The organism is Streptomyces sp. JNUCC 63 (assembly GCF_054366325.1).
The window spans coordinates 7857235-7913868 of the sequence record NZ_CM135963.1; the positions used below are offsets into that span (position 1 = coordinate 7857235).

49 protein-coding genes, 13 pseudogenes and 2 riboswitches are annotated in these 56634 nt (G+C 69.2%); of the genes and pseudogenes, 41 read left to right on the forward strand and 21 right to left on the reverse strand.

From position 1 onward, the window contains the following. Positions 1 to 193: 193 nt before the first annotated feature. Together ACX25U_RS36450 and ACX25U_RS36455 are read left to right on the forward strand one after the other, a co-directional pair. Complete coding sequence (locus ACX25U_RS36450; RefSeq protein ID WP_454394664.1) at positions 194 to 1372, forward strand: acyltransferase family protein; 1179 nt, start codon at positions 194 to 196, stop codon at positions 1370 to 1372. Between the two features lie 220 nt (positions 1373 to 1592). After that, positions 1593 to 2103, forward strand: a pseudogene (locus ACX25U_RS36455) (maleylpyruvate isomerase N-terminal domain-containing protein); the annotation flags it as partial. Positions 2104 to 2414: 311 nt separating this feature from the next. On the opposite strand, the gene ACX25U_RS36460 reads toward ACX25U_RS36455, so the two are convergent. Beyond that, positions 2415 to 2717, reverse strand: coding sequence for a DUF6404 family protein (locus tag ACX25U_RS36460; RefSeq protein WP_454386392.1), 303 nt, complete (start codon positions 2715 to 2717; stop codon positions 2415 to 2417). 116 nt (positions 2718 to 2833) lie between these two features. Next, the gene (locus ACX25U_RS36465; protein WP_454386394.1) at positions 2834 to 3121 is read right to left on the reverse strand and encodes a hypothetical protein; all 288 of its coding nucleotides are present in this window, start codon (positions 3119 to 3121) and stop codon (positions 2834 to 2836) included. Between the two features lie 9 nt (positions 3122 to 3130). On the opposite strand from ACX25U_RS36465, the gene ACX25U_RS36470 reads away from it, so the two are divergent. Beyond that, the gene (locus ACX25U_RS36470; protein ID WP_454386396.1) at positions 3131 to 3259 is read left to right on the forward strand and encodes a hypothetical protein; all 129 of its coding nucleotides are present in this window, start codon (positions 3131 to 3133) and stop codon (positions 3257 to 3259) included. A 182-nt stretch (positions 3260 to 3441) separates the two neighbouring features. On the opposite strand, the gene ACX25U_RS36475 is transcribed toward ACX25U_RS36470, so the two are convergent. Then, a complete protein-coding gene (locus ACX25U_RS36475; protein WP_454386398.1) occupies positions 3442 to 4467 on the reverse strand; it encodes a LacI family DNA-binding transcriptional regulator in 1026 nt (341 codons plus the stop codon). A gap of 66 nt (positions 4468 to 4533) precedes the next feature. Between ACX25U_RS36475 and ACX25U_RS36480 the strand changes: the two genes are divergently transcribed. The 6 genes from ACX25U_RS36480 (at position 4534) to ACX25U_RS36505 (ending at position 9445) form a co-directional block, all read left to right on the forward strand. Further along, complete coding sequence (locus ACX25U_RS36480; protein WP_454386399.1) at positions 4534 to 5175, forward strand: asparaginase domain-containing protein; 642 nt, start codon at positions 4534 to 4536, stop codon at positions 5173 to 5175. Between the two features lie 4 nt (positions 5176 to 5179). Further along, positions 5180 to 5572, forward strand: a complete 393-nt coding sequence (locus tag ACX25U_RS36485) for a hypothetical protein (protein WP_454386401.1) — start codon at positions 5180 to 5182, stop codon at positions 5570 to 5572. 63 nt (positions 5573 to 5635) lie between these two features. Then, positions 5636 to 6517 carry a polysaccharide deacetylase family protein gene (locus tag ACX25U_RS36490; protein WP_454386403.1) on the forward strand — a complete coding sequence of 294 codons (882 nt, stop codon included), beginning with the start codon at positions 5636 to 5638 and terminating at the stop codon, positions 6515 to 6517. A gap of 2 nt (positions 6518 to 6519) precedes the next feature. Then, positions 6520 to 7875, forward strand: coding sequence for an MFS transporter (locus ACX25U_RS36495; RefSeq protein ID WP_454386405.1), 1356 nt, complete (start codon positions 6520 to 6522; stop codon positions 7873 to 7875). Then, the gene (locus ACX25U_RS36500; RefSeq protein WP_454386406.1) at positions 7872 to 8681 is read left to right on the forward strand and encodes an SDR family NAD(P)-dependent oxidoreductase; all 810 of its coding nucleotides are present in this window, start codon (positions 7872 to 7874) and stop codon (positions 8679 to 8681) included. Before ACX25U_RS36495 ends, ACX25U_RS36500 begins: the two co-directional genes overlap by 4 nt. 11 nt (positions 8682 to 8692) lie before the next feature. Further along, positions 8693 to 9445 (forward strand): SDR family NAD(P)-dependent oxidoreductase, encoded by a 753-nt coding sequence (locus ACX25U_RS36505; protein ID WP_454386408.1) that lies wholly within the window; start codon positions 8693 to 8695, stop codon positions 9443 to 9445. Positions 9446 to 10063: 618 nt separating this feature from the next. Here ACX25U_RS36505 and ACX25U_RS36510 read toward each other — a convergent pair. Further along, positions 10064 to 12187: an alkaline phosphatase family protein gene (locus tag ACX25U_RS36510; protein WP_454386409.1), complete on the reverse strand. Its 2124-nt coding sequence runs from the start codon at positions 12185 to 12187 to the stop codon at positions 10064 to 10066. A 528-nt stretch (positions 12188 to 12715) separates the two neighbouring features. On the opposite strand from ACX25U_RS36510, the gene ACX25U_RS36515 reads away from it, so the two are divergent. Together ACX25U_RS36515 and ACX25U_RS36520 are read left to right on the forward strand one after the other, a co-directional pair. After that, on the forward strand, positions 12716 to 13267 hold the full coding sequence (locus ACX25U_RS36515; RefSeq protein WP_454386411.1) for a hypothetical protein: 552 nt from the start codon (positions 12716 to 12718) through the stop codon (positions 13265 to 13267). Between the two features lie 125 nt (positions 13268 to 13392). Continuing rightward, positions 13393 to 13530 carry a hypothetical protein gene (locus tag ACX25U_RS36520; RefSeq protein ID WP_454386413.1) on the forward strand — a complete coding sequence of 46 codons (138 nt, stop codon included), beginning with the start codon at positions 13393 to 13395 and terminating at the stop codon, positions 13528 to 13530. Between the two features lie 239 nt (positions 13531 to 13769). Here the strand turns inward: ACX25U_RS36520 and ACX25U_RS36525 are convergent, their stop codons facing one another. Beyond that, entirely contained in the window at positions 13770 to 15050 is a 1281-nt protein-coding gene (locus tag ACX25U_RS36525) for an MFS transporter (protein ID WP_454394666.1), read from the reverse strand. Positions 15051 to 15776: 726 nt separating this feature from the next. Here ACX25U_RS36525 and ACX25U_RS36530 point away from each other — a divergent pair. Further along, a pseudogene (locus ACX25U_RS36530) lies at positions 15777 to 16031 on the forward strand (YhjD/YihY/BrkB family envelope integrity protein); the annotation flags it as partial. Positions 16032 to 16677: 646 nt separating this feature from the next. Here the strand turns inward: ACX25U_RS36530 and ACX25U_RS36535 are convergent. Beyond that, on the reverse strand, positions 16678 to 17346 hold the full coding sequence (locus ACX25U_RS36535) for a DUF305 domain-containing protein (RefSeq protein ID WP_454386415.1): 669 nt from the start codon (positions 17344 to 17346) through the stop codon (positions 16678 to 16680). A 98-nt stretch (positions 17347 to 17444) separates the two neighbouring features. Here ACX25U_RS36535 and ACX25U_RS36540 point away from each other — a divergent pair, with 98 nt between their 5' ends. The 4 genes and pseudogenes from ACX25U_RS36540 to ACX25U_RS36555 all read left to right on the forward strand — a co-directional run bounded on the left by ACX25U_RS36540 (position 17445) and on the right by ACX25U_RS36555 (position 20362). Next, entirely contained in the window at positions 17445 to 18947 is a 1503-nt protein-coding gene (locus tag ACX25U_RS36540; protein ID WP_454386416.1) for an LVIVD repeat-containing protein, read from the forward strand. A gap of 466 nt (positions 18948 to 19413) precedes the next feature. Continuing rightward, positions 19414 to 19791, forward strand: a complete 378-nt coding sequence (locus ACX25U_RS36545) for a hypothetical protein (protein WP_454386418.1) — start codon at positions 19414 to 19416, stop codon at positions 19789 to 19791. A 140-nt stretch (positions 19792 to 19931) separates the two neighbouring features. Beyond that, a pseudogene (locus ACX25U_RS36550) lies at positions 19932 to 20075 on the forward strand (IS630 family transposase); the annotation flags it as partial. Positions 20076 to 20080: 5 nt separating this feature from the next. Then, positions 20081 to 20362, forward strand: a complete 282-nt coding sequence (locus tag ACX25U_RS36555; protein WP_454394668.1) for an MmyB family transcriptional regulator — start codon at positions 20081 to 20083, stop codon at positions 20360 to 20362. A gap of 449 nt (positions 20363 to 20811) precedes the next feature. Here ACX25U_RS36555 and cycA read toward each other — a convergent pair whose 3' ends face one another. After that, complete coding sequence (gene cycA / locus ACX25U_RS36560; protein WP_454386420.1) at positions 20812 to 22287, reverse strand: D-serine/D-alanine/glycine transporter; 1476 nt, start codon at positions 22285 to 22287, stop codon at positions 20812 to 20814. A gap of 284 nt (positions 22288 to 22571) precedes the next feature. Then, positions 22572 to 22661: riboswitch (glycine riboswitch) on the reverse strand. Continuing rightward, positions 22662 to 22759: riboswitch (glycine riboswitch) on the reverse strand. 202 nt (positions 22760 to 22961) lie between these two features. Continuing rightward, complete coding sequence (locus ACX25U_RS36565; RefSeq protein ID WP_454386422.1) at positions 22962 to 23249, reverse strand: hypothetical protein; 288 nt, start codon at positions 23247 to 23249, stop codon at positions 22962 to 22964. 385 nt (positions 23250 to 23634) lie between these two features. Here ACX25U_RS36565 and ACX25U_RS36570 point away from each other — a divergent pair, with 385 nt between their 5' ends. Together ACX25U_RS36570 and ACX25U_RS36575 are read left to right on the forward strand one after the other, a co-directional pair. Then, positions 23635 to 25047, forward strand: a complete 1413-nt coding sequence (locus tag ACX25U_RS36570) for an MFS transporter (protein ID WP_454386424.1) — start codon at positions 23635 to 23637, stop codon at positions 25045 to 25047. A gap of 931 nt (positions 25048 to 25978) precedes the next feature. After that, entirely contained in the window at positions 25979 to 26626 is a 648-nt protein-coding gene (locus ACX25U_RS36575) for a DUF1963 domain-containing protein (RefSeq protein ID WP_454386426.1), read from the forward strand. Between the two features lie 339 nt (positions 26627 to 26965). Here ACX25U_RS36575 and ACX25U_RS36580 read toward each other — a convergent pair whose 3' ends face one another. From ACX25U_RS36580 to ACX25U_RS36600, 5 genes and pseudogenes are all read right to left on the reverse strand, one after another. Next, positions 26966 to 27391 (reverse strand): hypothetical protein, encoded by a 426-nt coding sequence (locus ACX25U_RS36580; RefSeq protein WP_454386428.1) that lies wholly within the window; start codon positions 27389 to 27391, stop codon positions 26966 to 26968. A gap of 343 nt (positions 27392 to 27734) precedes the next feature. Continuing rightward, positions 27735 to 27905, reverse strand: coding sequence for a hypothetical protein (locus ACX25U_RS36585; protein ID WP_454386429.1), 171 nt, complete (start codon positions 27903 to 27905; stop codon positions 27735 to 27737). Positions 27906 to 28361: 456 nt separating this feature from the next. Then, complete coding sequence (locus ACX25U_RS36590) at positions 28362 to 30953, reverse strand: bifunctional FO biosynthesis protein CofGH (protein ID WP_454386431.1); 2592 nt, start codon at positions 30951 to 30953, stop codon at positions 28362 to 28364. A gap of 2 nt (positions 30954 to 30955) precedes the next feature. Further along, positions 30956 to 31225: pseudogene (locus ACX25U_RS36595) on the reverse strand (acyl-CoA carboxylase biotin carboxyl carrier protein subunit); the annotation flags it as partial. A 168-nt stretch (positions 31226 to 31393) separates the two neighbouring features. Further along, positions 31394 to 32980 carry an acyl-CoA mutase large subunit family protein gene (locus ACX25U_RS36600; RefSeq protein ID WP_454386433.1) on the reverse strand — a complete coding sequence of 529 codons (1587 nt, stop codon included), beginning with the start codon at positions 32978 to 32980 and terminating at the stop codon, positions 31394 to 31396. A 100-nt stretch (positions 32981 to 33080) separates the two neighbouring features. On the opposite strand from ACX25U_RS36600, the gene ACX25U_RS36605 reads away from it, so the two are divergent. The 5 genes from ACX25U_RS36605 (at position 33081) to ACX25U_RS36625 (ending at position 39097) form a co-directional block, all read left to right on the forward strand. After that, positions 33081 to 33764 (forward strand): TetR/AcrR family transcriptional regulator, encoded by a 684-nt coding sequence (locus ACX25U_RS36605; protein ID WP_454386435.1) that lies wholly within the window; start codon positions 33081 to 33083, stop codon positions 33762 to 33764. A gap of 796 nt (positions 33765 to 34560) precedes the next feature. Then, positions 34561 to 34830: a cytochrome P450 gene (locus ACX25U_RS36610; RefSeq protein WP_454386437.1), complete on the forward strand. Its 270-nt coding sequence runs from the start codon at positions 34561 to 34563 to the stop codon at positions 34828 to 34830. Positions 34831 to 34992: 162 nt separating this feature from the next. Then, the gene (locus tag ACX25U_RS36615; RefSeq protein WP_454386438.1) at positions 34993 to 35778 is read left to right on the forward strand and encodes an electron transfer flavoprotein subunit beta/FixA family protein; all 786 of its coding nucleotides are present in this window, start codon (positions 34993 to 34995) and stop codon (positions 35776 to 35778) included. Positions 35779 to 35799: 21 nt separating this feature from the next. Further along, positions 35800 to 36762: an electron transfer flavoprotein subunit alpha/FixB family protein gene (locus tag ACX25U_RS36620; protein ID WP_454386440.1), complete on the forward strand. Its 963-nt coding sequence runs from the start codon at positions 35800 to 35802 to the stop codon at positions 36760 to 36762. Between the two features lie 28 nt (positions 36763 to 36790). Continuing rightward, positions 36791 to 39097, forward strand: coding sequence for a (Fe-S)-binding protein (locus ACX25U_RS36625; RefSeq protein WP_454386442.1), 2307 nt, complete (start codon positions 36791 to 36793; stop codon positions 39095 to 39097). Between the two features lie 358 nt (positions 39098 to 39455). Here the strand turns inward: ACX25U_RS36625 and ACX25U_RS36630 are convergent, their stop codons facing one another. The 5 genes from ACX25U_RS36630 to tnpA form a co-directional block, all read right to left on the reverse strand. Then, complete coding sequence (locus tag ACX25U_RS36630; protein ID WP_454386443.1) at positions 39456 to 39602, reverse strand: hypothetical protein; 147 nt, start codon at positions 39600 to 39602, stop codon at positions 39456 to 39458. Between the two features lie 72 nt (positions 39603 to 39674). Beyond that, positions 39675 to 40370: an NADPH-dependent F420 reductase gene (gene npdG / locus ACX25U_RS36635; RefSeq protein WP_454386445.1), complete on the reverse strand. Its 696-nt coding sequence runs from the start codon at positions 40368 to 40370 to the stop codon at positions 39675 to 39677. A 275-nt stretch (positions 40371 to 40645) separates the two neighbouring features. After that, entirely contained in the window at positions 40646 to 41284 is a 639-nt protein-coding gene (locus tag ACX25U_RS36640) for a PaaI family thioesterase (RefSeq protein WP_454386447.1), read from the reverse strand. A 215-nt stretch (positions 41285 to 41499) separates the two neighbouring features. Beyond that, complete coding sequence (locus ACX25U_RS36645; protein ID WP_454386449.1) at positions 41500 to 42171, reverse strand: TetR/AcrR family transcriptional regulator; 672 nt, start codon at positions 42169 to 42171, stop codon at positions 41500 to 41502. Between the two features lie 274 nt (positions 42172 to 42445). Next, the gene (gene tnpA, locus ACX25U_RS36650) at positions 42446 to 42907 is read right to left on the reverse strand and encodes an IS200/IS605 family transposase (RefSeq protein WP_454386451.1); all 462 of its coding nucleotides are present in this window, start codon (positions 42905 to 42907) and stop codon (positions 42446 to 42448) included. Positions 42908 to 42934: 27 nt separating this feature from the next. On the opposite strand from tnpA, the gene ACX25U_RS36655 reads away from it, so the two are divergent. From ACX25U_RS36655 to ACX25U_RS36680, 6 genes and pseudogenes are all read left to right on the forward strand, one after another. Continuing rightward, a complete protein-coding gene (locus tag ACX25U_RS36655) occupies positions 42935 to 44179 on the forward strand; it encodes an RNA-guided endonuclease InsQ/TnpB family protein (RefSeq protein ID WP_454386452.1) in 1245 nt (414 codons plus the stop codon). A gap of 116 nt (positions 44180 to 44295) precedes the next feature. Continuing rightward, positions 44296 to 44514 (forward strand): hypothetical protein, encoded by a 219-nt coding sequence (locus ACX25U_RS36660; RefSeq protein ID WP_454386454.1) that lies wholly within the window; start codon positions 44296 to 44298, stop codon positions 44512 to 44514. Positions 44515 to 44552: 38 nt separating this feature from the next. Continuing rightward, positions 44553 to 44687: pseudogene (locus ACX25U_RS36665) on the forward strand (biotin transporter BioY); the annotation flags it as partial. A 109-nt stretch (positions 44688 to 44796) separates the two neighbouring features. Then, positions 44797 to 44898, forward strand: a pseudogene (locus ACX25U_RS36670) (biotin transporter BioY); the annotation flags it as partial. Between the two features lie 98 nt (positions 44899 to 44996). Further along, positions 44997 to 45365, forward strand: a pseudogene (locus ACX25U_RS36675) (carboxyl transferase domain-containing protein); the annotation flags it as partial. A gap of 515 nt (positions 45366 to 45880) precedes the next feature. Further along, a complete protein-coding gene (locus ACX25U_RS36680) occupies positions 45881 to 47242 on the forward strand; it encodes an MFS transporter (RefSeq protein ID WP_454386455.1) in 1362 nt (453 codons plus the stop codon). Positions 47243 to 47254: 12 nt separating this feature from the next. Here the strand turns inward: ACX25U_RS36680 and ACX25U_RS36685 are convergent. Further along, positions 47255 to 47404, reverse strand: a pseudogene (locus ACX25U_RS36685) (adenosine deaminase); the annotation flags it as partial. 879 nt (positions 47405 to 48283) lie between these two features. Here ACX25U_RS36685 and ACX25U_RS36690 point away from each other — a divergent pair. From ACX25U_RS36690 to ACX25U_RS36730, 9 genes and pseudogenes are all read left to right on the forward strand, one after another. Further along, positions 48284 to 48853 carry a TetR/AcrR family transcriptional regulator gene (locus ACX25U_RS36690; protein ID WP_454386457.1) on the forward strand — a complete coding sequence of 190 codons (570 nt, stop codon included), beginning with the start codon at positions 48284 to 48286 and terminating at the stop codon, positions 48851 to 48853. Positions 48854 to 48950: 97 nt separating this feature from the next. Continuing rightward, the gene (locus ACX25U_RS36695) at positions 48951 to 50390 is read left to right on the forward strand and encodes a DHA2 family efflux MFS transporter permease subunit (protein ID WP_454386458.1); all 1440 of its coding nucleotides are present in this window, start codon (positions 48951 to 48953) and stop codon (positions 50388 to 50390) included. A gap of 311 nt (positions 50391 to 50701) precedes the next feature. Beyond that, positions 50702 to 50860 (forward strand): annotated as a pseudogene (locus ACX25U_RS36700) (IS630 family transposase); the annotation flags it as partial. Between the two features lie 131 nt (positions 50861 to 50991). Next, positions 50992 to 51450, forward strand: coding sequence for an SRPBCC family protein (locus ACX25U_RS36705; protein WP_454386460.1), 459 nt, complete (start codon positions 50992 to 50994; stop codon positions 51448 to 51450). Between the two features lie 166 nt (positions 51451 to 51616). Beyond that, positions 51617 to 51832 (forward strand): annotated as a pseudogene (locus tag ACX25U_RS36710) (dihydrofolate reductase family protein); the annotation flags it as partial. Between the two features lie 402 nt (positions 51833 to 52234). Beyond that, a complete protein-coding gene (locus ACX25U_RS36715; protein WP_454386462.1) occupies positions 52235 to 52579 on the forward strand; it encodes a MerR family transcriptional regulator in 345 nt (114 codons plus the stop codon). A gap of 350 nt (positions 52580 to 52929) precedes the next feature. Further along, a pseudogene (locus ACX25U_RS36720) lies at positions 52930 to 53162 on the forward strand (hypothetical protein). 6 nt (positions 53163 to 53168) lie between these two features. Then, a pseudogene (locus ACX25U_RS36725) lies at positions 53169 to 53427 on the forward strand (hypothetical protein); the annotation flags it as partial. A 168-nt stretch (positions 53428 to 53595) separates the two neighbouring features. Further along, positions 53596 to 53772, forward strand: coding sequence for a hypothetical protein (locus tag ACX25U_RS36730; RefSeq protein ID WP_454394843.1), 177 nt, complete (start codon positions 53596 to 53598; stop codon positions 53770 to 53772). 633 nt (positions 53773 to 54405) lie between these two features. On the opposite strand, the gene ACX25U_RS36735 is transcribed toward ACX25U_RS36730, so the two are convergent. After that, positions 54406 to 54783: a hypothetical protein gene (locus tag ACX25U_RS36735; protein ID WP_454394845.1), complete on the reverse strand. Its 378-nt coding sequence runs from the start codon at positions 54781 to 54783 to the stop codon at positions 54406 to 54408. On the opposite strand from ACX25U_RS36735, the pseudogene ACX25U_RS36740 reads away from it, so the two are divergent. Then, positions 54781 to 55317: pseudogene (locus ACX25U_RS36740) on the forward strand (transcriptional regulator); the annotation flags it as partial. The gene ACX25U_RS36735 and the pseudogene ACX25U_RS36740 overlap by 3 nt on opposite strands. 152 nt (positions 55318 to 55469) lie before the next feature. On the opposite strand, the gene ACX25U_RS36745 reads toward ACX25U_RS36740, so the two are convergent. Further along, positions 55470 to 55892, reverse strand: coding sequence for a PPOX class F420-dependent oxidoreductase (locus ACX25U_RS36745; RefSeq protein ID WP_454386464.1), 423 nt, complete (start codon positions 55890 to 55892; stop codon positions 55470 to 55472). Between the two features lie 227 nt (positions 55893 to 56119). On the opposite strand from ACX25U_RS36745, the gene ACX25U_RS36750 reads away from it, so the two are divergent. Together ACX25U_RS36750 and ACX25U_RS36755 are read left to right on the forward strand one after the other, a co-directional pair. Then, positions 56120 to 56476 carry a transcriptional regulator gene (locus ACX25U_RS36750; RefSeq protein ID WP_454394670.1) on the forward strand — a complete coding sequence of 119 codons (357 nt, stop codon included), beginning with the start codon at positions 56120 to 56122 and terminating at the stop codon, positions 56474 to 56476. Further along, entirely contained in the window at positions 56473 to 56619 is a 147-nt protein-coding gene (locus ACX25U_RS36755) for a hypothetical protein (RefSeq protein WP_454394847.1), read from the forward strand. Before ACX25U_RS36750 ends, ACX25U_RS36755 begins: the two co-directional genes overlap by 4 nt. The last annotated feature ends 15 nt before the right edge of the window (positions 56620 to 56634 follow it).

The window sequence follows — 56634 nt, forward strand, 5'->3', positions numbered from 1 at the left end:
GGGCACGGAACTTGGTGGGGTCCGATGGAGGCGGCCTGAAATTTGGGAGAACCCCTCGGGTCGGCTCGGTGAGGGTCGTGCAACTTCGGCTTGCCGCTGTGCTCTTTTGCGGAGGGGGCCGCCGGTGGAGCCGTAACGTGAGGCGTCCGTGATCGTCGAGCCGCGATTCCTGCGTGAGGAGGGTCAGGTGCCGATGCGTGACGCGCGGAGCGCATTGTCCATACCCGTGCGAGGGAGCGTGGCCGGGACCGGCCGGCTGCCACGGCCCGCCCGGCTGGGCAAGTCCGCCACCTTTGGACGAGCCCGCCCCCGCTTGTACGCCATCGACGCCATCCGCCTGATCGCCGCCCTGATGGTCGCCGTGCACCATTACGCGGGCACGCGTCGGGTCGATCAGCCGGGCAACCTGATATGGGACCGCCCGGTCTCCGAGATCATGCCGACGGTGTTCCACTTCGCGACGTACGGGTGGATCGGCGTCGAGATCTTCTTCGTGATCAGCGGCTTCGTGATCTGCATGTCGTGCTGGGGCCGCACTCCCCGCCAGTTCTTCGTCTCGCGTGTGATCCGGCTCTACCCGGCGTACTGGTTCGCGATCGTGTTCACGACGGCCGTGCTGGTGGCCCTGCCGGGCGTCTGGGAGCGCCTGCGGCCGCGCGAAATTCTGCTCAACTTCACGATGCTGCAGTCCGGCTCGGGCGTGCCGAATGTCGACGGCGTGTACTGGACCCTGTGGGCGGAGCTCCGCTTCTATCTGCTCTTCCTGCTCGTGGTGGTCACCGGCCTGACGTATCGCAAGGTCGTCGTCTTCTGCTGCGTGTGGGGCGCCGCCGCGATGCTCACGCCGGTGGCGAAGTTCCCCCTGCTGGAGCTGGCCGCCGGCCCCGACGCCGCCTGGTACTTCATCGCCGGCCTCGCGCTCTACCTCATGCACCGCTTCGGCCAGGACATGCTGCTGTGGGGCATCCTCGCCATGTCGTGGCTCATGGGCCAGCGGGAGCTGGGGCAGCGCATCGACGAGGTCGAGCACGTCTCCGGCTGGCGGGGCGCCGTGTTGATCTACACCGTGTTCCTGCTGGTCATGATCGCCATCGCGCTCGGTCTGACCGACCGTATCCGCTGGAAGTGGCTGGTCACGGCCGGGAGCCTGACCTACCCGCTCTACCTGATGCACTACGCGGCCGGTACGACGTTGATCAACCGCCTGCGGGATACGATGGACGCCCGGCTGCTGGTCGTCTCGGTGATCGTCGGCTTCCTGGTGCTGAGCCATCTGGTCCACCGTCGCGTGGAGCGGCCCCTGGCAGGGGTGCTGAAGAGGGGGCTGGACACCTCGTTCGCCCGGATGCGGAATGCAGCGCAGGCGGGCTGACCGGGAGTGACACCACGCGGCGGCCCACGGCTCCGGGGATGTGCCGACGGCGGCCGCGACCATCGGGCAAACCGCAGGGATGACGTCGTGCGTACTTGGCAGGACCGCCTGGCCGTCCCAGCTGTCGTGGCATTCCTCATGATCTCGTCGCCCGTCACACAGGCTTTCCCAGCGGGTGCCGCCGACAGCTCACTGTGCCGTATGGCGGAGGCACAAGAGCCTGATCACCCCAGTGACCCCCGCCGAAACGGAACCGATCCGTGACACGGTCACCTACTGGAACGTCGCGGGAACACCGCCGACCGGTGACGACCCGCTTGACGCGCTGATCGTCCGGCTGGCCGCTGCGCAGGAGGAGCCGCGGCTGCTGAAGTTCCACTTCGACGACGTCGGCTCCGCAGCCGGTCGCGCCGCCGAACGTACCGACCCGGGCCTGCGGGTCAGCACCCGCGGAGAAGTCCTCACCGCAGGCGACCACCTCTCCGCGTATGTCCTGGAATGGACGCCGCACCACTTCGACCTGGCCGCGCACCTACCGGACGTGGTGGAACCACCAGCGGAGGGGCTTGCCCGGTCACGCGAGATGCTGGAGAAGATCGCCGGCACCGCGTTCCCCGCGTCGTTCTCCGACAAAGACGCGTTGCTGGTCGGCACTGGACGGCGCCCCGACCGACGCGGAGAAGTCCGAACTGGACGAGCCGGCCGCGAAACTCCCACTTGTCCTCGGATGACGGCTTGGGATCACTCGGCAGGGGTGGTTCCCATGCCATCGCCGATCATGAACCCGCCCAGATGTCCTGCGTAGGTGTCCACGGCCTCCACGGACGGAGTAACAGCGGTACCCGAACTCACCGCCGGGGCGGTTCCCGTAGACCCTGTCGAGAACATTCAACGGCACCATCAACGAGACCGGCACCGACGCCTACCGGCTCACCAGCACACCCGGGCCCGGGCCGAAGAACCCGCCAAGACCGGCTGACCCACGCACATCCCACCAGCCGGGGCCGGGCACTGCAAGCCATCCCTTCAGTTTCCGGCCCTCTCATGATCCGTCCCATATGCCCAGACGCTTGAGTCGGCGCTGCCGGAGCCGCTCCGAGGCGGCCGTGAGACCGAAAACAAGCCCCATGAGCAGCCCGAAGAACACAGCGAACAGGGGATCGTCGGGTTCTTCCTCACGCGACAGCACCAAGAAGAAGAGCGTGAAGGGCACAGCCATGCAAAGACCGGTGCCGATCGGGTGTCGGGCCACCCATTTCTGGATCCGAGTCGGATGCCGCTGCCCACCCAAGGCCCGGTCCAGAGCCCAGAACGCATCACCCAGAGACCGCCGCCAGTTCGCCACGGCAGAAGGATAGGGCAGCCGATCGGCTGGCCCGCGTCGAGGACTCATGGCCGGGTAACGGCCTGTCAGCCACCAAGGTCAGGCACTGACGTCATTTCTCGTGCACTCCACGAGCCTCAGGATCGCCAGCGTCCGCCCAAGCAGGCAGACAAACGCTGCCGCTTGAACCCGTGAACAAAGCCAGGCGCTCGGGGCCCCATGGTGGCTCGGTCGGCCTCGACGAACGCCCGCAGCATCGCCCCCTCGCCGTCTTGGCTGCCGCGTCGGTAGAACAACAAGGTGTCGGGGACGACAGCTTCACCGCTCCCAACGGGGTGGTAGAGCTCGGGAATCCAGTCCGGCGGTCGGCACAGCTTGCCGCGGCGCCGCGCGTCCTGGACAAAGGCGAGCGCGGTCTCGGTCACCGTCAACGCGTGCCCGACCCGCAGCCGCGCGGCAGCGCGATCGGCCGCCGTCCCCGCAGCTTCGGTCACTCAGAGGCGATCTGCACGCCGTACGAGGTGGGGAACCGCACCCTCGGCCGCCAGCCCGAGGCACGGTGATGCGGTCGACCAGGCCCCCAGCGCGCAGCTTGGCCAGGCGGCGCCGGGTCTGCGTGGCCCCGCTTGCCCGGCGTCGCGGCAAGGTCCGTACGAAGCATTCGCCGGGGTTGCGGATCTGGATCGGCAGCCTCCTGCAAGCCGGTCGATCACAACCGAAGACGGCCCCTGAGCGGGCGAGGATGTCAGTCGTTGAGCGTCGAATCGCGGGCGATCAGGTGGGGGCGCAGTCGTTTCGAGCGGACGTGTCGTCCGTGCAGGCGGTCGATGAGCAGGCCCATGGCCTGCTCACCCATCTCGAACATCGGTGAGTGGATCGTGGTGAGGGGCACGGGCATGTCTGCGGCGACGGGGATGTCGTTGTATCCGGCGACGGCCACGTCGCTGCCGGGTCGCAGTCCGTGCTCCCGCAGTGCTCCGATGACGCCGATGGCGGCGGTGTCGTTGACCGCGAAGATGGCCGTGGGGCGCGGGTCGAGGCTGAGCAGTGCCGCGCCTGCGGCGTGGCCGCCTGCGGTGTCGAAGCGGGAGGGGAGGACGTACTTCGTGGGGAGGGGGAAGCCGGCTTCGGCGTAGCGGCGGACGAAACCGGTTGTGCGCTCCACTCCGGTGCTCGCATAGGGCTCCCCGGCGGCGACTCCCACGCAGTGGTGACCGAGCTGGAGGAGGTGCTCGGCGACCAGCCGCCCGCCGAGAAGATCGTCGGTGGTGACGGACAGGTGTCCTGTCAGGCGCCGCGAGACGAGGACGTAGGGGATGTTCCTGCGGGCGAGGGTTTTCACCAGGTCGTCGCCGTCGAGCCGTGCGTCCCCCAGGACGATGCCGGCTACCCGCCGTGCCAGTAGCTCTTCGAGGCGTTCACGCCGTAGGGCCGGGTCGTCGGTGGTGTTGGCGACGAAAGTGTTGTAGCCGTGCTGGGCGGCGGCCGCATCGAGGCCCTCGTAGATGCGCGCCAGGACGAAGTCGGTCAGGCGGGGGACCAGTACGCCGAAGACGCTGCTGCGGCCGGTGCGCAGGGCGGTGGCGGCGGGATCGCGCTGATAGCCGAGCTCCGCGGCGAGTGCGCGGATGCGCTTCGCCGTGGCGGGGCTGACGCCGTTCGCCCCCGGGGTGAGTGCCCGCGAGACGGTCGAGAGGTGCACCCCCGCGCGCGCGGCGATGGCGGCCAGGGTGACGGGTTCGTCGCGGGGCGACGGGACATCGGAGGTCACATACCTGTTTGTACCTCATGGCACTGGCACCCGAGTCCTAATTCGGGCATATGTCAACAAAACCTCTTGGCGTCGCGCAAACGTTTGCGGTCCGGTTTCCAGCTCCGGAGGACTCCTGTGCCACGTTTTCGTCTGATCGCAACCGGCGGCACCATCGCCAGTCGCCGCTCGCCCCACGGTCTGCTGGCAGGTGCCACCGGCGCGGAACTCCTGGCACAGAGCGGGCTCGGCGCGCTGGACATGGAGGTCGACGACTTCACGACCCGGGGCAGTTACGCCTTCTCGCTGGCCGACCTTCTCGCCCTCGCCAAGCGGATCCGTGACGCGCTGGCCGGGGGAGCCGACGCCGTGGTCATCACGCACGGCACCGACACGATGGAGGAGTCCGCGTTCCTGCTCGACCTCTTCCACGGCGACCGGCGGCCGGTGGTCCTCACCGGTGCGCAGCGTCCTTTCGACAGCCCTGCACCGGACGGCCCGGCCAATCTCGCCGCGGCTTTCGCGGTGGCGGCCAGTACGCATGCCCGGGGGGCTCGGTCCGCTGCTGGTCTTCGACGGCCTTGCCTGGCAGGCGCGGGGAGTGCGCAAGGTGGAGACCTTGGCCTCCGGTGCGTTCGGCTCGCCCGGGCGCGGCCCGTGTCTGCGGGTGGCCCCGGACGGTGTCCTGCCGCTGGGAGCGCAGCCATGGCCGCCCGCTTTCGATCCTGATGCCGTGGACGAGCTGCCACGGGTCGACGTCGTGGCCGCCTGTGCCGGGTGCGACGGAGCGCTGCTGGACGCCGCGGTCGCCGCCGGTGCCCGTGGCGTGGTGCTGCAGGCGCTGGGAGCGGGCAACGCCTGCTCCGCAGTGGTCCGGACCGTGGAGCGGCTGGTGGCCCGGGGCGTTCCGGTCCTGGTGTGCAGCCGGGCGGTCAGCGGACCGGTCACCCCGCTGTACACCGCCGGTGGCGGTGCGGACCTGGACCGCGCCGGTGCGGTCTTCGCCGGTGACCTCAGCCCGTGGCAGGCCCGGCTGCTGCTGTCCGTGGCCCTCACCCACAAGCCGGAGGACCCCGGATCGGTCGTGTCGCAGTGGCTCGGACAGCCGTCACCCGACGAAGTCTGAGCGGCCTGACCTCACATGTGACCCGGCGCCGTGGGGCGCCGGTGCGTCAGAGCAAGGAGCATCATGAGTAAAGAGATCTTCGTGTCCTTCGGTGTGGACGTCGACGCGGTGGCCGGCTGGCTCGGCTCCTACGGCGGAGAGGACTCTCCCGACGACATCTCCCGCGGCCTGTTCGCCGGGGAGGTCGGCGTTCCTCGTCTGCTGGAACTCTTCCGCCGCTTCGGCCTCACCCAGACGTTCTTCTGGCCGGGGCACTCGATCGAGACCTTCCTCGAGCAGTTCGACGCCTGTGTCGCGGCCGGCCACGAGATCGGCGTGCACGGTTACTCGCACGAGAACCCGATCGCGATGAGCCGTGAGCAGGAGTCGACGGTCCTGGACCACTGCATCAGCCTGATCGAGTCCCGGACCGGCCGGCGCCCCACCGGGTACGTGGCGCCCTGGTGGGAGTTCGGCCCGGTCACCAACGAGCTGCTGCTGGAGCGGGGGATCAAGTACGACCACTCGCTGATGCACCGGGACTTCGAGCCGTACCACGTGCGCGTCGGCGACACCTGGACCAAGATCGATTACAACGCGCCGGCCGAGTCGTGGATGAAGCCGCTCCGGTGCGGCCGGGAGACCGACCTCATCGAGATCCCGGCCAACTGGTACCTGGACGACCTGCCTCCGATGATGTTCATCAAGGCCAGCCCCAACAGCCACGGCTTCGTCAGCCCCCGCGACATCGAAACCATGTGGCGCGACCAGTTCGACTGGGTCCACCGCGAGATGGACTACGCCGCGTTCACCATGACCGTCCACCCGGACGTGTCCGGCAGGCCTCAGGTGCTCATGGCCCTCGAGCGACTGATCGAGCACATCAATTCCCACGAGGGCGTCCAGTGGACCACCTTCGACGCGATCGCCACCGACTTCGCCAAGCGCACCCCCCGAAAGGCCTGACCATGACCCACGCCCTGCCTGCCCGGGACGTCCCGGCCTGGGAATGCGCCGTGACCCCGCGCACCCTGCTGCGTGTGTCCGCCGTGTGCTTCCTGGCCTGGGTGTTCTCCGTCTACGACTACACCCTCTTCGGTACGCTCCTGCCCAAGATCGCCGACAGTTTCGGCTGGTCCCCCGCAAAGGCCACCACCGTGGCCACCTGGGTGACGGTCGGCACTTTCGTCGTCGCACTGAGCGTCGGACCGCTGCTGGACCGAGTGGGCCGCAAGCGCGCCCTGGTCATCGCCATCATCGGGGCCGCCCTCAGCTCGGGCTTCACCGGCCTGGCGGCCGGGGCCGTCACGCTGGTCCTCATCCGCGCCTTCTCCGGCTTCGGATACTCCGAGGAACTGGTCAACACCGTCTACCTCAACGAGATGTACGGCAAGGCCCGCCGCCGTGGCTTCATGTACAGCTTCGTGCAGAGCGGATGGCCCGTCGGCGCCCTGGTCTCGGCCGGACTGACCGCCGTGCTGCTGCCTGCCGTCGGATGGCGCTGGTCCTTCGTCATCGCCGTCATCCCCTCCGTCCTGGTCGCGCTGGCGGCCACCAGGCTGCCCGAGTCCCCGGCGTTCGCGGCTCCCACCGAGGTCCGCCGGCTCCGGTCGAACGGCCATGCCACCGAAGCCGACGGCCTCGCCCAGCGGGGCGGCCTGACGGTGTCCGGCGAGGCCAAGGCCACCCTGCGGGACGTCTTCGCTCCGGGGCTGCGACGCCACACCGTCTGCCTGTCGCTGGCGTGGCTGTTCAACTGGATGGCCATCCAGGTGTTCTCCGTGCTCGGCACCACCGTCCTCACCCAGGGCAAGCACGTCTCCTTCAACAACGCGCTGCTCGTCCTGGTACTGGCCAACGCCGTCGGCTTCGCCGGCTACCTGTTCCACGGCTTCATCGGTGACCGCATCGGCCGCCGCACCACCATCATCGCCGGCTGGACCATCGGCGCCGTCCTCACCGGCGTCATGCTGCTGGGCCCCTCGACCAGCACCTTCGTGATCCCCCTGTGCGCGCTGTCGCTGTTCTTCCTCACCGGCCCCTACGCGGCACTGCTGTTCTACATGGGCGAGTCCTTCCCTGCCCAGGTACGCGGCCTCGGACCCAACGTCGCGCACACGATGGGCCCCGTCGGCGCGATCGTGGGCTCCGCGGTGCTGAGCGTCCTGCTCGGACTCGGGACATCCATGGTCGTGGCAGCCCTGATTGCCGGTTCCGTCTTCATGCTCGCCTCCGGCCTGGTCATGCTCGGCACCCGCCGCGTCGACCAGGACCACCACATCGCAGTGGTCCACCACACCGCAGAAGAAGGCGCTGTCGCATGACCGCACCCCGGCACGATTCCGCCACCCCGACCCGGGACGACGGCCTGGCGGGCAAGGTCGCCGTCATCACCGGAGGCGCCAGCGGCATCGGCAAGGCCCTGGCAGTGGCCTTCGCCCGCGCCGGCACCCTGAGCGTGCTCGGCCACTACCCCAAAGACCCGCACGACGTACGCAAGGCCGTCAACGAGGTCGAGGCCGTCGGAGGGCAGGCCATAGCGGTCGACGTCGACGTGCGTGACCCGCACCAGACCAACGCTCTGGCGCAGGCAGCCGTGGACCACTACGGCCGTCTCGACATCGCCGTCGCAGGGGCCGGGATCCTGCGCCGCGCTCCGCTCACCGAGCTCAGCGACCAGGCGTGGGAGGACATGCTCTCCGTCGACCTCACCGGCGTGCTGCGCACCTTCCGCTCCGCGGCGCGCGTGATGACGGGTCCGGGAGCGATGGTGGCCGTCTCCTCGATCGCCGGCGGTGTCTACGGCTGGGAAGACCACGCCCACCACGCCGCCGCGAAGTCCGGTGTGCTGGGGCTGTGCCGCTCACTGGCAGTGGAACTCGCCCCCCGTCACATCCGCGTCAACTGCGTCATCCCCGGCCTCATCGAAAGCCCCCAGTCGCTCGACCCCGTCAACTCACTCGGTCCCCAGGGCCTGGCCGACGCCGGCCGGCTGATCCCCGCCGGACGAGTGGGCACAGCCGATGAGGCCGCACGCGCCGTCCGGTTCCTGGCCGGCGACGATGCCGCCTACATCACAGGGCAGCAACTCGTCGTCGACGGTGGGCTCACCGTCCGCCGGCCCAGCTGAAAGAAGGCACGATGAATCACTCACTCCACCAACGCACCGCCGTGATCACCGGGGCCGCCGGCGGGATCGGCGCAGCCATCGCAGACGCCTTCGCCGCCGAGGGAGCCCATCTCTTCCTCGCCGACCGCAACCTGGACGGAGCCGAAGCGACCGCGAACAAAGCTCGCGCCGCGGGGGCCAAGGCCACGGCCCACCAGGTCGACGTCACCGACGCGGACGCCACCCGCGCCATGGTCGACGCGGCACACGCAGAATCCGGGCGCATCGACATCCTCGTCAACTGCGCCGGACTGCTCACCGAGGTGCCCTTCACCGAGATGCCACTCGACATCTGGGACAAAATGATCGACGTCGACCTGCGCAGCGTCTTCCTCTGCTGCCGCTGGACAGCACCGATCATGGTCGGGCAAGGCGCCGGCCGCATCATCAACATCTCCTCCCAACTCGCGCTGAAAGGCGGTGAAAGCCTGGTGCACTACTCCGCGGCCAAGGCCGGCGTCATCGGCCTGACCAAGGCCCTCGCCCGCGAACTCGCCCCGCATGGCGTCCTGGTCAACGCCATCGCCCCGGGCCCCATCGACACACCACTTGTAGGCGGGATCAGCGAGGAATGGAAGAAAGCCAAGCAGGCCGAACTTCCCCTGGGCCGCTTCGGTGTCCCCGCGGAGGTCGCACCGACCGCCGTTCTCCTCGCCGGCGACCCCTCGGGCGACCTGTACGTCGGCCAGGTCCTCGGCCCCAACAGCGGCGACGTCATGCCCTGAAGGAAGAAGCAGACACATGTGCGGTGCATGCGGAACCGGAACGATCCGTCCCCCCTGGGAGGTCCTCCTCGCCGGCGACCGCCCTGCCGACCGACGACGACGGGCAACCGCCGCCGCCCGGACAGCCGGCGGACGCGTCAAGGTCACACCGTGGGGCGCCGCCGGCTACCTGCTCACCCCGACGACGGGACCGATCAGAACCTGTCCCGACCTCGACGCCCTTGCCCTCGGACTGCTCCCACATCTGCGTCTTCCCATGCCGACGTGCAGCCCGTGCCGCCATCCAGTGGACCAGCACCTGGTGAACCTTCCCACCGGTACGGACCGCCAGCGTCTCGCCGTCTGGTCGGCGCTGGCCACCGTCCACCGCCACGCCGGCCCACTCACCATCGAGATTCACACATGCTGCCCGGGCAAACCCTCCAACACCCCCACATCCTCAGTCATTTCAGACCGCCACCGCGTTCATGTCCCTCATACCGGCACCGCCCAGCCGAGCATGCTGCTTCGCGGACCGCATGCCGCACAGTATGGAAACCATCTGCTCGACTACCTCGACGGCAGCCCCTCCAAGACCACGCCGGCCCCCGACGTACTCATAGGACTCCGTCAGGTCGGTTACTTGCCCCCTGGTGTCCGAGTCAGGAAACCGGGGCCGTTGATGCTGTTCATCGGATACGTCGGCCTGATCACCGAGTAGGTCCGGTAGCTGGGCTTGTCGGTGAAGGACGCACTCATCGGCGTGGAGTAGTCGTCGAACTGGGTGAGGGGGCCGATTCCGGCGAACAGTCCGACGGTCCGGACCATTGAGGCGGTGCTGTAGAAGGTCGAGTCGACCTTTCCGGTCTGGGTGTACGGGCTGATCGCCAAGGCGAGCGTCCGGTGGGCATCGACGTGGTCGGGCCCGTTCTGGGCTTCGTCCTCGGTGACGAGGATGACCGTGTCCTTCCAGAACTGCGAGTGGGACACCGCGTCCACCAGCCTGCCGAGGGCGTAGTCGTTGTCGGCCACCATGGCCTTGGGGGTGGGCCGACCGGCCGTGGTCCCGAAGGTGTGGTCACCGGGGAACCGGACGAACTGCACCGTAGGCATGTCGCCCTTGGCCTCGTACTCACGGAAGCTCTTCATCCACTGGTCGACCCGTGGAGTCAGGCAGTTGCCCATGGTGGGAGCGAACGTTCCCGCCGAGTCCGGGCAGCCCAGCTCGTCCTGGAAAGCGTGATCGGTCCGGGCGTCGAGCACCGGGTCCTCGGCGTGGACCTCGTTCCCCCGACGCGTCACGTAGAAGCCGAAGTTCGCAAAGCTCACACCGGCCTTGTCCAAACGCTGCCAGAGATAGGAGTTCTGGGGGTCCTGGGCGGCGTTCTCCGGGGCGTTGTGCTCGCCGGGGTACACGCCCTTGCGGCCGGAGTACGCCGCGGGCCACATCTGCTCGGTGTAGGGATTGGAGTTCGACTGGGTCACCCAGTTCCAGGCGCTGGCGCTGACCTGGCCATTGGCATAGAAGTTGTCGATGGTGGTGAAGCGCCGCGCCAACTCGCGGGTGTTGGGCGCCGACTCGTCCCCGAACAGGTTGAGGCCGGGATCGCCGTTGCCCTTCCCCAGGCTGCCGAGCACCTGGTCGTAGCTGCGGTTCTCCTTGACTATGTAGATCACATGCTTGACGGGAGTCCTGTCGCCGGGCCTGCGCGGCACGACTGCGCCACCGGACCTGGTCACCGGGGCGTTGTTGCGCTCCACCCGGCGGGTGTACTCGTCGAGTCGCTCGCCGGAGTCCGGCACGTCCACACTGCTCAGCGTGCCGATGATCATCGACGCGACGTACTGGCTGGGTGACGTCCCGCCCGAGCGCTCGGGATTGGGGTATCCAGGACCGTTGTTCGGGCCCGCCCCCAGCCCCCGGGCATTCGTGATCCGAAGGCGGCCGTTGTGCCAGATCACCGCACTGGGGTACCAACCGGTGGGAATCCTCCCCAGAACCTTGCCGCGGGTCAGGTCGACCACCGAAACGCTGTTGTTGCCGGACTCGGTGACAAACAGCCGCTTGCCCGCACCGTCCAGGGCCAGGCCGGTGGGATTGCTGCCGATGAGAGCCTTCTTGGACGGCGACATGGAGAAGCTGCGCGTCACCCTCCTGGCCGTGAGGTCCACCTCGCTGACGCTGTCGGCGTCGCCGTTCGCGACATAGAGCCTTTGGCCGGAGGCGGAGAGCACCGACTTGTTCGGATGCAGCCCTACCTTGATCTGTCCCGTCACCTGAGGAGCAGAGCCTGCCACATCGACGATGTCGACGGTGTCGGCACCCTGGTTGGACACGTAGGCAGTGCGCCCGTCCTTGCTGAGCGTCACCCACACCGGCCGATGGCCCGCGGCAACGGTCCGTACCTGCCCACTGACCGTGTCGGCGACTGTTACGGCGTCACCGAGCTGATCGGCGACGACGAGTTTCTTCCCTTCCGGGGTGACAGCCAGGCCGGCCGGGAAAAGCGTGAGGGCCCTGCCGTCCGCGGTCTTGGTGGGCAGCTTGATGGGACCGCGTTCGGTGAGCCGCCCACCGGCAAACGACAGCACCCGGATCTTGGAGTTCGCCGCGGCACTGGCGTAGGCGGTCTTGCCGTCCGGACTCCACGCCAGGCCTATGTACAGCGACTCCGGTGACGGATACGACAGTGTCTGGACAACCTTGTTCGTCCGAGTGTCGACCAACTGCAGGCTCTGAACGCCCTGACCGTTGTTGGTCACCAGCAGATAGCGACCGCCGGGGTGAAGAACCGCGTTCAGCGGGAGGTTCCCGAGCCTCGTCTGGTCACCCGCTGGTGTCACCCGGTATCCAACGGGCGTGACTGCGGTGCCGTCTTTCCGGGGGCCGGCGGTCTTGTTGGCGAGTATGGACGAGGGGGTCTGCCGCGTTTCCACAGCTGACGGGCTGTCACCTCCGCCGGGTGCGGCGCCGGCCGGAGCCCTGGGCGCCCCGGCGGTGGCGACAGTGGCCAAAGCCGCACCGCCGATTGCGAGTGTGCACATTTTCGATCTGGTCAATGTCTTCTCCCCCTGCCCTGCAAGGCGGTGTGACGTCGGCGTGGGGCTGAGTGAATTCTCCTTACCGAATCGCTCTCACCGCATGGGGCATTCAGGTGAATAAGCGAAATAATCACGAAAATTACCTGAATGGGTGTCAATGATTGTCTTTCTTCACCTCAGGCAGTAACGCAAGCTCGTCAACCGGGACTGAATGACCGAGCACATTGACGTCAGTCAGGTCACCGCCTGGTGACCTGTGACGATGCGGTGGCGGCCGCCGCCGGCCCCGGCGTGCAGGTCGTGCTGGACGCCGGCGGACGCGTGGTGTCGGCGGGTACCCGCGGAGGCGCCGTCCCGGCCGACGGCGCGGTGCTCCAGGGCATCGGCTCGGCCGCCGACTGGCTGAGCACGACCGGGCTGACGTCGGGCCCAGCGCAGTCGCCCGGTACCCCCCTGCCCGCTTTGACCGCACCGACCGGCAGGCGCACGGGTGCTTCCGTGCGCTCTTCCCGAGGGCGGCGCAAGGCGGCGTCGACGGTCCTTCCGGGCGGAGCGGCCGCCGCCCTGTTCGCGGCGGCCGCCGCACCGGGAGCCTCCTTGAACTCTGACGGCACCAGCCCTTCCGCCCCGCAACCGCCCGCACCCGCCGCCGTCCCCATCACATCCCTCAACGACCCGCAGTCACCCGTGACCGCGCACACGACGACGCCACCTGCGCAATTCCACGGCAGCGCCGGAAACCACGAACACAGGGGCAAACAGGGCAAGGGCGGTGGCCGGGACAGGGGCTCTGACGACTGAGCCGCAGGAAGGCTCCGCACGTACCGCCCGCCGGGTGCACGGCGGTGTGATCGACGGTTTCTCAGTGGGACCGGTCGGCGCGGTGTCGCCGGCAAGCGAACCCGACGATTCCCTCAAGGCTGAGCATGACAGCAACCAGCACGGTACTGAACGTCGTAGCGGACACGATCGCACAGGCCTTCACCACCACCCCGAAGCCGTCCCCGACCACGGCCACCTTCGGCCCGACCATCACCAGCTCCACCCCCGCCAAGTCCAGGTAGTGGTGTGCGGAACGGCGGCCTGGGCCTGGATGTGCTGACCCGCCGAGGCCCTTCTGGTGGGTTCATGAACGATGTGCAGGCCACGCCCGTGAACAGGCGAAGGCATTGCGGACCAGCCGTGCGGGCGGCCCACTGGCCGACCGCACGGTCGAAGGCGACGGTTTCTGGCTCTGGCGCCGAGTGCTGTGGACAACCCCGGCTCGTGCGAGGGGCGAGGCAGGCGGCTTACGGGCGTTGGGTCAGGTCTTGTGGCGGGCCGGTGATGTCCTGGCGCGGAGTGCGGGGTCGTTGCGCAGGCGTAGGAAGGTGACGAGCAGGGTGAGCGCCTGCAGCAGGGCGCACGCCCCGATGAGGCCGTCCAGGTACGGCGGCGGGGTGAGGGCGAGCAGGATGCCCGCGACGGGGAAGGGCAGCAGCAGGAGCAGGATGGTCAGGGAGAGGGTCGTGCCGAAGGCCGCGGGTGGGATGACCTGCGAGCGCAGGGTGCGCAGGACGACGGTGAGCCCTCCGTCGGCGGCCATGAAGAGGGCCACGAGGGCGACGTAGCCGGTGTAGGAGGGGGCCTGGGGCACGGCGAGGCAGGCGGCGGCCGCGACGGTTGCGCTGATGACGCCGATCCCCCACAGGCCGAGCCGGTCGAGGCCGGCCCGGCAGCAGGCGACCGCGACCAAGGTGGCGGCCGCGGCGATGGACCAGAGCGCGCCGGCGGCGGCCGCGGAGTGGCCGAAGCGGTCCTCCACGATGATGGGGCTGGCCGATTGCAGCAGGGCGAGCATGAGGTTGGAGCAGGCCAGTCCGGCCACCAGCCGTCGCAGGGACGGCAGGGAGCGCAGGGTCTGCCACCCTTCCCGCAGGCCGCCGCCCGGCGCCGGTCCGCCGTGGCGCGCGGCGCGCAGGGGTGTGGGCGGGGTCTGCAGGGCGAGTGAGGCGGACAGGAAGGACAGCACGCTCAAGCAGATGAGCATGGGTGTCGGGCCGGTGAGCAGCAGGGCACCGCCCAGGGCCGGGCCGACGAGGGTGGCCGTCTGGTCGATGCCGATGAGCGCCGACTGCACCTTGTGCGCCTGTCTGTCGGTGCGGCGGCTGACGATGGCGCCGACGGCCTCGTTGGCGATGAAACTGAACTGGGTCAGCGCCCCGGTCACGGCGGCCAGTGCCATGACGGTGACGGTCTCGGCCGTACCCGGCTCCAGTACGACCAGCACGACGGCGGCGCCCGCCACCAGCAGGGCGCGGGCGAGTGAGGCGAGGAAGCACACGATCGCCGCGCCGCTGCGGTCCACCAGGGCGCCGGCGATGCCGAACGCGGCCACCCGGGGTATCCACTCCAGCGCGAAGGCCAGGCCGGTCAGGGACGCGGATCCGGTGGTGGCCAGCACCACGAGCGGCATGGCATAGGTCGCCATGGAGTAGGCGAGGGCGTCGCAGGCGCGTGGTGCGTAGACCCGGCGGAACAGGCTGCCGACGGGGACTGCCGCGTGTCGGCCGGCCGGCTGGGCCTCATAGGGGGAGACGGTCACGAAGTGGGGGGCTTTCACTGAGCGGGGGTACGGACGGACGGTCGAGGCGGTGCCGGACGCTCACGCGGAGGAGAACGCCACAGTCATACAAGTCATGGTCATGACGCAGTGCTGGGCCACGTGAACTCCGCTCCGAAACGTAGAAAAGTGCGCAGGGCCAGGCCCGTCACGGGGGTACGGGCCTGGCCCTGCCTGACGCCGCTTGCGTATCCTCCCCCGGAGAGCAGGCGACGTGACCCCGCCCGGGATCACTTATATCAGCGCAGTCCGGGGAGGGAATGTCACCGGCGGCAGCCGATCCTTCCAAGATCAACATATCCATGGGGGAGAAGGTTCGCCTGCCATGCAGTTGCATGCGACGCCTTCACACGCCCGGCCCCTCCTCTTTCGCGCAGCCCTTCTCGGACCCGGCCCGGGGGCAGGATCACCGCTGGCGGCGAAGGCGTTGCTGCAGCACGAGACTGCCGAGCATGAACGGCCCCACTGATCGGTATCGCTGAGCAGGCTCTCCCCGCTCGAGGCGCCGAGACGCGGCCGCCGGTGACCCGGGCCGCGGCTGGCAGCCCAGCGGCGCCGCGGGATGCAGTTGAGCGCAGAAGAGTGGCGGAGAGCGCGGGCCTGTTCCAGCAGAGAGACGCTCAGGCTGCGAGCAGAGCGTGCTGTACCGGCAGATGCACCGTTTCCACACGCGTGGCGACGGTGGGCGCCGAATGCAGGCCCTGTCCGGCGTTGGTGATCTGGATGGTCGCCTCTGCCGGGTTCGCGTTCTACGCCGCCAACCTCGCCTCGTACGACAAGACCTACGGCACGATGGCCGGCGTCATCGTCTTCCTCGTCCGGCTGTGGATCAGCGATCTGGCGATCCTGCTGGGCCTGGAGTTCGACGCGGAGAGCGTCCGGCAGCGAGCCATCGCCGGCGGGCATCCGACCGAGGCCGAGCCCTACACCCAGCCCCGCGACACCAGGAAGTGGGACGAGGAGGCCATCCTGGCCCGGGCGGACCATCTGGTGGAGGCGTTCTGCCGGCGCCGGCAGCGCCCGGAGGGAGGCGTACCCGCCCTCCCGGTCGCAGACCTCCCGGCCCCCGGGCTGGGGGCACAGAAGATCACACCTGTCGGTAGGCGGGTGACGGTCAAGGTGTCCAGAGCCCGCCGTGACGTCGCCCGACACATACGCGAGGCCTTCACGGGTCTCCCGGTCGGGAGCGTCCTGACGGTCGCGCAGACAGTGGCAGCCCGCACCAGCCAGTACGGGGCCGGTGAGATCAGCGCCGGTGCGGTGGCCGCCGGACTCCGCACCGACAACGATCCCGGCATCCGGGTCGTCCCCGGCTCCAGCCCGCTGTCCGCCCGCAAGATCACCTGACCCGTCCGTCCCCCTCACCTGCGGCGCGCGCTCCTTCGGGAACGGTTCTCGACATCGCCCAGGGCCCGGGACCCGTCTGGTCGTCCTTTCCGCGCGAGCGGAGGTGAGCCGCACGCTGCCGCGTCCACCGACGACGGCTGCCTGGAGCACAGGGGGACTCCTCTCCGTGGGACCGGCCGGCGGGCGCGAGGCGACTCGGCCGCCTCCTCCGTCGCACCGCCGGGTGCCCAGGGGAGAGGCCCGCGGAATGCCATGCCGATCGTCAGGACATCTCACGCAGCCGGCTGATCTCGCTGGTCTGCTGTGCGATCACATCGTTCGCCATCTCCTCGACCTGTACGTTGTTGCCGTCCGAGAGCACCGAGGTGGCCATGGTGATCGCGCCGTCGTGGTGCGTGATCATGAGTTTCAGGAACAGCTCGTCGAAGGCCGCGCCCCGCGCCGCGCGCAGCTGCTTCAGCTGCGCCTCGGTCGCCATGCCGGGCATCGCGGCATGGTCGTGGCTGTGCCCCGAGCCCGCGCCACCACTTGTGTGCCGCGTCCCGCCGTGGTTCTTCAACCACCCCTTCATGGCGTCGATTTCAGGACCCTGACCTGCGGCGATGCGTGAGGCGATCCGCTTCACGCCGCCCGACTCCGCCTGGTGCGCGGCGAGTTCGGTCATCTCCAGCGCCTGGCCGTGGTGGATGATCATCATCTGGACGTACTCGAAGTCCGCCGCATTGGGGGAGTCGTCGGGCATCTCCTTCGCGGCGTCCTCGGCGGACAGGGTCCGGGCGGGCTCACCGGGCTTGCCGGGAGCGATCACCGAGGGAGCGGGCGCGCTCTTCTTTCCCGGGGCGTCCGCGCCCGAGTCGCACCCGCTGACAGCGAGGGCGACAAGGGTGAGAGCGGTGACCGCCCGCCACTTGACACGATCAAAGACTTTCATGACAGGTGCGTCGCCATCTTTTGATCTGTACATGAAAAGTACGATACTGCCGCTGTCCGTGAGCCGTTCCCTTGCGAACGGAGACCAGGGAGGAAACAGTGAACCTGTTGAACAGTCCCCGAACACGGCCCAGACACCTGGGGGTTGTGGCAGCCGCCGCCGGCCTGCTGGCGGCGCTGCTCACGGCCGCTCCGGCCGTGGCGACGCCCGACCCCGGCGACGCCACCACCGCGCCTCAGCGAGTGTCGAAGAGTGAGGCGGCCGAGACCAGAACGGCCATCGCCAACGGCGAGATACCGGCGCCGGACGAGATCGTCCACTCCGACAACATCGAACACCTCGCCAACATCCCCAAGGACGCCCTGCCGGACCTGAACTCCGACCTCGCCTTCCAGGGCAAGTACGCGTTCGCCGGCAACTACGACGGCTTCCGCATCTTCGACATCAGCAACCCGAGGGCTCCCAAGACGGTCTCCCAGGTGCTGTGCCCGGGGTCGCAGAACGACGTGTCCGTCTCCGGGAACCTGCTGTTCCTGTCGACCGACTCCTCACGCAGCGACAACTCCTGCTCGAGCACGACGCAGCCCGCGACCGAGAAGTCGTCGTGGGAGGGCATGAAGGTCTTCGACATCAGCGACAAGAAGAACCCGAAGTACGTCGCGGCCGTCGAGACCAACTGCGGCTCACACACGCACTCCCTCGTTCCCCATGGCCGCAACGTCTACATCTACGTGTCCTCGTACTCCCCGAGCCCGTCGTTCCCCGACTGCCGGCCCCCGCACGACGGCATCTCGATCGTCAAGGTGCCGCGCGACGCTCCCCAGAAGGCCGCGGTAGTCAACTTCGCGGTGCTCTTCCCGGGTGACGGCCCCGACGGTGGCGGCAACCCCGGCGCGCCCACCAACCCGGGCGTCTCCAAGACGACCGGCTGCCACGACATCACCGTGCTGCCGTCGAAGGACCTGGCCGCCGGTGCCTGCATGGGCGACGGCATCCTGATGTCCATCAAGGACCCGGAGCACCCGAAGGTCATCGACCAGGTCCAGGACAACGTCAACTTCGCGTTCTGGCACTCGGCGACCTTCAACCAGACCGCGAAGAAGGTCGTCTTCACCGACGAACTCGGCGGCGGATCCGCCGCGACCTGCAACGCGGCCATCGGCCCGAACCGCGGAGCCGACGGCATCTACGACATCGTCGGCAAGGGCGACCACCGCAAGCTCGTCTTCCGCGGTTACTTCAAGATCCCCCGGCACCAGGCGGACACCGAGAACTGCGTCGCCCACAACGGCTCGCTGATCCCGGTCAGGGGCCGCGACATCATGGTCCAGGCCTGGTACCAGGGCGGCGTCTCGGTCTGGGACTTCACCGACTCGACGAAGCCGAAGGAGATCGGCTACTTCGAGCGCGGCCCGCTCACCACGGACCGGCTGACCGTGGGCGGCTCCTGGTCCGCGTACTACTACAACGGCTACATCTACTCGAACGACATCGCCAAGGGCTTCGATGTGCTCAAGCTCAGCGACCGGCGCACCGACCCGGCCCGAAAGATCCACCTGGACCAGCTGAACGTCCAGACCCAGCCGGACTACTTCGACTGACAGCCCGGCAAAGGCCTGCCGGACTCCGGGCCCAGGAACCCGGAGACGTGGGCAAGCGCTGTGGCACCGGTCCCGCCGGGCGGCTCATCGCCCGGCGGGACACCCAGCTCCCAGTCCAGACCGAAGCAGTGGATGATCCCGCTGACTCCGCTCGGCACCAGGCGAGTGCTCGGGGGAGCGGTTCGCCTTCCCCCGCACTCCCGCGGTCCACGTGGCATGCGGCTGCACGACCCGGCAGACCTTCCCGGTCAAAGCACTGGCAAGAACGCGCGCGTGCTGGTGCAGCCGGCCCCGACCCCGGCTCCGGACACCGACGATTCCCAGCCATCACGTCGTCGAGGAGCATGGCCAGAGGGACGCTGGTGCGATGTCGGTGCGGTGATGAAGAATGCCGCCAGAAAGAGAGATCAACTTTGCCCGTGCTGGGTAAGCGATCTTCAGTCCCGCCTCCAGGAAGGCCACACTGATGCAGTCCGTCCCCCACCCGGCACAGGCCGTCGTCCTGCACTACCGCAGCCGCGCCGTCGCCCCGCTCCGTCCCCTGGGTGTCACGGATGCCGAACTGCTGCGCATCATCTCCGACCCCTGCACACCCGTGTTCCTTACGGTGCACGCGGGCGGACGCCGCAGATACAGCTACTGGCAGCCGTTCGACGCCCACACCGGCAGGGGGAGTTGCTACGTCGCCCTGCCGACTGACGCGTGCGACATACTGCACTCCACCGGACGGATCACGCTGGGCGAGCCGCTCGTCGATCCGGGCAGGACGATCTACCGCATCCGGCCCGCCGACACCCTGGCCGCTCCCCAGCGCTTGGTGCGGACAACGGCCCACGCGGCATGACCGACAGCCGACGCGATCCGTCGGCTGTCGGTCTTCGCCGGGTCGGGCCCCAGCCCTCCAGCCCGAGAGCGAACGCTACCCGTCCTGACCTCGCGACGACGGAGGTGAGGCCCCGGCCGCAAGATCGGATCCTCACCCGTGACCGCGAGGCGGAACTGGACCAGATCGAGGGGGTCCTGGATCGTTTCCCCGACCGGGCGTTCGTCTTCGACGAGTTCGGCCCACTCGGGATCCGGCCCACCGCGGGCCCGGGCTGGGCCGAGCAGAAACGCCCCGACCGGTTGCTCGTCTGCGTGCCCAGGCCGGCACCGCCCCCGACCTCACCACCCTCGTCGGCGAACTCCTCCTCAAAAGCCCCGGCTTCGCCGAACTGTGGGAACGCTACGACGTCGTGGGACGTAGGAGCACCAGCAAGACCCTCCACGGCCCCCAGGTCGTAAGACTCACCCTCACCAGCCGGAGCATGCACCTCGAAGGCACCCCGGGCCGGCGCCTCGGGGTCTACACAGCCGAACCCGGCACCCCCGACTACGACGCCATGCTCCTGCTCGACATGACCGCCACACACTGAGCCGAGTCCGTCCGAGCGGAAGCGCCAAGAACTCGGGTGCGCGGGCAGCAGCCGCCGGCGGATGTGGTCGGCCGTGTGCCGGGCGGTGGCCTTGGCCCGGGTCTCACTGGGACGGGGGCGGGGCCGGGCGGTCACCGTGGTCGGCTTGACCTCGATGCCGTGCGCGGCGGTCTGCTCGGGCAGAACCGCGATGACGGCAAGCCGGGTCCGCGGGCGGTCTCGGCGGCGTGATCGAGTTGTGCGTACGCCGCTTCCGCTGCGAGAACACCGCCTGCCCGGCGGTGACGTTCGCCGAGCCGGTCACGGTCCTGACCACCCCGCACAGCCGGTACACCCCGTTGCCGCGTGGGGCGGTCACATTTCCGCACACCCGAAAGCGAGCGGCGTTCCCAGCAGACGGGAACGCCGCTCGCTTTCAGTGCCGGTCCATGGATTCGGTGGCCGCGATGTCAGTCCTGATGCTCGGCTTCGGTTTCGGAGCGGACGGCAGCCTCATGGGCCAGACGGCGGGGGCGACGGCGGAGCACTGCCCATGCGATGCCGAGGACGACGAACCACACCGGGGTCGCCAGAAGCGCCTGCAGCGTGTCGGACTTCTGGGTCAGTGCCCAGATGAGGAACGCGAAGAACGCGAGCACGACGTAGCACATGGCGATGCCGCCGGGCATCTTGAACGTCGATGCCTCGTGCAGGTGCGGACGGCGCTTGCGGTACACGATGTAGCTGATCAGGATGATCGACCAGACGAACATGAACAGCACGGCGGAGACGGTGGTCACCAAGGTGAATGCCTCGATGATCGAGTTGTCCGTGGCGAGCATGACCACACCGGCGAGCAGGAACACCCCGGACAGGAACAGGGCGTTGGCCGGGACTTTCCTGGAGGTGAGTCGGCCGAATCGCGCCGGGGCGTCGCCCTCCTGGGCCAGCCCGTAGACCATCCGTGAGGTGGAGTAGATGCCCGAGTTCGCTGACGAGGCGGCCGAGGTCAGCACGACGAAGTTGATCACCGAGGCGGCGACCCCGAGGCCGGCGAGGGTGAACATCACGACGAACGGGCTGCGGTCCGCGCTGATCTCGCGCCAGGGCGTGACCGACATGATCACGACCAGCGCGACCACGTAGAACAGCATCACACGCACCGGGATCGAGTTGATCGCCTTGGGCAGGTTCCGTTCCGGGTTCTTGGTCTCGGCCGCGGTGGTGCCGACCAGTTCGATGCCGACGAAGGCGAAGGTCGCGATCTGGAAACCCGCGACGAATCCCATGGGACCGGTGGGGAAGAAGCCGCCGTCGTTCCAGAGGTTGGAGAAGCCTGCGGCGGCGCCCCCGGGCGCCTGGAAGTGGTTGAACACCATGCCGAGCCCGACGACGATCAGCGCCACGATCGCGACGATCTTGATCAGTGCGAACCAGAACTCGGTCTCGCCGAACGCCTTCACGGTGGGCAGGTTCAGGACGATCAGCACGACGACCGCGGCCAGCGCCGGTATCCACAGCGCAAGGCCGTGCCACCAGTACGACACGTATCCGGAGATCGCGATGACGTCGGCGATGCCGGTGACGATCCAACAGAACCAGTAGGTCCAGCCGGTGAAGAAGCCGGCCCACGGGCCGAGCAGGTCGGCCGCGAAGTCGGCGAAGGACTTGTAGCGCAGGTTGGACAGCAGCAGCTCGCCCATCGCCCGCATCACGAAGAACAGCATCACGCCGATGATCATGTAGACAAAGATCACCGAGGGGCCGGCCAGCGAGATCGTCTTGCCCGACCCCATGAACAGGCCGGTTCCGATCGCACCACCGATCGCGATGAGCTGGATGTGCCGGTTGGACAACTGCCGGGAAAGATGCTGCTCGCCCCCGGGCGGGGGCGTCGATCCGGACACCGGCAAGGTGGTCAGGCCGGTGTCACTGCTTTCAGACATCAGGGAGCAAACCTCATGGATCTCAAGACGCGTGCGGGCACGCGATAGGGGTGTCTCGGAAAGTGACCGCGCGCACAGGCGACGAACGGGCAGGATGATCCTGTGCGCGGACATGCGGCAGCCGACCGGAACGGTGCCGGACACGCTGAACACGCCCACGCGGAAAGCCGAAAATCAGCCCGGAAGTCGGCAGACGGGCGGCGGTAAGGGGGGAGGCAGCGGGACAGCCATCGGGGGCTCCTCGAGTGTCGAGCACGGGCGGTGCCCGTGCGGCCGAGTGAGCCTCCCCCTCTGTCATGGGCCTGAGAGCTTCACCGCGCGGAGCGCGGCTTGCACCGTGGGCGAGGCGCGTGAGCGCCTGCTTTCCAGAGTCGCCTGCCCGAGCGGTAGGGGTGCCTGAGAGTTTCCGGGGAGGTGTTGCTCCTTCGGCGCCCGGGTCTGGCTGACTCGGTACTCTCCCGCTGCGGGGTGAACGGCGATGTGCGGTGAGACTAGGACCACATCAGCGACCGGTCAAGGGACCGGCCGAATGCTGGACGTTGCTTTCGAGTAGTTTCGAGTGGTACGGCACTCGCCTTCAAGGGATGGCGTTTGTGCAGCTCAAGGCGTATGTCCTCATCGTGGTTCTTGATCGCTTTCCGTGCCGGAACCACGCAGGGTCACCACGACCGCGATCATGAACGGCCTCGCGCCGCGAAGGTCCGCCCGCGTGGCCACACCACGACTGAGACAGGCCGGTACCGGTGGTCCAGCGTGTTGCCGTAGTTGCCCATGTAGCCCTCGTACTGGGAGTCATAGGGCGTCAGGTCCGCGCTCGGGGTGCTGGCGCAAGCCTCGTAGTCGTGGACGTGCAGCGAGATCTGCTCGCCGCCGGTGCCGTCCGGGCCGGTCCACCAGCCGAGGGTGATCTCGTCGTCGATCAGGTCGCCGGACCCCCGGCTCCGGAACGCAGCCAGGTGCACCGGGAGAACACGGCCGGCATACGGGCGGCACGGCGCGCCGGTAGCGTGCCGAAGAGAACGAGCAGTAGACGAAGGGGAAGACCGCGGCGGCGGCCTGCAGTGCGTCGCCGACGGTTTCGGGGGGAGTCGTCCAGGTCCATCAGCGCGCGGGTGACCCGGTCCCGGTCCGCGCCGGACCGTTCGCCGGCATGTTCCCAGGACACCCGGCAGCCCGGACGCGTCTCACATCTTGATATGAGGCGACTGGTAAATGAGATTCTTGACATCGTTACCATGCCCGCACCGTTCGCGCAGCCGTTTCTCGAAGGGAAACGCGTGCCGTCGTGCGGGCCGTCGGCCCGTACCGCCGACGGCCGTTCTTTGCCCTCGTGCGAAAGACCAAGAAATGCCCGCACCAACCACCGGCCCAGCCCAGGCACCCGTCAACTCGCGGTCCCGCGTCCTCATCGCGAGCCTCATCGGCACGACGATCGAGTTCTACGACTTCTACATCTACGCGACCGCCGCCGTCCTGGTCTTCCCCGCGCTCTTCTTCCCGAACAGCGACCCGACCACGGCGCTGCTGTCGTCCTTCGCGGTGTTCGGCGCCGCGATGGTCGCCCGCCCGATCGGCGCCGTCGTCTTCGGACACCTCGGCGACCGGATCGGCCGCAAGGGCACGCTGGTGGCCTCACTTCTCACCATGGGCATCGCCACCTTCCTCATCGGCGTGCTGCCCACCTACGCGCAGGCCGGCTGGATCGCCACCGCGCTGCTGGTGCTGATGCGGCTCGCGCAGGGCTTCGCACTCGGCGGCGAGTGGAGCGGCGCCGCCCTGGTCGCCACCGAGAACGCCCCCAGCGACAAGCGCGCCCTCTACGGCACGTTCCCGCAGCTGGGAGCCCCGCTCGGCTTCATCATCGGCAACGGGCTCTTCCTGATCATCGGCGCGCTGCAGCCGTCCACGGCGGGCGCCGACCCGTCGCAGCCCTCCGAGGCCTTCCTGAGCTGGGGCTGGCGCGTGCCGTTCCTGTTCTCCGCCGTGATGGTCGCGATCGGCCTGTGGGTGCGGATGCGCCTCGTCGAGTCGACGGTCTTCGCCAAGACCCGCGAGGCCGGACTGGTGCGGAAGCTGCCGCTGGCCACCGTCTTCCGCAACCACTGGAAGCAGCTGATCCTCGGCACCTTCTTCATGCTCGCGACGTACGTGCTCTTCTATCTGATGACCACGTTCTCGCTGAGCTACGGCCGTGCCCCGAAGGACACCGCGGTGCCCGGCCTGGGGTACAGCTACACCACCTTCGTAGTGATGATGATCTTCGGCGTGCTGTTCTTCGCCGCGTTCACCCTGATCTCCGGCCCGCTCGCCGACAAGTACGGTCGTCGCGCCACCCTGATCTGGGTCACCGCCACGATCCTGGTCTTCGGGCTGGTGTGGGTACCGCTGATCGGCATGGGCACGCTCGGCGTGGTGCTGTGGCTGGTGCTCGGCTTCACGCTGATGGGCATGACCTTCGGCCCGATGGGCGCGCTCCTGCCGGAACTCTTCCCGACGAGCGTGCGCTACACCGGCTCCGGCATCTCGTACAACGTCAGCTCGATCCTCGGCGCGGCCGTCGCCCCGTTCATCGCGGTGGCGCTGTGGGAGGCCGGCGACGGCTCGCCGTGGCTGGTCGGTGTCTACCTCTCCGTGATGGCGCTGCTGACCCTGGTCTCGCTGCTGATCGGCAAGGAGACGAAGGACGTCGCCCTTGACGAGGGCGAGGCCCCCACCCGCCGCGATCACGACCATGCCCCCGCCGCCACCGCGGCTCCCTGAACCGTCCGCCATCCCACCGCGGCCCCCTTCCCCGTACGAGGGCGAAGGGGGCCGCGGTGTCTTCACGGACGCCGCCGGCTCCGTCGCGCGCCGACCGGTGCCCACTACCGGTGGTTCGTTGACATGGGGGAGGGCCAGAGGCAGCACGAGTAGCGGGGGTGGATGTGATGACTGCTCGTCGTCCGTGTCCGCCGGTGCGGGGCCGCTGGAGGACTACGCTGCCGGCTTCGATGACAACGACACACACTCTCATACATGGTTACGCTCACTGACGTTTTCTCAACGGTGATCATTTCCAGGTTCCGTCAAGGACGAGGGCGGCGCGGGCGATGTCGCCGATCCGGCTGGGGCTGAGGGTGACGTGTTGCAGGGCGCGCCGGCGCTGCTTGAGCTCGGCTGCGGCGCGTTCGCCGAGGGCACGGATGCTTTTGAGCAGGGCGTTGGTCCCGGTGGTGCGAGGATCGATGTGGAGTGCCTGCTCGGAGCGGCCCTTCGGGCGACGGGCGGGGACAGGATGCCGATGCCGGCGCCTGTACAGCCTTTGTCCGCGAGGGTGGCAGGCCGTCGGTGGCCGCCTTGTACAGGGTCGGGAGGACGTGGAGGCGGGCGGCGGTGATGTCGGGGACGCTGCCGGGCTCGACCTCGGAGGCCCACGACGGCGTGCCGTCGGGGGCGGCCAGGAACTGCACGTTCCCGCCGAAGGCCTTGTCCTTCTGGCGGAACCACCAGTCGTTGCCGTTCTCGCGCACGCCGGCGACCCGGTCCGATTCGATCAGCGTGCCGTCGAGCGTGGCGGCGTAGGGGAGCACGGTGAAGCCTCTGGTCCGGCGGACGATCGTGCGTGAAGGGCCCCGTCTTACCAGCCCGGCGGCGTGCTCCCACGGTCGGGCCGCAGGGGGACTGTCGTATGGCTGATCCAGGCTTCCCGACCGTGATCACCACCTTGATGACGTATGCGGGTCCGGTCGATGACCATGCGCTGGTGACACGCACCGGCGGCGTGCCGCTGGTGCCGGCCGGGTTCACCTGGCCGCAGTGCGCGGCGTGCTCGGGACCGATGCAGTTCCTCGCGCAGCTGCTGGCGAACGCCCCCGGCACCCAGGGTGCCGAGGCAGCCGCGGTGGCCGAGTGCGTCCTGTCGGTCTTCATGTGCCGGAACGACCCGGGGCTGTGCGACGAGTGGGATCCGGTCGCGGGCGGCAACCGGGCGCTGCTGTTCCCTTGCGCCGGGCTCACGCCCGCCCCGGTGCCGGCGGAAGGCGAGACCGTGTTGTCAGAGACCTGCGGCATCGACTGCACGGCGATCGACGCGGTTCCCTACCACGAGGCACGCAGTAACTGGTCGCAGGCTTATGGCCGTCCCTTGCGGGACGTCCTCGGCCAACTGGGCGGCGTTCCGTCGTGGCTGCAGCACGACGAGACGCAGGCGTGCCCGTCGTGCGCGCAGCCGATGAGCTTCATGGCCCAGTTCGAGGAGGGACGCGACCACCGGACAGCGATGAACTTCGGTGGAGGTGGCTGCGGATACGCCTTCGCATGCGTGACGTGCAAGGAAGGCTCGTTCCTGTGGCAGTGCTGATCGGCCGTCCGCTGAGAAAACCTGAGTGAGTCCCGAGCAGAGCTGTATCTGGAACAGCATCGCAACCACGAGGTTGCACACTCGCCAACGCGCGATCAAGACCCACGGCGACCGGGGCGCCTCGGTCACCGCATTCTTGACCCATGCGCATGGGCCGTTCGCGGTTTGCGAGGCCCTGGGGTTGCCGGCAGGTGACCGGTTCCCGGGTGCTGGGGGATGGTGGACGAGAATCGCGGCCGGAGGAGAATGCCATAGCTGGAGCATTCTCTTCCGGCCGCGGGGGAAAGCACTACCCGTCGATATCAGTGATCGTGGTTTCCTTACCACGGTCATCCAGCCTTACTCAGGCTCGGTCGTCGAGGCCTCCGCTTCCCCCTCCTCGGTTGTCGGCTGTTCGGCTTCGGTTGGGGTTGCCTCGGGTGCCGCGGTTTCGTCGGCGGTGGGGGTGGCTTCTGCTTCCGTTGTCTCTTCGGTTTCCGCTGCTTCGGTTTCCGGCTGCTCACCTTCGGTTGGGGTTGCCTCGGGTGCCGCGGTTTCGTCGGCGGTGGGGGTGGCTTCTGCTTCCGTTGTCTCTTCGGTTTCCGCTGCTTCGGTTTCCGGCTGCTCACCTTCGGTTGGGGTTGCCTCGGGTGCCGCGGTTTCGTCGGCGGTGGGGGTGGCTTCTGCTTCCGTTGTCTCTTCGGTTTCCGCTGCTTCGGTTTCCGGCTGCTCACCTTCCGTCGGGGTCGCCTCGGGTTCCTCGGGTGCCTGTTCGGTGTCGCTCATTGTTCGCCTTCTTCCCGCAGCGCACGTGGGAGTCCTGGTGGCGGTTTTCGCCGGGGAGCCGCCGGGGTTTGAGGACATGCACGTACATGCGGCTTTGTGACTTCTGTCCTAGTTCTCTGGGGGCGGAGATGTCAACGGATTTCCCGCTCGTCCGCCGAGAGCTTGCACAGGCCTGACGGGAGGACGAAAGCCCGCTCGTCAGCCGTCTCCTCTTGGGGAAGTCCCTGCCGCGAGCCCGGTGGCGTGTCGCGGCATCTGCCGGCCGGCTCGGCACACTCGACTGTTGGCGGCCGGTTGGGCTCCCCGCTGTGGCCGCTTCGATGCCCCACTAGGGAGTGTTCGATCAACGGCGGATCTGATGATCAAGGAGGCGCCGGACGACCGGCACCATCGTTGAGCACGGGTCCGCCGAGCAGCAGCCCGTCCAGGCGCCGTCGAGCACGGCGACGGCCGACGGCAGCGCACCACCAGCCGACTCCTCCACGGGCTCGGGCCCGATCGTTGTCTCACTCACCTGGCATCCCACCCTTGACCAGCAGATCCGTCGTTGATCAGACGCTCCCGCCGCGTTGGTGCTCTGACGCAGTGGTGACCTTTCCCTCGTAGCGTAGAGACCGTGACTGCAGGGAAGTTGAGGGTCATGGCAGGCAAGAGGCTGAAGTTCGATGCGGAGTTCCGTGAGGGGGCTGTGCGGATCGTCGCCGAAACCGGCAAGCCGATCGCGTAGGTCGCGAATGATCTCGGGATCAACGAGACGACGCTGGCGAGCTGGGTGTCGCGGGCCCGCAGGGCCGGCGGGGCCGGGGCGGTTCAATCACCCGGGAGATGCCGCCGGTGCCGAGTACTGCGCTCAAGGTGTCTGGGAAAAATGAGCGTGCCGGCGCTTCGCGCCGGGAGCCTGCCCAGGGACACAGCCGCGATTTGGCCACCGCGAACGGCTTGATCGGCAGCACTACGGTCCGGAAACCGGTCATGGGTTCAGTACTGGCAGCAGTTCGGGCAGGTGGCCGTCCGAGGCCGCCGCCGCGTGCTGCCGCTCTGCGGGGACCTGGCCGTAGACGGTGGTGCGGGGCCGGGCGGGGCGGCCGGCCGCCTCCGCGATCGCGATCAGCTCCTTGACCGACCTGTACGAGCCGTAGGAGGAGCCGGCCATGCGGGAGATGGTCTCCTCCATGAGGGTGCCGCCGACGTCGTTGGCGCCGGAGCGGAGCATCTCGGCGGCGCCCTCGGTGCCCAGCTTGACCCAGCTGGTCTGGATGTTGGGGATGTGCGGGTGCAGCAGCAGGCGGGCCATCGCGGTGACCGCCCGGTTGTCGCGCGGGGTGGGGCCGGGGCGGGCGATGCCGGCCAGGTAGACCGGGGCGTTGGTGTGGATGAAGGGCAGGGTGACGAACTCGGTGAAGCCGCCGGTCTGCTGCTGGATGCGGGCCAGGGTGCGCAGGTGGCCGAGCCAGTGGCGGGGCTGGTCGACGTGGCCGTACATCATCGTCGAGGAGGAGCGGATGCCCAGCTCGTGCGCGGTGGTGACCACCTCGATCCAGGTGGCCGCGGGCAGTTTGCCCTTGGTCAGGATCCAGCGGACCTCGTCGTCGAGGATCTCGGCGGCGGTGCCGGGGATGGTGTCCAGGCCGGCCTCCCTGGCGGCGGTGAGCCAGTCGCGGATGGACAGGCCGGTGCGGGTGGCGCCGTTGACCACCTCCATCGGGGAGAAGGCGTGCACGTGCAGGCCCGGGACGCGCTCCTTGACCGCCCGGGCGATGTCGAAGTAGGCGGTGCCGGGCAGGTCCGGGTGGATGCCGCCCTGCATGCACACCTCCACCGCGCCCACCTGCCAGGCCTGCGCCGCGCGGTCGGCCACCTGCTGCAGGGACAGGGTGTAGGCGTCGGCGTCGGTGCGGCGCTGGGCGAAGGCGCAGAAGCGGCAGCCGGTGTAGCAGACGTTGGTGAAGTTGATGTTCCGGGTGACGATGTAGGTGACGTCGTCGCCGACGGCCGAGGTGCGGACGTCGTCCGCGACGCGGGTGAGGGCGTCCAGCGCCGGTCCGTCGGCGTGCAGCAGCGCCAGGGCCTCGGCGTCGGTCAGGCGCGTGGGGTCGTCGGCGGCCGTGGCGAGGGCGGCGCGGACGTCGGTGTCGAGGCGCTCGGGGGCCATGCCGGGGGCGGCCGCCTCGCGCAGCGCTTCCCAGTCGCCGTAGACCGCGTCGAAGTCGTCGCGGCGGTCGGCGGTGCGGCCGGCGGTGTCGATGGTGGCGTGCAGGTCGGTGCGGCCGGTGGCGGCGAACGCCTCGTCCGGCTCCTGCCAGGGCCGGCCCTGAACGGTGGCGTCCTGGCGGGCCAGGCCGGTGGCCGGGTCGGCCAGGGCGCGCACGTGCGGCAGCAGCCGGGGGTCCAGCCAGGGCTCGCCGCGGCGCACGAACTCCGGGTAGACGCAGAGCCGTTCGCGCAGCTCGAAGCCGGCCGCCGCCGACTTCTCGGCCAGTTCCTCCAGCTGCGGCCAGGGCCGCTCGGGGTTGACGTGGTCGATGGTCAGCGGGGAGACGCCGCCCCAGTCGTCGATGCCGGCGCCGATGAGCCGTGCGTACTCGTCCTCGACCAGGTTCGGCGGGGCCTGCAGGCAGGCGGACGGGCCCATGACGTGCCGGGCCACGGCCACCGTGGCCACCAGCTCGTCCAGCTCGGCGTCCGGCATGGAGCGCATGGCCGTGTCCGGCTTGGCGCGGAAGTTCTGGATGATCAGCTCCTGGACGCCGTGGTAGGCGCGGGAGATCTTCCGCAGCGCGAACAGCGACTGGGCGCGCTCCTCGTACGTCTCGCCGATGCCGATCAGGATGCCGGAGGTGAAGGGCACCGAGGAGCGGCCGGCGTCCTGCAGCACCCGCAGCCGCACGGCCGGCTCCTTGTCCGGGGAGCCGTGGTGCGGACCGCCCGGCTCCGACCACAGCCGCTCGGCGGTGGTCTCCAGCATCATGCCCATGGACGGCGCCACCGGCTTCAGGCGCTGGAAGTCGGTCCAGGTCAACACGCCCGGGTTGAGGTGGGGCAGCAGGCCGGTCTCCTCCAGGATCCGGATGGAGATGGCGCGGACGTAGGCGATGGTGTCGTCGTAGCCGTGCGCGTCCAGCCACTCGCGCGCCTGCGGCCAGCGCTCCTCCGGCTTGTCGCCCAGGGTGATCAGCGCTTCCTTGCAGCCCAGCGCGGCGCCCTTGCGGGCGATGTCGAGGACCTCGTCGGGCGACAGGAACATCCCGTGCCCGGCGCGGCGCAGCCTGCCGGGCACGGTGACGAACGTGCAGTAGTGGCACCGGTCCCGGCACAGCCGGGTCAGCGGAATGAACACGCTCTTGGAGTAGGTGATGACACCGGGCCGCCCGGCCGCCTGAAGCCCCGCGTCCCGCACCCGGGCCGCGGACGCGGCGAGGTCGTCGAGGTGCTCGCCCCGGGCCTGCAGCAGCACCGCCGCCTCGGCCACATCCAGGGCGACGCCGTCCCGGGCACGCTTCAGGGCACGACGCAGGGAGTTCTCGGTCGGACCCGACGTGTTCTGCGGAGTGATAGGTGTCATTGTCAGTCTCTGATTTCGCAGATGGGGGCACCGGAGGTGAGGGAGGCGCCGACCTCGGCGGTGAGGCCCTTGATGGTGCCGGACTTGTGGGCGTTGAGGGGCTGTTCCATCTTCATGGCCTCCAGGACGACGACCAGGTCGCCTTCCTTGATCTCCTGGCCCTCCTCGACGGCGATCTTGACGATGGTGCCCTGCATGGGGGAGGCCAGGGTGTCGCCGGAGGCGACGGGGCCGGACTTCCTCGCGGCGCGGCGCTTGGGCCGGGCGCCGGCCACCCGCTGGCGGGAAGTACTGCGGCATCGCCGCGCCGCAACATCCTGGGCCTGAACGCATCGGCGGGCAGCGGGGGCCGGCGCGGCAAGCCGTAGGCAATGGCCATGAAAGGCCTCCAGGGTCACTGGGCAACGGCCCTGAGGAAAAGGGCCGATTGCGTTGGTCGGTCAGAAGGTGTCGTGGGGGACGTGCACGCCCCAGACGTCGCGCAGCGCGTGGGAGACCTCGCCGACCGTGGCCCGGTGCCGCAGGGCCTCGCGCATCGGGGGCAGGACGTTGTCGGTGCCCCGGGCGGCGGTGCGCAGGGTGTCCAGGGCGCGTGCGACGGCGTCGCTGTCGCGTTCGGTGCGCAGGGCGGCGAGGCGTTCGCACTGGTCGAGCTCGATCTGCGGGTCCACGCGCAGCGGCTCGTAGGGTTCCTCCTCGTCGAGGACGTAGGTGTTGACGCCGACGACGGTGCGTTCCTTGTTGTCGATCTCCTGCGCGATCCGGTAGGCGGAGCGTTCGATCTCGGACTTCTGGAAGCCCTGCTCGATCGCCTCCACCGCGCCGCCGCGGTCCTCCACGGCCTGGATCAGCTCCAGGGCCGCCGCCTCCACATCGTCGGTCATCGCCTCCATGAAGTAGGAGCCGGCGAAGGGGTCGACGGTCCGGGTCACGTCGGTCTCGTGGGCGATGACCTGCTGGGTGCGCAGGGCCAGGCGGGCGGCCTTCTGGGTGGGCAGGGCGATGGCCTCGTCGTAGGAGTTGGTGTGCAGGGACTGCGTCCCGCCCAGCACCGCGCCCAGGCCCTGCAGGGCGACCCGGACGAGGTTGACCTCCGGCTGCTGGGCGGTCAGCTGCACGCCGGCGGTCTGGGTGTGGAAGCGCAGCATCTGCGACTTGGGGTTCTTCGCATTGAACTCGTCGCGCATGATGCGCGCCCAGATCCGGCGGGCGGCGCGGAACTTCGCGATCTCCTCCAGCAGCGTGGTGCGGGCGACGAAGAAGAACGACAGGCGCGGTGCGAAGTCGTCGACGTCCAGGCCGGCGGCGATCGCGGCGCGCACGTACTCCTTGGCGTTGGCCAGGGTGAACGCGATCTCCTGCGCGGGCGTGGCCCCGGCCTCGGCCATGTGGTAGCCGGAGATGGAGATGGTGTTCCAGCGCGGCAGCTCCTTGTGGCAGTAGGCGAAGATGTCGCTGATCAGCCGCAGGGACTGCTTCGGCGGGAAGATGTAGGTGCCGCGGGCGATGTACTCCTTGAGCACGTCGTTCTGGACCGTCCCGGTCAACCGGTCACCGCTGACGCCCTGTTCGGCCGCGACCAGCTGGTACAGCAGGAGCAGCGTGGAGGCGGGCGCGTTGATCGTCATCGACGTCGACACCCTGTCCAGCGGCAGGCCCTGGAACAGGGTGCGCATGTCCTCGATCGAGTCGATCGCCACGCCGACCTTGCCCACCTCGCCGCGGGCGATGTCCTCGTCGGAGTCGTAGCCCATCTGCGTGGGCAGGTCGAAGGCCACACTCAGGCCGCCGGTGCCCGCGCCGACCAGCTCGTGGTAGCGCTCGTTGGACTCCTTGGCGGTGCCGAATCCGGCGTACTGCCGCATCGTCCACGGCCGGCCGGTGTACATCGACGGATACACGCCGCGGGTGAACGGGAACTTCCCCGGGGCGCCCAGCTTGGCGTCCGCGTCGAAGTCCGCCGGCGCCCGGCCGTCGTAGAGCGGCTGAATCGGCAGGCCGGACTCGCTGCGTGCGAAGGAACCCACACGGACCTCCTGTGGTACTCAATCTCTTATGAACGGTACTCAGTACCGCTGTGGAGGGCAAGTGGTCTTCGGGGGCCGAGACAGGGAAGGATGGGCGCTCATGAGCAAGCCACCCGCGCGAACCCGACTCGCCGACGCCGCCTTCGCTCTCTTCGACGAGCGCGGATACGAGCAGACCACCGTCGACGACATCGCCGAACGGGCCGGAGTGGGCCGCACCACCTTCTTCCGGCACTACCGGTCCAAGGAAGAGGTCATCTTCCCCGACCACGACCGGCTGCTCGAACTGATCCGGGACCGGCTGGCGACCTCCAGCCACCACACCGCCCTGGTCGCCGTGTCGGACGCGGTCCGCCTGGTACTGCTGCACTACGTGGACGAGGGCGACCTCGCGCGTCGGCGGTATGCCCTGACCAGCAAGGTCGCCGCGCTCCGCGACCGGGAGATCGCCAGTGTGGCCCGCTACCAGCGACTGTTCCGCGAGTTCATCGCGGACTGGATGGGGGACTCGACGAAGTCGGCGTCGCTGCGGGCCGAACTCATGGCCGCGGCAGTGGTCGCCGCCCACAACCACGTGCTGCGCCGGTGGCTGCGGGGCGAGTCCTCCGACCCGGTCGCCGAGGTGGACGAGGCGATGCGCGAGGTGCTCGCCCTCTTCCCGGCGCCCGGTTCCGCGCCGGAGCCCGGCGGTGGCACCACCATCGCCGTGTTCAGGACCGGACAGGACATCGACGCCCTGCTCCCCTCGCTGCGACGCCTCGTCGAGGGCCGCCCCGAGCAGTGAGGACTCGCGTCGTCTGATCGTCCGCTTCCCGGGGCGAGCGCCGTCCGCCGAAGAGAACCGGGGTGAAAGAGGGCACGGCGCGGCCGCCCGGAACGCGGAACAGGTGATCGAGTGATACCGCGCGCAGGGAGACGGGTCGTGCTTCGGCGTGTTGGCTCCCGGCCGTCACTTCCCCGGCCGAGGACGCATTCCCGTCCGATGGCGGAACCGCCGGACCGCCCGGGGGCTGCCCGGCGACGCTCGGCACCCGTGCCCCGCTCGATCTGCTCGATCTGCTCGACCTGTTCGGCTCTTTAGCGCAGGTGCTGCCCTGTCGGGTGCTGATGGAACTCCTCGGCGTCTGAGGAGTCGCCCCGGCCACCTTGATCCGCTGGAACGATGCCGCGCTGGAACCGTTCTGAGGCAGGCACACTCCCGAGAGGCAACTGGAACCGGCAGAGTTCGTCGGCGAGTTCCACCAGTGGCTGACCGACACAGTGTGCGGTGGCGTCGGCCCGCCCACCTCGTTCGTCGGTGCCTTGGCCTCCCACCGTCTGCCCGGCGGCGAGCCGCTGGTCACCGGAACTGTGGTGGCCGCGTGCTTCTTCGTGCTCATCGCGGGACAGTCCACCGTCGGACCATTCATCGCCACGGATGCTGAGGTGAGGACTCATCGAACCAGGTCTCTGGCAGCGCTTGCCGGGGCAGACGGGTCTGGCCGAGGCATGGGTGGAGGAGGTGCTGCGCCGCGAACCGCCGGTCACTACATGGCGCCGGATCACCGCCCGCGCCGCCGAAGGGCGCGCAGTCGCTGCTGATGCTGTTGGGCGGCGGATCCGATCCTGAGGTCTTCCCCAACCCTGCGCGGATGCGCCCGCACCGGACGAACATCCGTCGCCGCCCCGCGTTCGGCGTCGGCCGTCACCGCTGCACGGGCGCGTTCCTGGCACGCACGGAAGCGGCAGTAGCCCTGCGCACGGCGGCCAGCTGCCTGTCCGGAGTGCGGCTGGAAGGGGACAGGACTGAACCCCCGGTGCTGGGTCTGTTTTCCTTCCGGGCTCCCCTGTGCGTCACCCTCCATCGGTGAATTGGCAGCCCGTCGTGTGACCGACTGCACGACCAACGGTGATACTCGGTATGCACAATAAGGTACTGAGTACCGTAGGTGACCGTTGGCTCCGCGCCGCGCTGGCACGAGCTCGTATCGACGGCACGCATATATCGAAACACTGCAGCAGAGGGGCAGTCGGTGAGCTTGAGGATCGTTGTCACTGTGAAGTACGTGCCCGACGCCACTGGCGACCGGCACTTCGCCGATGACCTGACCGTCGACCGGGACGACGTGGACGGTCTGCTCTCCGAGCTGGACGAATACGCGGTCGAGCAGGCCCTGCAGATCGCCGAGGACGCCGACGACGCCGAGGTCACCGTGCTGACCGTGGGCCCGGAGGACGCCAAGGACGCGCTGCGCAAGGCGCTGTCCATGGGCGCCGACCAGGCCATCCACGTCGAGGACGAGGACCTGCACGGCACCGACGCGATCGGCACCTCGCTGGTTTTGGCCAAGGCGATCGAGAAGGCCGGGTTCGACCTGGTGATCTCCGGCATGGCCTCCACCGACGGCTCCATGGGCGTGGTACCCGCCCTGCTGGCCGAGCGCCTGGGCGTCCCGCAGGTCACCCTGCTGTCCGAGGTCGCGGTCGAGGACGGCACCGTCACCGGCCGCCGGGACGGCGACGCCGCCTCCGAGCAGCTGCAGGCCTCCCTGCCGGCGGTGGTGTCGGTGACCGACCAGTCGGGCGAGGCCCGCTACCCGTCGTTCAAGGGCATCATGGCGGCCAAGAAGAAGCCGGTTGCCTCCTGGGACCTGTCCGACCTGGACATCGACGCCGGCGAGGTCGGCCTTCAGAACGCCTGGACCACGGTCGAGGCCGCCACGGAGCGTCCGGCCCGCACCGCGGGCACGATCGTCAAGGACGAGGGCGAGGGCGGCCGGCAGCTCGCCGAGTTCCTCGCGAGCCAGAAGTTCGTCTAAATCTCAAGGAGTTGTTTTCCCATGGCTGAAGTCCTCGTCTACGTCGACCACGTGGACGGTGCCGTCCGCAAGCCCACCCTGGAGCTTTTGACCCTGGCCCGCCGCCTCGGCGAGCCGGTCGCCGTCGCCCTCGGGGCCGGCGCCGCCGACACCGCCGCCGTGCTGGCCGAGCACGGCGCGGCGAAGGTCCTCACGCACGAGGCCGCCGAGTACGCCGACTACCTGGTGGTGCCGAAGGTGGACGCCCTGCAGGCCGCGGTCGAGGCCGTCTCCCCGGCCGCCGTGCTGGTCCCCTCCTCCGCCGAGGGCAAGGAGATCGCCGCCCGCCTGGCGCTGCGCATCGGCTCCGGCATCCTCACCGACGCCGTCGACCTGCAGGCCGGCGACTCCGGCCCGGTGGCCACCCAGTCGGTGTTCGCCGCCTCCTTCACCACCACCTCCCGGGTGTCGAAGGGCACCCCGGTCATCACGGTCAAGCCGAACAGCGCGGCCGTGGAGCCGGCCCCGGCCGCCGGCGCCGTCGAGGCGCTGGACGTCACCTTCTCCGACCGGGCCACCGGCACGAAGATCACCGGCCGCACGCCGCGCGAGTCCACCGGGCGTCCGGAGCTGACCGAGGCGGCGATCGTGGTCTCCGGCGGCCGCGGCGTGAACGGCACGGAGAACTTCGCGCTCATCGAGGCCCTCGCCGACTCCCTGGGCGCGGCGGTGGGCGCCTCGCGGGCCGCCGTCGACGCGGGCTGGTACCCGCACACCCACCAGGTCGGCCAGACCGGCAAGTCCGTCTCGCCGCAGCTGTACATCGCCAACGGCATCTCCGGCGCGATCCAGCACCGGGCCGGCATGCAGACCTCCAAGACCATCGTGGCGGTCAACAAGGACCCCGAGGCCCCGATCTTCGACCTGGTCGACTACGGCGTGGTCGGCGACCTGTTCGAGGTCGTCCCCCAGCTCACCGAGGAGATCAAGACCCGCAAGGGCTGAATCCCGCACGAGACAGAAGGCGTTTCCCATGCAACTCGCCGCGATCATCGTGTCGTTGGTCCTGGCCGTGGTGGGCGTGGCGCTGTTCGCCCGAGCCATCGGTCAGATCTGCCGTTTCGTACGGCTCGGACAGAACGTGCCCGCGGGTGCCCGCACCGACCATCCCACGCAGCGCACCCTCACCGTGGCCAGGGAGTTCCTCGGCCACACCCGGATGAACCGCTGGGGCGTCGTGGGGGTGGCGCACTGGTTCGTGGCGGTGGGCTTCTTCACCCTCGTGCTGACCCTGGTGAACGCCTTCGGCCAGCTCTTTGAGGCCGACTGGGCGCTGCCGGTCATCGGACACTGGCTGCCGTATGAACTCTTCGTCGAGTTCATCGGCACCATGACGGTGCTCGGCATTCTCACCCTCATCGTGATCCGTCAGTTCAGCCACCCGCGCCGGGCGGGCCGCAAGTCCCGTTTCGCGGGCTCCAACTTCGGCCAGGCGTACTTCGTCGAGGCCGTGATCCTGATCATCGGCCTGGCGATCCTCACCCTGCGCGGGCTCGAGGGCGCTATGGCCGGCGTGCACCACTACGAGGTCGGCTACTTCGCCTCCTACCCCCTGGTCGCGGCCTTCCACGGGCTGGGCCGGTCCGCGCTGCAGAACCTGGTCTACCTGGTCGCGATGGTCAAGATCGGGACGTCCTTCGTCTGGATGATCACCGTCGCGCTGAAGACCGACATGGGGGTGGCCTGGCACCGCTTCCTGGCCTTCCCCAACATCTGGTTCAAGCGCAACGCCACCGGCGCCACGGCCCTGGGCGCGCTGCAGCCGATGACGAGCGGCGGCCGGCCGATCGACTTCACCGACCCCGGCGAGGACGACGTCTTCGGCGTCTCGCAGGTCGAGCAGTTCTCCTGGAAGGGCCTGCTGGACTTCTCCACCTGCACCGAGTGCGGCCGCTGCCAGTCGCAGTGCCCGGCCTGGAACACCGGCAAGCCGCTCTCCCCGAAGCTGCTGATCATGTCCCTGCGCGACCACGCGCACGCCAAGGCCCCCTACCTGCTGGCCGGCGGCGGCAAGACCATGGAGGGCGAGGAGAAGGCGTCCGAGGAGCAGCTGAAGGACGTGCCGGCCACGGCGCTGGCCGAGGCCGAGCGCCCGCTGATCGGCACCGCCGAGGCTGCATCCGACAGCGGCTTCGCCGCGGGCGGCGTCATCGACCCGGACGTTTTGTGGTCCTGCACCACCTGCGGCGCCTGCGTCGAGCAGTGCCCGGTCGACATCGAGCACGTCGACCACATCGTCGACATGCGCCGCTACCAGGTCATGATCGAGTCGGCGTTCCCGTCCGAGGCGGGCACGATGCTCAAGAACCTGGAGAAGAAGGGCAACCCCTGGGGCCTGGCCACCAAGCAGCGCCTGGAGTGGACCAAGGAGGTCGACTTCGAGGTCCCGGTCGTCGGCAAGGACATCGAGGACCTGACCGAGGTCGAGTACCTGTACTGGGTCGGCTGCGCCGGCGCCCTGGAGGACCGCGCCAAGAAGACCACCAAGGCCTTCGCCGAGCTGCTGCACATCGCGGGCGTCAAGTTCGCGATCATGGGCGGCGACGAGAAGTGCACCGGCGACTCCGCCCGCCGCCTGGGCAACGAGCCGCTGTTCCAGGAGCTCGGCATGGAGAACGTCGCCGCGCTGAACACCGCCTTCGGCGAGGAGACGGACGACGACGGCACCGTCACGCCCGAGTCGCGGAAGCCGAGGTCGGCGAAGAAGATCGTCGCCACCTGCCCGCACTGCCTCAACACCCTGGGCAACGAATACCCCCAGCTCGGCGGCGACTACGAGGTCATCCACCACACCCAGCTGCTGCAGCACCTCATCGACGCCGGCCGGCTGATCCCCGTCACCCCGGTCGAGGGCCTCATCACCTACCACGACCCGTGCTACCTGGGCCGCCACAACAAGATCTACACGCCCCCGCGGGAGATCATCGCCAACGTCCCGGGCCTGCGCAACGAGGAGATGCACCGCCACAAGGAGCGCGGCTTCTGCTGCGGCGCCGGCGGCGCGCGGATGTGGATGGAGGAGCGGATCGGCAAGCGCATCAACGACGAGCGCGTCGACGAGGCGCTGTCGCTGAACCCGGACATCGTCTCCACCGCCTGCCCGTTCTGCCTGGTCATGCTGACCGACTCGGTCAACGGCAAGAAGAACGAGGGCAAGGCCAGGGAGTCCGTCCAGGTCGTCGACGTCGCCCAGCTGCTGCTGGACTCCGTCAAGACCCCGGCCGGCCCGGCGGGCGAGACGGCCGGCGAGAGCGCACCGGAACCGGAACCGGTGAAGTAGGCGGCGCCGACCGCCGAACGCCCGACGCCCCCGGGCCCGTACCTTTCGCGGTACGGGCCCGGGGGCGTCCTCGTCCCTACGACAAGTCTTTACGACGATCCCTACGACGCTCCGGCGCCGCCCTGGGGCCCGGGCCCGGCCTGCTGCACCACCTCGAAGGACCACAGGGTGGAGTCGGTGGCCGCGGGCCGGGGACGCTCACCGCCGCATCACCCAACTTCCCCTCGCCGGCGGGGGAGGGAGAACCATACAAGCCGCAGTCGCCGGCCTCCACCTTCCGCCGCCCGACCGCCCGCCCCGCTCCATGCGGGCACCGAAGTATTGGCGCCCTCATTGCCTCTGCCCTCGACGAGGGGGTTCATGGGCGCTGCGCCGGGTTGCCGGTACGGGTGTCGTCGGGCTGTCCGACCTTGACGACCTGGTAGATGTACGCGGCCGCGCGGGCGGCGAGAGCGATGCCGATCACGCTGGTGACCAGCGAGATGACGATCGCTGCGAGCTGCATCGGCTCCGTCTTCTCTGGTGGATTGCCGCTGCCGATGCCTCAACGGATGTCAGGACTTGCGGGACGCGTTGCTCAGATATCGGTGATGCGGATGCCTGCGTGTGCCTTGTAGCGGCGGTTGATGGAGATCAGGTTGGCGACGAGGGCTTCCACCTGGTGGGCGTTGCGCAGTCGTCCGGCGAAGACTCCGCGCATGCCCGGGATGCGTTCGGCGAGGGCCTGGACGGTGTCGGTGGCGGTGCGGTTGTCGCCCAGCACGAGGACGTCGGTGTCGATGCGGTCGACTTCCTGGTCGAGCAGGAGTACCGCGGACAGGTGGTGGAAGGCGGCGGTGACCTGGGAGGCGGGCAGCAGCGCTGCGGCCTGTTCGGCGGCACTGCCCTCCGCGGGCTTCTGGGCGAAGGCGCCCTGCTTGTCGAATCCCAGGGGGTTGACGCAGTCCACCACGGTCTTGCCGGCGAGCTCGTCCGCAAGGTCGGCGAGGAGCGCGCCGTGCCCGTCCCAGGGAACCGCCACGATCACCACGTCGCTCTGTGCGGCGGCGGCACGGTTGTCGGTGCCGGTGACCTCGAAGCCGATCTCGTCTGCCACGGCCTCGGCCCGCTCGGCGCTGCGGGAGCCGAGGACGACGCGCTGGCCGGCCTTGGCGAGCCGATAGGCCAGCCCCCTGCCCTGCGGTCCGGTACCGCCGAGCACCCCGACGACCAGGTGGCTGACGTCGGGCAGGTCGGGAGTCACTGACTGAGCGGAAATCGAAGAAGAAGTCATGCAGTACTTGTACAGGGCGGGGCAGGCGTCGGAATGCGGCGTTGATCACACTGAACACGCCTTCTGCGGGTGGTGGATCGAGGTTCTCCCAGGGCGTTCCCGAGCGGGGTGGGAGCAGCGCCGGAGCGTTCGGTTCCGCCGGTCGGCGACCCTGCCAGGGCGGCAAGGACCGTGTTGCGGCAAGGACGCCTGGTCGGCGGCGATCCGGGCACCTGACGCATCGCCAGAGCCCTCGGCGGTCCGTCCTGCGGCCTGCGCCGGACCTTGCCGGAGCTTCAGGGCTGCCCCGGGCGAAGCTGGACGAACAGGCCTTCGACTTCGGCGCAGACTCGTTCTCCGTCCCGAAGGACACCGGTCATGTATCGCTTGCGGCCTTCCTCGCGCTCGAACCGGACAATGAACTCCAAATCCTTCTCGACCGGCGTCACGCTGCGGTAGTCGACGTGCAGGTACGCAGTGCGCGCGGGCGCGCGCCCGTCGCTGTTGGCGAACCGGCCCAGCACCTCGTCGAACAGGAGAGGTATCGTCCCGCCGTGAGCGGCCCCGTTCTCGCCCAGGTGAAAACTGCCGAACCGCACCCGGCCGCGCCGTACGGACGAGTCCGAGACGACATCCCACACCAGCGGGATCAGCGCCGAACCGTTACCCGGAAGCTCCTCGCTGAAGCCGCTGATCCGAAACGCCTCCTCCCGCTCGGCGGGCGCGAGTAGTTCGGCGGCATGAGTCAGGTCCCGGGTCACCGCGGCGATCAGTTCCTCGTCCGGGGCGGCGGCCGCGATCCGGTCCTGCAGGAGCCGGACGGCTTCGATCATCTCGGCGTAGCCGGTCGGAACCGCAGGCGGCTGCCTGCGGTTCTGCCGGCAGCTGGACAGTCCTTCTCCGTCCGGGACCGTTGCCGTTGTTGCCTGTTCCATCTGTCCTCCCGGTCTGCCGTCCCGAACCGATGGCCGGGCACCTTGTGCTCCGTGGGGTCTGGATTCACAGCCCATGCGTCCAGATCTCCGGCCACGGACGGCATGTCACTTCTCGTCTTTCTGCAGTGTCGTGCCCTCGCGCCGCGCGACGGGCGGACCGGGGCCGGACGGGCAGGCGCGGCGGGTTGGGAGTGGTCCGCGCGTAGGAAGTGTTGTCACTCGCCGCTGCCCTCCATGAGGAGTCTGAGCGACGGGATCAACGCGTCGATGTCCTGTCGGGTTCTGAAGGCGACGATCGTGGTGCCTTCGGCGTCGGGAGCCGGTGCGGCGAAGAGTGCGAGCACCTGGCGCAGGGCCTCGTCGACCTCGGCGACGGGGTCGATGGATTCGCCCCGCAGCCACCGGCGCAGGACGTGGTTGTGTGCCGAGACCACCGCCGCTGCCATCAGCTCGGCCCGAAGGGATGCCGCTTTGGTGGAGTCGCCCATCCAGTCGGAGATGAACTCCCGGAACAGCCGCTGGTAGCGGGCCACGCTTGCGATCTCGCGGTCGCGCAGCGCGGCCACCTTGCTGGTGAGTGCGTATCGCCGGCGCGCCAGATCACCCTCGTCGAGGTAATGGAGCAGCACCAGCCGGACGGCGTCGGTGACGGCGGCCAGCGCCGTGTGGTGACTGGATGTCGCCAGTCGGTCCCTGATGAGCTCCAGCAGCCGGTCGTGGTCGGGAAAGATGACGTCTTCCTTCGAGCCGTAGATCCGGAAGAAGGTCGTGCGTCCCAGTTGCGCTCGTTCGGCGATGTCGTCCACGGTGGTCTGTCCGTACCCGCGCTCGTCGAAGAGCGCAAAGGCGGCCTCCGCGAGTCGATCACGCGCTGATGGCTTGCTCATGGCCGCCGTCGTTCCCCACTCCACTCGGGTGTCCTGGGACGCAATGGTACTCAGTACCGAATCTGCGGATGTCCAGCCCACTCTTTTGGGACTAAGTACTTTACATGTGGTACTCAGTTCCAATAGTCTGCTCGTGAACGATATTTCACCCACTCGCTGGGGGGCACTATCGATGTTCGACACAGCCAGACCGACCACCGCCGACGTCCTGGTCCCGGGTGGGCGCCGCGCCGCAAGCCTGCGTTACCGGGACTCTTGCAGAAAGCCCCGGCGTTCACGCCGGGGATGAATGCATCTCAAGACTGCTCTGACGTGCACCTTGGAGCGGGCGTTTTTGCTGCTCGATGTACTGGCGGACGATCGCCAATGGTGCTCCGCCGCACGATGCGGAGAAATACGAGGGCGACCACAGGTGCCCGTGCATGATGGCGCGATTGATCTGGCCGGTGAACTCCTGCCGTATCCGGCGAGCGGAGACACCCTTGAGACTGTTGACCAGCTTCGAGACGGCGACCTTGGGCGGGTAGTGCACCAGGAGGTGGACGTGATCGCGTTCGCCGTTGAACTCCTTCAGTTCCGCCTCGAAGTCCTCGCACACCTTCCGCATGATCTCTTCGCAGCGTGTCAGCATCTCGTCGTTGAACACCCCGCGCCGGTACTTCGTCACGAAGACCAAGTGCACATGCATCGCCGAAACAACGTGTCTGCCACGCCTGTAGTCGTTCTGTCCATCCATGAGACCAATCGTAGTAAAGTCTTGGGTGTGCAGCTCCGCTACAACTACCGGACCTACCCGGACGCCTCCCAGCGCCGTGCGCTGGCCCAGGCGTTCGGATGCGCCCGCGTGGTGTGGAACGACTGCCTGCGCGACCGCAAGGAAGCGCACGCGGCGGGACTGCCGTACGTGAAGTCGGCGGAGTTGTCCCGGCTGCGCATCACCCAGGCCAGGCGCACCGAGGAACGGGCCTGGCTCGCCGATGTGTCAGCGGTCGTCCTGCAGCAGTCCCTGCGGGACCTGGACACCGCCTACAAGAACTTCTTCGACTCGATCAAGGGCAAGCGACAGGGCCGCAAGGTCGGCCCTCCCCGCTACAAATCGAAGAAGGACACCCGGCAGTCGATCCGCCTCAACACCAACGCCTTCTCCCTCCAGGACGACGGCACGGTGTATGTGGCCAAGGTCGGCAACCTCAAGGTCAAGTGGTCCCGCCGGCTGACGGCCGCGCCCACGTCCCTGACCGTCACCAAAGACAGCGCCGGCCGGTACTTCCTCAGCTTCGTCGTGGACACCGAGCCGGACATCCTCCCCGAGGCGGAGACGGAAGCCGGTATCGACCTCGGCCTGTCCGCCTTCGCCGTCCTGTCCGACGGCCACAAGATCGACAGCCCCCGCTTCCTGCGCCGGGCCGAGAAGAAACTCAAGCGCCTCCAGCGGGGCCTGTCCCGCAAAACCAAGGGATCGAAGAACCGGGCCAGGGCCCGCATCAAGGTCGCACGCCAGCACGCCAAGGTGGCCAACCGGCGCCGGGACTGGCACCACAAGGCTTCCACACAGATCATCCGCGATAACCAAGCGGTGTACGTGGAAGACCTCGCGGTGTCCGGCCTCGGTCGCACCCGGCTCGCCAAGTCCGTGCACGACGCGGGATGGTCCGCGTTCGTCGGCATGCTTCAGTACAAGGCGGTCAAGCACGGCCGCACCTTCGCCAAGGTGGGCCGGACCTTCCCGTCCTCTCAGGTCTGTTCGGCCTGCGGCTTCAGGGACGGTCCCAAGCCTCTGCACGTCAGGGAGTGGACGTGTGGCGAGTGTGGCACCGTGCACGACCGCGACCACAACGCAGCCCGCAACGTCCTGTTCGAAGGACGCCGAATCGTCGCCGCCGGACGGGTGGAGACGCTAAACGCCTGTGGAGTGCCGGTAAGACGGGCACACGTGCCCGCACAGCGCGTTGAAGCAGGAAGCCCCCGGAAGGGTCAGACGACCCGGGCCGGAATCCCTGGACTTTAGGCCAGGGAGCACGTCAACAGCACTGCAATTGGTGTGGGGCTACCGCGTTTCGCCGGCTGCTGTGCCACGCCTGTGGTTCCACCGACCTGGAAGAGCTGCACAGCGAGGGAGAAGGCGTGATCTCTCGCTGCACCATGCGCGGCCCTGGGAGGACGTCAGTCGTCGTCCGCATGGCCGAGGGCTTCAGTCTGCGCGGCATGGTGACGCGATACCCGCATGCGGTGCACCCCGGTGTCCGGGTCCGCCTGGTGTCGGCCCCCGACTCCGCTCAGGGGCAGTTCAGGTTCGAGGCCTGCTCGGATCCGTTCCTCTGCTACGCCGATATCCAGGCCTGAATCCGGGGTCGCGTGGGCTCGCCCGGCAGACCTTCGCTGTGCTCGTCACCGCAACCGCAACCGCAACCGCGCTCGGCCCGGCCCGCGGAGTGGCCGCACAGGTCCTCCAACTGCTGCTGGGCGCGCCGGGGCTTCCGGTGTTCACCCACTCCCAGCACGGCACCGGCGCCTTCTTCGGCGCCACGGGCGGCTACCTGCTCGGATTCCTGGCCGCTGCGGTGATCGTCGGCTATGGCGCCTGCTGCGGGGCCGGACCGGTCCCCGGTCCGTGCCCTGGTGTCCATGGTTCCGGCTTCCGGCGCCATCCACCTCTTCGGGGCGTCCTGGCTCGCGCTGTCCACGGGCATGTCGGCCGCGCAGGCGGTCTCGGTGGGCATGGTGCCGTTCCCGTTCGGTGATGCGCTGAAGGCGCTGCCGGCCGCCGGACTGCTGCCGGGTGCCTGGGAGCTGCTGCGCCGCTTCGAGGGGCACGGAAACCGACCATGGACCAGATCGACATCCATACTACCGCCGGAGGGATCGCGGACTTCAGGCGGCGGGCGACGAAGCGGTCCGTGCCGGTTCCGCGCGGGCTGTGCAGGAGCAGCACGCCAAGGGCGAGCTGACGGCCCGTGAGCGGGTGGAGCTGCTGCTCGATGAGGGTTCCTTCGTCGAGTTCGACGAGCTCGCCCGGCACCGCTCGACCCACTTCGGCGAGGAGAGGACCCGCCCGTACCATCACCGACTTCGTGGTGATGTCGAACCAGACCTCGCACAGGTTCATCACCGGCCCAGACGTCATCAAGACGGTCACCGGCGAGGACGTCGCCATGGAGGAACCGGGCGGCGCCCGCACCCGCAACACCAAGTCTGCGCAGGACGTGATCAGCTGCTCGGTGCCGGTGGCCCGGCTGACCGAGGGGCACGAGCGGCAGATCGTCGCCGTGATGAGCGAGATCCGCACCAAGATCGAGACCGCGACCCCCGGCGCGAGCGGTACGCCCGACTGGCGCCGGCGCCCGCCGCGCCCGCACGGCTCGGCCTCGGGCGCCGCCCGGCGGCCAACCCCGCCGCCACCTCGCCCCGTTCACCCACCACCCGGGTGCCCCGCCGGCGAGTCGCCGCACCGGCCCGCCGGCCGCGCCTCCCCACCTCGCCTCCGAACCGTCGCTGACCTGCGCAAACACACTCCATCGAACCAGACGGGGCATCACTTTTTCCCAGGACTCTCGACACCAAACGAAATATGACGTAGATCACGCCGCCCCGCCTTTTTTGCGCATGCCCGCGCTTGATACAAATTGCCCCGCGTTCCTGTCCGTCGACGGTCGCCCCTCCCCCTTCTTCACCCCTCCTCCTGTCGCTTTCGCATGCCCTGGGAACGCCCGTGTCCTGCCCCGCGCCCGCGCTCTCGCGCGGTTCCTCCTGGTCCCTCGTCGCCCTTTTCACGGCGGGCTACCTCGCGCCCTATTTGCTGCCCACCGTCGTCGGCCGCCTCGGTGACCGGCTGGGCCTCGGGTCCGCGCAGGCGGGGCTCGTCGGCAGTGCGCTGCTGCTGAGTTCGGCCACGGCGGGCTTCACGCTCGCGGCGCGCGTCGAGCGGTTCGGGCCACGGCGTCTGGCCCGCTCCGGGCTGCTGCTCGCGGCGCTCGGCTACGGCTGCGCGGCCCTGTCGGACAGTGTGCCGGTGGTGGTCGCCGGGGCGGTGGCGGGCGGCTTCGGCTCGGGCACGGCGACGACGGTCGCCGCGTCGGGCATCGCGACCCAGCGCGATGCGCACCGCACCTCGACCTTCGGGCTGCTGAGCGTCTCCGCGCTCGCCGGCGCCGTGTATCTGACGATCCCGCACCTCGGGCCCGGACACGGGCTGCCGTTCGCTGCGATCGCGCTGACCGCGCTGCTGGTGTGGCCCGCGACGGGCCGACTTGCCGGTGCCGTGGCGCCCGGTTGCACGGCGGCGCCGCGCGGCACGCTCCCCTACCGCCGCTCGGGACTCGTCCTCGCGGGCTCGATGCTGTTCTGGTCCATGGCGCAGAACTCACTGTGGGGCGTGAGCGGCCGGATCGGCCTGCACCAGGCAGGGCTGAGCGAGGTCACCGTCGGCGCGGTCTTCGCGACGGCCCTGGGCGCCGGGCTGCTCGGTGCCATCGGCGCGGGCGCGCTCGGGGTGCGGCTGGGGCGGGCGCTGCCGATCGGGGCGGGCACCGCGCTGATCGCCTGCTGCATCGTGGTCAGCGCCTCGGCGGACGGCCTGCCGTCGTTCGCGACCGGCGAGATCGCCTGGAACACCGTCTACCCGATCGTCCTCTCGTACCTCATCGGACTGGCGGCCTCACTCGACGCGCGCGGTCGCTGGGTGGTGCTGGCCGGGTCCGCGTCCTCGCTGGGCACCGCGTGCGGCCCGCTCGTCGGAAGCCTGCTGTCCGCGGGCGCCGGCTACCCGGCGATGGGCCTGGTGCTGGGCGCCGGGCTGCTCCTGCTGGCGCTGCCGCTGACGGCGGTCGCCCTGCACACCGGCGGCCGGCCGTTCGTCCCCAGTGCGGTCCGGCGCCGGGGCGGCGCCCCGGCCGCGGTGGTCGCGGCCACGACGGGCATCGCGTCCGGCACGGTGCCCCAGGTGGACGCCCCGGAACAGCCGGTCGTCGAGATCGAGGTGCCGGTCGCCGGACCGGCGCTGGACCGGCAGGCATTCGGCACCGCGGGCCCTCGCGGACTCGCCCCCGCGGAGGCGGCCCCGGGCACCCACTGAGGCGCCGGATCCCTACTCCGCCCCGGCCGTCTCGAAGTCGTACGCCTCGACCTCGGCGGGACAACGCGCACGGCGCGCCTCGTCGTCGGGGAAGGACGCCTCGAAGGAGTTGCGGGCCAGGGTGCGCAGCTGCTCGTGGCTGAGACCCAGGGCCTCGTCGACGGGCGACGCTGCCCGCCGTCCAGCTCCCCGACCTTGACGAGCTGCGGTCCCGCGGCGTCCTCGGAGCCCAGCCTGCGTACCCCGGAGCCCGCGACGCGCCCTCAAACCTGGCAGCCGCACGAACGAAGCTGCGCCCGGTTGCCTCGGCTGACCGGTGGCTACACCCCGAGCCACTCGACCGGCCTTGAGGCGGCAGCGGGGACGCCTCGCGCCGCATCCCGGTCTCTGCTCATGGAGTCCGGGGAACTTGCCGGCGGTCGCGGCACGCAGCCTGCCGGCGAGCCCGACCAGACCCCTGCCCGTGGCCGGAAGCCCCCAGGACCACGCCTCGTCCGGCAGATGCGTCGACGCTGTCCCGCCGCTTCCACTGGGGTGCCGCCTCTCCGTGACGGCACCCTGGGCATGCGCTTTCCTCGTGTCCTCTGCCGAGGGGGCGCGACTGTCCTCTGGTGGGTGTGACTTTCCGTCTGGCGACCTCAGCCGAGGAGACCATCCGCAACGTCTGGGCGACATTCTCGGGGCCGGCGGTGGTGGCCAGGGGGTCCTGACGCTCTGCCACACGGCTGGGAGGACCGCCCGGCGCGTCGGTCCTCAGCAGCCCTCCACCCCGCATCTTTCCCTGTCGTGGGCACCGCATCGACGGCAGACACCGCGAACGGCCCCGTGCGAAGGAAGCGCGTACGGCTGGCCTGAGAGCAGGCGGTACGGCAATACGACCAACTGTCAGGGGCGCCCGCAACAGCGGACACCCCTGACGTGCGAGTGGCCCGCTGTCGAAGATCCGCCCACCCCGCGAATGGTCAACGACCCGTGCGGGGAACGGTGTTCCGCGCCTCAGACTGCTTGACGCGGTTAGTGATTGAGTACTAACTTCCATGCATGGTCAGGATGAGCGCAGAAGAGAGGCGCGAGAGCGTCATCCGCGCGGCGATAGCCGAGTTCGCGCAGAAGGGCTACTACGGCACCTCCACCGAGGCGATCGCCAAGCGTGTGGGCGTCTCGCAGCCGTATCTCTTCCGGCTCTTCCCGGGCAAGAAGGCGATCTTCGCCGCCGCCTCGCGCCGGTGCATCGAGGACGCGCGCCGGGTCTTCGAGGAGGCCGCCGAGGGGCTGGACGGCGAGGAGGCCCTGCACGCCATGGCGAACGCGTACACGCGGCTGATCGCGGAGCACCCCGAGAAGCTCCAGATGCAGATGCAGACGTACATCACCGTGGCGGCCGTCGAGGCGGAGGGCGACCACGAGTTCGGCGAGGCGGTCCGCGCCGGATGGATGAAGCTCTGGGAGACGGTGCACCTGCCGCTGGGTGCCGACGTGAACGACACCACAACGTTCATGGCGTACGGAATGCTGGTCAACACCCTTGCGGCCATGGGGTTTCCGCCGGAGCACCCGGTCTGGCAGGGGATGTACCCGTCGGCCCGGCTCGAGGGCCGGCTGGAGAAGTAGCGAAGCAGAGGCGAAGGGCTCCCTCGACAGCCCTTTCACGCCCTGGAAAGTTAGTCAGCAATAACTAATAATCGAGCGATGCACCGCTGGGGGAGCGATGTCACAGCAGCAGACAGTACGACGCGGGGGAGCGGCCTGGGCCCTCGTGATCACCGGTGTCGCCGGATTCATGGCAGCCCTCGACAACCTCGTCGTCACCACCGCCCTGCCCTCCATCCGAGAGGACCTCGGAGGCGCACTGGACGACCTGGAGTGGACCGTGAGCGCGTACACGCTCACCTTCGCGGTCCTGCTCATGTTCGGCGCGGCCCTCGGCGACCGGTTCGGCCGTCGGCGGCTCTTCCTCGCCGGGCTCGGCGTCTTCACCGCCGCCTCCGCCGCCGCGGCCATGGCACCCGGTATCGACTCCCTGATCGCGGCCCGCGCGGCGCAGGGCGTCGGCGCGGCCATCATGATGCCGCTCACCCTGACCCTGCTGACCGCCGCCGTTCCGGTCGAGAAGCGCGGGATGGCGTACGGGATCTGGGGCGCCGTCAACGGACTCGCGGTCGCCTCCGGGCCCCTCGTCGGCGGCAGCCTCACCGAACACGTGTCCTGGCACTGGATCTTCTGGCTGAACGTCCCCTTGGGCCTGGCCGTGATGCCTCTCGCCCGCCTCCGCCTCGCCGAGTCGTACGGCAGCGGCGCCCCGCTCGACATCTCCGGCACCCTGCTCGTCAGCGGCGGTCTCTTCGGGATCGTGTACGGGCTGGTACGCGGCCCGGCCGACGGCTGGACCAGCCCCCTCGTGCTGACCGGCCTGTTCGCGGGCACCGCACTGCTTGCCGGCTTCGTCCACCACGGTATCCGCCACAAGAACCCCATGCTCCCCATGCGGCTCTTCCGTTCCCGCGCCTTCTTCGGGATCAACGCCGCGAGCCTGCTGATGTTCCTGGGGATGTTCGGCTCGATCTTCCTGCTCAGCCAGTATCTGCAGGGCGTGCTGGGCTACTCGCCGACCCAGGCGGGCCTGCGGATGCTGCCCTGGACGGGCATGCCCATGCTGATCGCGCCGGTCGCCGGATACCTCTCCGACCGCATCGGCGGACGTCCGGTCGTCGTCGCCGGGCTCTTCCTGCAGGCCGCCGGGCTTGCCTACTACGCCTTCGTGGTCGCCACCGACGTCTCGTACGCGGCCCAGTTGCCCGCACTGATCACCAGCGGCATCGGGATGTCCCTCTACTTCGCCCCGGCCTCCGGCCTGGTCATGTCCAGCGTCCGGTCCCAGGAGCAGGGCATCGCGTCCGGCGCGAACAACGCCCTGCGCGAGGTCGGCGGAGCACTCGGCATCGCGGTCATGTCGTCGATCTTCACGGCGCAGGGCGGCTACGAGACCGCACAGCGCTTCGTGGACGGGCTGCGGCCGGCGCTGGTGGTGGGGGCCGCGGTGGTGGCCCTGGCCGGAGTCGCGGCCCTGCTGATCCCGGCCCTGCGGCGCACCGCAGGGGACCCGGCCGAGGCCCGGCAGGCCCCGGCCCTGGAGACGGCCGCCCCCTGAGCCGCCCCCGCCGCGCCACCCGGCACAACCTGGCTTACTGGCGGGACAAGGCGCGGGGAAAGGCATAGCAAGTCGGCAGACCTGATGTGGTCGGGGCCATGGTTGGTCGGGCGGCATGCGGCAGCAGCGCACCCAGTGCACACCGCCTCAGCAGGCAGGGCGGTGTGCACTGGGTGCGTGGCTCTGTCCACGTTCGCATGAACAGAGCCAGGCCAGGTTTGCCCTGTTGCGACGTGACGCACCGCCCGGGTGATCGCCCAGACGATCGCGGGCCGCCGAGCTGTGCGGGTGGGCGAGTACGGGTTCGTGAGATCGATGACCATGAAGGCCGGCGGCTGGTGCGGATCAATCCAGAGGAACCGACTCGGTTGCGACGTGGCGGCGTGCGCAGATGGTATTGCTGGTCCGCGCAGGGCATACCCGTGACGAAGGTCGCCGAGGTGACGTTCACCAGCCCGGACCGGATTCGCGTCGCTGCGACACGAGCTGTATTGACCCGCAGGTCGCTTTACCGTCCGGGTACGGGAACTTCCGTCCTGGCGCCGCCGCGCTCGCGCGGGCGATGGGAGGATCACCGTGCCGTATCGAGGAGGGGTCCGAGGTGCCGTCCACCGAACTGAAGCACACGTTCCAGATCGCCGTGCCGCCGCAGGAGGTCTTCGCGCACCTGGCCGAACCGTCGCACTACATCGGCCTGTCGCCGCTCCTCGTCGCCGTCCGCGACGTGCGCCGCAGCGGCAGCACCGTGCATTACACGGCCGTGGAGCGCTTCCGGTTCCTGGGCGTCCTGCGGCACGACAACGTCATCGACGTCACGCTCGTCGCCGTCCCGGACGGCCTCCCGCACTCCGCCGAGATCTCCGGCGAGGTCCGCAGCCCCACCCGGGTCCGCATGAGCTACCGCTTCGCCATCGACCGCCACGCGGCCGGCAGCGTCGTCACCGACACCCTGCACCTGCGGACACCCCCGGGCCTGCTGCGCTTCGCCGCCTCCCAGGCGGAAGCGGTCCAGCAGGCCCGGGCCCGTGTCCTGACGGCCCGCCTGGCGCGGCCCGCCTGACGGTCGCTCAGCGGGCCGCCGCCGGCCGCTCCCGAAACCGGCACGACGGCGCATGCGGTTCGCGACGGCCGCGGCGGCGGTCGCCGCCTGACGACCAACCTCACCGACATGCTGTCTGCTTGAGCAGCCAGTTCTTCGCTGCCTGCCTCCATCAGACCCGGAGCGGTCCACCCTGAACCGGAGCCTTTCGGACGCCGGCCTGATCGACCGCTACCACCTGCTCGTCTTCCCGCTCCTGCTCGGCGCGGGCAAGCGTCTGTTCAGCGCCACGGACAAGGACGCCCAGAAGCTGAGACTGATCGAGCACGAGGTCTACGCCAACGGCCTGCAGAAGAACGTCTTCGACGTCGTCTCGGAAGAAAATCTGTCGCCGTCGCAGTAGACATTGGCTCGTCGCAGGGTTACTGTTTCTGACGTACCCAGGAAGTCGATGAGGGCACGGCAGAGACGAACTGCCGTGCATGCAGGTCAAGCAGGACGCGGCCCCAGGGGTCGCGAGCAGTACCCGCGGTATCCAGCAGTACAACCGAGTAACCGAAGGTAAGGAGCAGAACGCCATCAGGATCGCCCGGGCGAGGAAGCAGTCCGCCCGGGTACCGCAGGCCCCGGATTGGAAGGTGGTCCCCGGTCACGCATCCGCGATCCCCGCAGCCCCGCCCTTTCAGGCGAAACCTGCGGACGAAGAAGGCCGGCGCAGTGTGCCGGTAGATGGTGTTGAAAGCTCGGGGCCCGGGTGCCAGCACGGCACCCGGGCCCCCCGACGCGTCCCCGAAAGAAGAGGTCTGTGCCCCCTGCCAGTTCCCGTCCCATCGCCCCTCTCGACGATGACGACTACCCCGCCTACACGATGGGCCGGGCCGCCGAGATGCTCGGCACCACCCCCGCCTTCCTCCGCTCCCTCGGCGAACACCGCCTGATCACCCCTCTGCGCTCCGAGGGCGGTCACCGCCGCTACTCCCGCTACCAGTTGCGCATCGCCGCCCGTGCCCGCGAACTCGTCGACCAGGGCACCCCCATCGAGGCCGCCTGCCGCATCGTCATCCTCGAAGACCAACTCGAAGAGGCGCAGCGCATCAACGAGCAACTGCGCACTCAGGGCGGCGAGTCACAGTCGAACACCACGGCCTGATCAGAACGCCAGGCGACAGGCGGACACCGACCGCCAGCGAGCGAAGCCGTCCTCATCAGACTTCGATGGCACACGCTCAATGTTCGGTGACAAAACACGGACCGACTGCGCGACGACCGCCCGCCTCCAGATCATCGACGGCCAGGTCCTGCCCGGCGTCCCTGTCTGAGCGGGCCAACCCGCCTGACTCCTTGGGCCCTGGGTCCGGTGTTTCCCTGTGGAGAGGACACGGCCGGGCCGCTGGGTCCTGGGTCCTGGGTCCGGACCGGTTCGTCCGGAGTGGTCCCCAGGGGTCCGGTGCGGCCGATACCGTTGAGGGAGACGCCAGTTCCGCGCCCTCGGAGCCCTCGATGGGCGAACAGCCGGCCCCCGCCGACCAGGCCCGGCAGCAGTTGGAGCCCGCGGCCGCCATGCGGTGCGGGCGTACGCGGCCAAGGCCCTTGAGAACGCCGGCCAGTTCGCCGCCGTCCTGGAGGACATCGCTGCCAACGGGCTGCCCTCGGTGGAGAGCTGCACGCCGTGGGAGGAGCTGCGCGAGGCCCACCTCGCCCGGCCCACTGGCCAGCGCCCGGCCGTCGCCTGATGGTCCTTGCGGTACGGCCGCCGCGCCCGGATCGCCTTCTCCGACTCCGCTGCCAAGCAGCTGGAGAACATCACCAGCGAGGCGGAGATCCACGCCCTGGACCGCACCCTGGTCGTCATCTCCGTCGACCCGGATGTCGGCGAGCCGATCCCCGGCAACAGCGCCGGTCCCCAGCTGCGCCAGTACACCGACGAAGTCGAGCGCATACGCCTGCTCCAGGGGCACCGCCTTGCGCACCGTCGTGGTCGTTGCCTACATCGAGGTCCAGCCCGCGAAGGAGTCGAGTTGCTGTCCATCCTCCAGCGGCTCTCCGCCCACCGGCAGCTCAGCGCGCTCCGCACCGTGCTGGAGTGCCCTTTCAAGGCCACCACGCTCCGCGAGGGACCCGCTGCGGAAACCGCGGCGGGGGGCCTGGCTCGCGTTTCTGTGCCCGGTGCACTCCGAGGACCTGCCCACGTGGCCCGGCACCAAGACCCACGCCGACAACGGCTCACTCCCGTGCGGCACCGTGCTGGACTACCGGCCAGCCGAGCAGCTGCTCCAGTTGCACGCCGACCTGTGGCTCACACCCCTGACCGGAGTGGACCCGGAGACGTACGGCGATGGGTGACCCGACGTCCTGGCCCAGGCCGACCGCGTACTGCGCGAGCGCCTGGAGCAAGACGCCGACGGCGATGAGGACGGTCCGCTGCAAGGCATCGTGACGATGATGGACGTGGCCTGCCGGTCCGCTGCAGAGGGTGAGCTCAGCCAGGCAGCAACCGCCCTGAACTACTGCGAGACACTCGCTCCGCATCTGTAGCTGCTGCTCGCTGCACCCAGCGACTGCACGGCGCTGCTTCTGTTGCTGCCCGTGTTCCTGGCCCTGCTGCTCGGCTGCTGCACCGTGGGTCGGACGAGCAGCGCAGCATTCGCACGACCCTTGCCGCACACGGGTGCTGCTCGTGCAACGGGCCGGGGCCGGCGCCTCTTGCTGCAGGCTGCTTCCCCCTCCCGGAGAACGATGTACGCGCTGCCCGCAGCACGGAACCGTGCAGCGTCATTCGTTCTGCGTCTCCAGAACGAACCGGTGACACCGGCGATGCCGTCGCCACGCCATTCAACGCGCCGACGTGGGAAAGCGCCCCGTAGGGGCCGGGTTTCCCCTGGAGGGGAACGGTGTATCGCCTCCGATACGACAACGGCGCTGCACTCGTGAGGAGTGCAGCGCCGTGCACTGTGCTCCGCCGGGCGGGCGGCCGGGTCAGGAGACATGGAGGTGCCGGACGGTCGCCGGGGGCGCGTCGGCCTCATCCTCGGGCTCGGGGGCCGACGGAAGACCAGTCGCCTTCGTGCCGAGGCAGTAGAACTCGGAGCCGACGGCGGTATAGGCGAGCTGGAGCCGGCCGCTCTCGGCGAGCCGGCAGATGCTGCGGGAGGCGCTGGTGGTGCTCAGGCCGACCATCCGGCCGATGTCCGTGGCGGTGCTGCGGGCCGGCCCGCCGATCGGGACGGCCGTGGCGTAGTACATGAGGACCTTGAGGTCGGCGCCCTGCTTGAGCTGAGACCGCAGAAGAAGGTCGTTGAGCTCGGCGGCCTCCATGAAGCGCGGCTCGAGCGACTCGGCGAACTGCGAGGTCACGACGCCTACCTGCCCAACCCGCTCGGCAGTCGGGACGAGCCGGGCCCGCTGTGGGTGACCGAGCCGACCCTGCGCCTGCTGCTGCGTCTGGCGGGCCCGACGCACGGGCTGTGCGACCCCCCGGAGATCCACGAGTCCTGGACGTCGGGGGCCACGGAGAACCTGCTGGAGAAGTTCCGTATCGCGCTGAAGGACGCCCGGGACCGGGCGATCGCCGAGGACGACGGGGTGACGCTGGAGTACGTCAAGGCCATGTACGCGAAGTTCGTCTCCACGATGGGGGAGTCGAACTGCAACCGGGAGCTGTACCGCACCGACTGGATGCACCTCATCCGCTCCCAGGCCTTCGTGAACCTGTGGCGGAAGGCGCACCGGGCGTACGACGAGGGCCTGATGGTCGTCCGCGCGATGGGCACCGACGAGCCGCACGTGATCGGCGACTGGCGTGCGGTGTTCCCCGAGGGACGCGGCGTCACCGAGGTGAAGGTCAAGGACGTCTACACCGTCGGGAGCGACACCCCGACCGATCGAGGGTGGCGTGCACACTTTCCGAGCAGGGGCTCGAGGACATCGATCCGCCGCGCCAACCGGGCGGGCCGGTCCGCCGGGCGGTCGAGGGTCCGCGGCGGCGCCGACCGCCACGGCAGTGCAGGAAGCTGTGTACCTCAGGACGGCCCGGACGCTGGTCAGCCCGGTTGACTGCTGTCCTTGTACGCGCCCCAGCCGTGCCAGCGCTCGATCTCGATCCAGGCGCTGACCCGCGTCCGGTCTCGTTGGGTGTAGGGCTTGCCGAGGTACTGCCGGCTGAGCCGGTCGATATCAGCGAAGTCTGGGTCGTTTCGGATCTCGGCGACCCGGCCGATGAGGCTGATGTGGTTGTACCAGTTGGCTTCGTCCAACACGGTGAGGGTGACCCGTGGATCGTTGCGCAGATGCTCCAGGCGCTTGCGGCCCTCGTCCATGTTGACCAGGACGCGGCCGTCGTCCTCCCACAGGTACCAGGTGGCGGTGGAGACGGGCTGGCCATCCGGCAGGAGCGTGGTGATGACCGACGGATTGGCCTTTTTGATCATGATGATCGCATCAGGGGTAAGCGGGGGCTTCGACATCGTGCTTCTCCTCGACAGCCGTACTGGTGGGGCCCATCTGCTGTGATCTCCTACACGCTGTCACATTTCACGCCGAGACGAGCTGTCGCACGAGGCTCGCCGACAAGACGGTGCCCGGGTGGGCGAACGACGTCCTCCCACCCGGGCGCCGCCGGGCCCCGGCCCGGTCGCTATTTGCCTACGTACCGACCGGGACAGGACACGGCCACCGACGCTCGTGCGGAATAATCGTGGGCACGGCCCCCACGCCCAGCGTCTCCGAGGTCCGCCGCGACAGGTTCGCCCGGCGGCTCCCCGCCACGCTCGCGGAGCTCGCCGGCCCCGCCCACGGCACCGTCGGCCTGCCGCTGCACCTCGCCTGGTCGGGCCTGACCCGGTTAGACCTCGACCAGCCCCGCCTGCGGATGAGCTGCTACCGCATCATCCTCGCCGAAGGACAGCACGACGACCTCACCCGCTACCTGAACCGCGACCTGCTCATCAGCATGTGGCCCGTCCTGCGCACCCTCATCAGCCGTGACATCCGCGACGTCTGGGAGAGCGCCTTCACCGAGCCGGCCCCCGGCGCCCGGGCCGCTGCGTGAACCTCACCGAACTGCACCGCCGGCTCCTCGCCGACGTCCTCGCCGCCGGCAGCGCCTATCCGCTCGCTCTCACCGGCGGCTACGCCGTCCAACTTCGTCGTCCTGATGGGGTCCAGCCCATGTACGCCCCTCGAGCTCGATGACCGCCACTCTGCATG

Bases quoted from the DNA above. Each gene is read 5' to 3' on its own strand.
- ACX25U_RS36450 (WP_454394664.1), top strand. From the start codon at position 194: ATGCGTGACGCGCGGAGCGCATTGTCCATACCCGTGCGAGGGAGCGTG.
- ACX25U_RS36490 (WP_454386403.1), top strand. From the start codon at position 5,636: ATGAGTAAAGAGATCTTCGTGTCCTTCGGTGTGGACGTCGACGCGGTG.
- ACX25U_RS36495 (WP_454386405.1), top strand. From the start codon at position 6,520: ATGACCCACGCCCTGCCTGCCCGGGACGTCCCGGCCTGGGAATGCGCC.
- ACX25U_RS36500 (WP_454386406.1), top strand. From the start codon at position 7,872: ATGACCGCACCCCGGCACGATTCCGCCACCCCGACCCGGGACGACGGC.
- ACX25U_RS36505 (WP_454386408.1), top strand. From the start codon at position 8,693: ATGAATCACTCACTCCACCAACGCACCGCCGTGATCACCGGGGCCGCC.
- ACX25U_RS36520 (WP_454386413.1), top strand. From the start codon at position 13,393: ATGACAGCAACCAGCACGGTACTGAACGTCGTAGCGGACACGATCGCA.
- ACX25U_RS36535 (WP_454386415.1), bottom strand. From the start codon at position 17,346: ATGAAAGTCTTTGATCGTGTCAAGTGGCGGGCGGTCACCGCTCTCACC.
- ACX25U_RS36545 (WP_454386418.1), top strand. From the start codon at position 19,414: ATGCAGTCCGTCCCCCACCCGGCACAGGCCGTCGTCCTGCACTACCGC.
- cycA (WP_454386420.1), bottom strand. From the start codon at position 22,287: ATGTCTGAAAGCAGTGACACCGGCCTGACCACCTTGCCGGTGTCCGGA.
- ACX25U_RS36570 (WP_454386424.1), top strand. From the start codon at position 23,635: ATGCCCGCACCAACCACCGGCCCAGCCCAGGCACCCGTCAACTCGCGG.
- ACX25U_RS36580 (WP_454386428.1), bottom strand. From the start codon at position 27,391: ATGAGCGACACCGAACAGGCACCCGAGGAACCCGAGGCGACCCCGACG.
- ACX25U_RS36590 (WP_454386431.1), bottom strand. From the start codon at position 30,953: ATGACACCTATCACTCCGCAGAACACGTCGGGTCCGACCGAGAACTCC.
- ACX25U_RS36605 (WP_454386435.1), top strand. From the start codon at position 33,081: ATGAGCAAGCCACCCGCGCGAACCCGACTCGCCGACGCCGCCTTCGCT.
- ACX25U_RS36610 (WP_454386437.1), top strand. From the start codon at position 34,561: ATGCTGTTGGGCGGCGGATCCGATCCTGAGGTCTTCCCCAACCCTGCG.
- ACX25U_RS36620 (WP_454386440.1), top strand. From the start codon at position 35,800: ATGGCTGAAGTCCTCGTCTACGTCGACCACGTGGACGGTGCCGTCCGC.
- ACX25U_RS36625 (WP_454386442.1), top strand. From the start codon at position 36,791: ATGCAACTCGCCGCGATCATCGTGTCGTTGGTCCTGGCCGTGGTGGGC.
- ACX25U_RS36630 (WP_454386443.1), bottom strand. From the start codon at position 39,602: ATGCAGCTCGCAGCGATCGTCATCTCGCTGGTCACCAGCGTGATCGGC.
- npdG (WP_454386445.1), bottom strand. From the start codon at position 40,370: ATGACTTCTTCTTCGATTTCCGCTCAGTCAGTGACTCCCGACCTGCCC.
- ACX25U_RS36640 (WP_454386447.1), bottom strand. From the start codon at position 41,284: ATGGAACAGGCAACAACGGCAACGGTCCCGGACGGAGAAGGACTGTCC.
- ACX25U_RS36645 (WP_454386449.1), bottom strand. From the start codon at position 42,171: ATGAGCAAGCCATCAGCGCGTGATCGACTCGCGGAGGCCGCCTTTGCG.
- tnpA (WP_454386451.1), bottom strand. From the start codon at position 42,907: ATGGATGGACAGAACGACTACAGGCGTGGCAGACACGTTGTTTCGGCG.
- ACX25U_RS36690 (WP_454386457.1), top strand. From the start codon at position 48,284: ATGGTCAGGATGAGCGCAGAAGAGAGGCGCGAGAGCGTCATCCGCGCG.
- ACX25U_RS36695 (WP_454386458.1), top strand. From the start codon at position 48,951: ATGTCACAGCAGCAGACAGTACGACGCGGGGGAGCGGCCTGGGCCCTC.
- ACX25U_RS36745 (WP_454386464.1), bottom strand. From the start codon at position 55,892: ATGTCGAAGCCCCCGCTTACCCCTGATGCGATCATCATGATCAAAAAG.